Source organism: Rubricoccus marinus (assembly GCF_002257665.1).
GTDB lineage: Bacteria > Bacteroidota > Rhodothermia > Rhodothermales > Rubricoccaceae > Rubricoccus > Rubricoccus marinus.
In genome coordinates this window covers 1-45,371 of sequence record NZ_MQWB01000001.1, presented here as the reverse complement: position 1 = coordinate 45,371, position 45,371 = coordinate 1, and the positions used below count along the sequence as shown (strand labels likewise).

The following is a 45,371-nucleotide window of genomic DNA, read 5'->3' as shown; positions in this document are numbered from 1 at the left end:
CGCCGGCGCCGAGTTCGGCGTGCCGGCAGACCTTCTCGCCTCCATCGCCTACGCCGAGACCCGCTGGGAAATGGTGGACGGCCACCAGGAGTTTGAGGGCATGGCCGCCGCCTCTGGCGTGATGGCGCTCCGCGACGCGCGCCTCGCCGACGGCGCCCGCCTTGCCGGCGTCTCGCAAGAGGCCGCCAAGAGCGACGTGCAGGCCAACGTCCGCGCAGCCGCAGCGTGGCTCAGCCGCGAGGCCGACAACCTCGGCATCGACCGCTCCGACCTCGGCGCGTGGGCGCCGGTCGCAGCGGCGTACAGCGGGATCGAGTTGCAGGCCGCCCAGTCGGCGTACGTGCACGGCGCCGTGTACCGCGCCCTGAACGAAGGCGTAACGGTTCGGGACGCCGACGGCAGCGTGCGCGGCACCATCGCGCCCCGCACCGTCGCCGCGGACTTCGAGCCGGAGGAGTCCGCCGCTTCGCTGCAGAAGAGCACGGACTACGGCCCGGCCATCTGGCGCCCGTCGCCCAACAACAGCGCGCGCCCCTCGGGCACGACCCCGAGCATGGTCATCGCGCACACCTGTGAGGGCTCGTACGCGGGCTGCTGGGGCTGGCTCGCCAACTCCCAGTCGGGCGTGAGCGCGCACTACGTGGTCAACGAGACCGGTAGCGAGATCACGCAGTTGGTGCGCGAGAACCGGAAGGCGTGGCACATCGGCGCGAGCTACAACAGCTCGCTCAACGGCGGCACGCAGAGCGACAAGAACGGACAGAGCTCGAACAACTTCACCATCGGTATCGAGCACGCCGGGTACGCCTCGCAGTCGTCGTTCAACACGGGGATGATCCAGGCCTCGGCCGAGCTCTCCTGTGAGCTGAGCGAGGACTACAACCTCCCGCGCGACCAGTACCACTTCGTGGGTCACGGCCAGCTTCAGCCGTACAACCGCACCGACCCCGGCGCGAACTGGCCCTGGACGGACTACCTCAACCGGATCAACACCGCCTGCGGCTCCTCGGCGCCCTCCGGCGAGATCATCATCGACAGCAACAACAACCTCAACGACACCAACAAGGGCTACATCAGCGTCTCCTCCAACTGGAGCTCCTCCAGCCACAGCACGGACTACCAGACCGGCTACTGGTGGGCGCAGACCGCCGCCGTCTCGGACGGTGCCTCGTTCTGGTTCTACATGCCGACCGCCGGCACGAAGACCATCGACGCGTGGTGGGTGGCCGGGACCAACCGGGCCCCTTCGGCGCCGTTCATCATGTACAACGCCAGCGGCTCCACGGTCGGCTCGAAGAACGTGAACATGCAGGCCAACGGCGGCAAGTGGAACACGCTGGGCACGTACTCCTTCACCGCAGGCTGGAACCGCGTGATGCTCTCCCGCTGGACCACCGGCGGCTACGTCGTGATCGCAGACGGCGTGCGCGTGCGGTAGCACGCCCCCCTCCCACCACAGAAACCCCGCCAGAGGCTCGGCCTCTGGCGGGGTTTTTCGTGCTTCGGATCCGCCTCTGGCGCCAGAAGCCGGGCTCAGTCGTCGCCGCGGAGCGCGAGGAGCGCGTCGGGGCGCGTAGCGGCCACCTTGATGAGTTGGGCGCCTGGACCGCGGGGGATGCGGCGCTTCTGCTCCCAGTTGCGGACCGTGGCGAGCTTGACGCCCATCAGTTCGGCCATGCCCTCCTGCGTCTGGCGCAGCGCCTCGCGGACCGAGGCGAAGTCGCTCGGGTCCTCAGCGCGGGCGTCGGCGAGCTTGAACGTGGTCTTGCCGCCCTCGCGGATTTCCACGAGCACGCCGCCGTCGTAGACGACCTCGCGAACGGCCTTGGAGGACGACGCGGAATCAGCGGCGGTCAGTTCGGGCTTCTCCGTCTTGGAGAACACGTCGCCGAGCAGGATGCGCTCGGGCGACTCCACGAAGTAGCGCACCTGGCGGACGCCGCCGCGCTTGCCCTGGCTCCGGTCCGCCCACCGAACCTCGCGCCACGCGTCCGAGCCCTCCACGAGTTCACCGGCGTCGGGGTATTGGCCGAGGCGGATGAGGAGCTTGCGGTACGCCTCGTCAGCGAGACGGTCGGGGCGGCGGGAGGCGAAGGGGGCGAGTTCGGCGAACGCGATCATAGAGAGTCGGGAATGTGTGCCCGTTGTATGCGGCGCGCACGTCGCCGTTGCAAGATCGTGCGCCAATGGCGCCGCTTCACCCTATCATCACGCAAGAGGCCTCTGGCGGCTCCGCAAGCGGACGTTCCAAACGGCCTCTGGCGCGTCGATCAGCGCCCCTCCTTCTACTCTGCTAGGACCGCGCCAGAGGGGGCGAGCCGTGCCGCGCTTGCGAGCGCGCCCTCCAGATCGGCCCACAGCGCGTCGGCGCTTTCCAGCCCGACCGAGACGCGCAAGAGGCCTTCGCTCACGCCGCCTTGCGCGCGACCGGCCTCGCCCACGACGCGGTGCGTGAGCCCGGCCGGGTGCTGGATCAGCGTATCGACCGAGCCCAGGCTGACGGCGGGCGTCATGAGCTGGACGCTGCGGAGCACGCCAGAGGCCATCTCGTGACCGGCGACTTCGAAGGCGACCATCGTGCCCGGGCCGTCCATCTGCGTGCCCAGTAGGTGCGCGTTCCCGTCCAGGCCGGGGAAGTAGACGCGCTGCACGTCGGGGTGCGCGCTCAAGCGACGTGCGAGATCGGACGCGGTGGTCTGCGCGCGCTCGATGCGGACCGGGAGCGTCTGGAGCCCGCGGTGCAAGAGGTAGCCGCCGAGCGGGTGGAGCAGCGCGCCCGTCGCCACGCGTACCTGACGGAGCTTGCGCGCCCACGCCTCGCCGCAGGCCACAACGCCCGCCACCACGTCGCCGTGGCCGCCGAGGTACTTCGTGGCGCTGTGCATGACCATCGCGGCGCCATGCGCCAGAGGCCGCTGCAATACGGGCGTGGCGAACGTGCTGTCCACCAGGACGGGCACGCCAGCGGCCTGCCGGACCACACTCTCGATGTCCACGAGGGCGAGCGTGGGGTTGGTCGGCGTCTCGGTCATCACGAGCGCCGTGTCGGGCCGGATGGCGTCGCCGACGGCCTCTGGCGAGACCCAGGTGGTCTCGACGCCGAGCAGGTCGCACGAGAGCAGGTGGTCCGTGGTCCCGTAGATCGGGCGGGTCGCGACGACGTGGTTCTTGCCCTCCATCTTGGCCGCCAGAAGCACGGCCGTCAGCGCCGCCATGCCGCTGGAATACGCGACCGCGGCCTCGGCGCCTTCCAGGTCCGCGAGCGCGTTCTCGAAGCGCGCGACCGTCGGATTGAGGAGGCGGGCGTAGACCGGGTTCTCCGCTGTCGCGTCTCCACTTACGAGCGCGTCCAGGCTGGCCGTGGCGCGGTCCAGATCGGTAAACGGGTACGTGGACGAGAGGTCCAGCGGGAGGGCGTGGACGCCGAGCGTGCGGAGGTCCTCGCGGCCAGCGTGGACGGCGCGCGTTTCGAGGTCGGGGCGGGAAGGGATCTGCATGCGTCTATCCGGAGGATGTACCGTATGGTAGAATCCTGTCCGGCTGTTTCCACCCCGCCCGAAGTCTATTCGACCCACCATGCCTCAGCGAGACCTCGACCGAACCGACCGCCAGATCCTGGCGCATCTGCAGAACAATGCGCGGCTCTCCAACAAGGAGTTGGCCGCGCGGCTCGGCGTCGCGCCTTCGACGGCGCTGGAGCGAACGCGCAGGCTGGAGCGCGAGGGCGTCCTCGCGGGCTACCACGCGGAGGTGGACTTGGCCGCCAGAGGCACGCCGTTGCAGGCGCTCGTGTCGGTCTCATTGCGGCGCCACCAGCGCCCGCTCGTGGAAGCGTTCCAGGCGCACGCGCTCGCGCTCCCCGAGGTGGTGCAAGTCTTCCACACGACGGGCCAGAGCGACTTCCTCGTCCACGTCGCCGTCCGCAACCCGGAGCACCTACGCCAGCTCGCATTAGAGGCCTTCACGGACCGCGACGAGGTGGCGCGCATCGAGACCGCGCTGTTGTTTGACCACCGCCGCGCTGTGGCCTCGGGCGAGGACTGAGCCCGCCTCTGGCGCCAGAGGCCGAGCGCCCCACGCCGCGCGCGTTACATCCAGAGCACGCGCGCCTGGACCCAGTCGCCAGAGGCGCAGGTGGTCAGGCGGCGCGGGCCTTTCAACCTGTCGGGGAGGCCGGGAGGCGCGTAGTCCGGCGGGAAAAGGCGGCCGCTCGCGGCGTCGCCGAGGTGCGTGATGGCCTCGGCGTCAGGGACGTAGGCGCCGCGGGTGTAGATCAGTTCCCCACCGCCCAGCGAGAGCGCGGTGTAGGCCTCCCCCTGCTCGTCCTCGCGGGTTTCGGCGGAGCCGACGGTGACCTCGCGAGAGCTCTGGCGACAGCCGGCGAGCGCGAGGTCGGTGCGCAGGCTTTCCGCGCGGCGGTCCGAAAGCCATCCGACGGGCCCCTCGCCGGCATCGCGCGAGAAGCTGTGGAGCAGGCGCCGGGCGCGGAGCGGGAGGCCCCTGGCGGGGACCAGTCCGCCAGAGGCGAGATAGAACGGGCGCCCGACGACGTACATCCCCTCGGGCCGACGCCCGCGGGGGTCTGGCCCCGAGATCCAGTCCGTCGCCCAGAGCACGAGCCGCGCGCCGTCGTGCGCGAACGACTGGCCGCTGGCGTCGAAGTCCTCAACGGTAAAGGAATAGGCGGGGCCGCTCGTGCCAGAGGCCAGCACGTCCACGCGCCAGTAGGCGACCGCGAGTCCGTTGGAGACCGCCTCTTGCGTGGCGACGATCAGGTCGCGCTCGCCGTCGCGGTCCAGATCGGCCTCGAACGCGGCGAAGTCGCCGGCCTGAACACCTGCGGCGACGGGCCATCGCGCGAGGCGTTGCGCGCCTCGGTCGACGCGTATCGTGGCCTCGCCGTTTGCCTCGGCACGGCACACGCGCAAGGCTTCGTGCTGGGTGCACACCCCCTCGCTGGCGCGCTCAGGAGCGGGAAAGGGCGTGAGGGGCTGCGCGGCGGCGCCAGAGGCCAGCGCAAGGGCAAAGAGGAGGGTGCGCATGGGGACGGAGAGGGCAGGCGTCAAGAACGCTCCCGGGCTCTCCCCTAGCCTCCCCAGTCTGGGGGAGCCTTCTCCTAGTTGTCCTCGGGGCGCCCGATCATCTTGCTCGGCGCGTCGCCCTCTGGCGTGGGGGCCGGGGTACCCGCGGCGCCGTCGCCGGAGGTGTTCAGGCTAGCGCGGAGCGTGGTCAGCGCCTCGCGGGCGGCGTGCTGCTCCGCCTGCTTTTTGGAACGCGCCGTGCCGCGCCCGCGCGGGACCTCGTCCACGACGGCTTCGACGGTGAACTGGCGGTCGTGGCTCGGGCCCTCCTCCGCGATCACGTCGTAGGTCGGCTGGCCGAGGGCGCGGGCCTGGACGAACTCCAGGAGTTGGCTCTTGAAGTTGGTCCGCTGCTCCGCCGCGGCGTTGAGGTCCACGCACCGGTCCAGCACGTCGTGCACGAACGTGCGCGCGGCCGTAAAGCCCTTGTCGATGTAGATCGCGCCGACGACGGCCTCGAAGGCGTCGGCGAGGATCGTGGCGTTGGTGCGCCCGCCAGAGGCCTCCATGTTGTCGGAGATGAGCACCAGCGGCGCGAGGCCGATGGCCGTCGCGAAGGTGGCGAGCGTCTTGCCGTTGACGAGGTTCGCGCGCGTCCGCGTCAGGAAGCCCTCGTCGTGGTCCGGGAAGCGCCGGTAGAGCCGCTCGGCGACGACGGCGCCGAGGATGGCGTCGCCCAAAAATTCCAGTCGCTCGTTGCTCTCTGTCCCGTCGGTCGGCTGACCGCGGAAGATGGAGCGGTGCCGCAGCGCGTGCTCGTAGAGGTCCAGCGAGCCGATGGGCCCGCCGACCAAGCGCTCCACGTCCTCGCGCTGGACGCCCAGCGGTGAGACCTCGCCGACCGAACTGCCGGGCCTCTGGCGGAAGCGGTCCAGGCCGCGGCGGAGCGGTTTGGCGGGCACGCGTAGCGCGCCCGTCAGCGCGGTGCGGGCAGCGCCGGTCCAGGATCGGAAGAGGCGCGTGCCTCGTCGGGGGGTACCGTCCACAGTCAGGGTCTCGAACGCGAAATAGGCGGAAGGGTGTGGGCTCGCCAGGGGGCTCAATGTCCCCACATGCCGCGCCGAGGGCAAGCGCGTCTGGATCCCTACACGCCCGTTCGGGTCCGATTCTGAACGCTTCCACACTTCTATGCACGCCTTCACCACGACGGACCCCGCCAGCGGCGAGACGCTCGGCTCCTACCCCGCGCTTTCCGACGCCGCGCTCGACGCTGCGCTCCAGACCGCGCACGACGCGTGGACGCGCCATCGCCAGAGGCCTCTGGCGGAGCGGGCCGACGGCCTCCGCCGCGTGGCGGATTTGCTGGAGCAAAACGCCGACGAGCACGCGGCGCTGATGACGCGCGAGATGGGCAAGCCTCTGGCGCAGGCCAAGGCCGAGGCCGAGAAGTGCGCGTGGGTGTGCCGCTACTACGCCGAACACAGCGCCGCTTTTCTGGCCGACGAGCCCGCCGAGACCGAGGCCGAGTGGAGCGGCGTCGCGTTCGAGCCGCTGGGGCCGGTCCTCGCCATCATGCCGTGGAATTTCCCCTACTGGCAGGCCATGCGGTTTGCCGCGCCTGCCGTCATGGCCGGCAACGTGGGCCTGCTCAAGCACGCCGAAAACGTGCTCGGCTGCGGCGACGCGCTTGCGCAGCTGTTCCACGACGCCGGCTTCGAGAGAGGCGTGTTCCAGCACATCATCGTGCCGGTCGAAAAGGTAGACGGCATCATCCACGACCGGCGCGTGGCGGCGGTCACGCTGACCGGCAGCGAGCGCGCGGGGCGCGCGGTCGGCAAGGCCGCGGGCGAAGCGCTCAAGCCGTGCGTGCTGGAGCTCGGCGGCTCGGACGCGTTCGTCGTCCTGGACGACGCGGACCTGGACCGCGCCGTCGAGATCGGCGTGGCCTCGCGGACGCAGAACAACGGGCAGAGCTGCATCGCGGCCAAACGGTTCATCCTCCACCGGGACATCGCCAACGCGTTTACCGAGCGCTTCGTCGCCGCGATGGAGGCGCTGACCGTCGGCGATCCCACGCAAGAGGCCACCGACCTCGGGCCTCTGGCGCGAGAGGACCTGCGCGACGGGTTGCAAGACCAGGTGAGCCGGGCGCGGGCCGAGGGCGCCGAGGTCCTCACCGGCGGCGAGATCCCATCGGGCGAGGGCTGGTACTACCCGCCGACGGTTCTGGCAGGCGTCACGGAGCGCATGCTCCCCTTCCGCGAGGAGCTGTTCGGCCCCGTCGCCTCGCTGACCGTCGCCGAGGACGAGGCCGACGCCATCCGGCTCGCGAACGCGACGCGCTTTGGACTCGGCGGCGCCGTCTTCACCGGCGATCGCGCCAGAGGCGAGCGCGTGGCGCGGCAGATGGCCTCTGGCGCCGTCTTCGTCAACCAGATGACCAAGAGCCACCCGGCGCTGCCGTTCGGCGGCATCGGCGCCTCTGGCGTCGGGCGCGAGCTGGCGCGGCAGGGCATCCGCTCGTTTGTGAACCAGAAGACGATCTGGATAGAGGGCTAGGCTTTGTGTGGTCCGTTACCCGGCGGGGCGACGCATGGGCAGCGTGACGCCATCCCCCCTCGTGCCGCCTCGCCGCCTCCGTTCTCTCGCTGCGCTCGCGCTCGGCGCCCTCCTCGCTGTTGCGGGCGGGCACGCGCTGTGGACGGAAGGCGCGAGGGTGCTCCGCGCGCAGGAGCTCGCGGCATGGCCTACAGTCCCGGGCGAGGTGATCTACTCGGGCGTGGGCCGCCGCGCCCCGCTCCGCCAGAGGCATCTCGGCCTGTGGCCGCTCGGGAGCCTGGAGCACCGCGCCGTGGTGCGCTACCGCTACGCCGTGGGCGGCACGCCGTACCTCTCGGACCAGATCTCGCCGGGCTCCGCCAGAGGCTACCGGAGCGCCGCGCGCGCGCGCGAGGTGGCCGCGCGCTATGCCGCCGGCCGCGCCGTGCAGGTCCGGTTCGATCCGGCCCGGCCGGGCACCGCCGTACTACACGCAGGCAACCGCGTGAGCCTCTGGCGCCTCGGTGTTGGTGGCCTCGCCTTGCTCGGGGGTCTCGCGAACGCGTGGCGCGCCTGGCGCCGCCTGGCCCCTGGCGCGCACCCGGAAGCCGGCGCCAGAGGCTGAGCGGGCTACGCCCGGACGGACTCCCAGAGCGGCGCCCACGAGGGGACATCGGCGCGTACCAGGGTGCTCATCACGTCGGGCGCCAGAGGCTTGCCGAAGAGGTAGCCCTGGCCGTACTCGCAGCCCATCTCCCGCAGCGCCACTAGGTGCTCAGGCGTCTCAATGCCCTCGGCGACGATGTCCTTGCCCAGCGTGTGCGCGAAGCCGACGACGTTGTTCACCATCGCGAGCGCGGACGCGTCCTCGTGCATGCGCTGCACGAACGCCCGGTCCACCTTTACGGTGTCCACCGGCAGGGCGTGGATCACGCTCAGCGAGGAGTAGCCCGTGCCGAAGTCGTCCATGGAAAAGCGGAGGCCATCGCGGCGGAGCTCGTGGAGCACGGCGGCGGCGCGCTGCGGGTCGTCCACGAGCAGGCTCTCGGTGATCTCCAGCGTGAGGCGCTCGGCGCGCCGCGGCTCCGCGCCGACGATCCCCCGGACGCGCTCGGCGAAGCGCGGTTCGTGGAGGTCCCGGGCCGAGCAGTTGACCGAAAGCGTGAGGTCGATCTCGCGGCCCATCTCTGCCTCCCAGCGCTCGAACTGGCGCAGGCCTTCCTGCATCACCCACCGGTCCACCTCGCCGATGCGGCCGATCTCCTCAGCGATGCTGATAAACACGTCGGGGTAGAGCAGCCCGAGCTCCGGGTGCTGCCAGCGCACGAGCGCCTCCATGCCACTCAGCGCGCCGTCCGAGAGGCGCACGATGGGCTGGTAGGCCACGCGCAACTCGTTCCGCTCGGCGGCGCGCTCCAGGTCGGCTTCCAGGCGGCGGCGGCGGTCGCTGGCCTCGCGCAGCGCGGGCGTGAACAGCCGCCACCCGGCGCGGCCGTTCTTCTTGGCGTCGTACGCGGCGAGGTCGGCCTCGCGGAGCACGTCGCCAGAGGCCTGCTGGTCCTCGCGCCCGAGCACGATGCCGACCGAGAGCGTGACCTCGCGCAGCGTCCCGCCGAGGTCAAACGGGGCGTGGACCGCGTGGGAGACGCGCGCGGCCGCGGCCACGGCGTCGTCCTCGCTCTCGATCTCGGTGAGCAACAGCGCGAACTCGTCGCCGCCGATCCGCGCGACGGTGTCGCACTGCCGAGCCTCTCGGCGCAGCCGCGACGCGAGCTGGACCAGAAGCTCATCGCCGACGCTGTGCCCCAGCGTGTCGTTGACGGCCTTAAACCGGTCAAGGTCGAGGTAGAGGACGGCGAAGTCCGTCTCGCCAGAGGCCACGAGGGCGTCCAGGCGGAGGGTTAGCAACGTGCGGTTGGCGAGCCCCGTGAGCGGGTCGTGGTGCGCCTGCCGCTGCAGCTCCTCTTCGATGGCCTGCCGCTCGGTGACATCGCGCGAGGTGACCTGAAGCCGTACGATCTCGCCGCTGGCGTCGCGGAGCGTCTCGGTCAGCGATTCCAGCCAGACGTAGTGGCCCTCGCTGTGGCGGATGCGGTACTGGATAAGCGTGTTGGCCTCCTGACCGTTCAGGATCTGCTCGTGGCTTTCGGTGCGGATGCGCTCGCAGTCGTCGGGGTGGAACAGCTCATAGGGGTCCTCGCCCACGAGGGCCTCTGGCGCGTAGCCCAGGATGGCCTCTACCGAGGGGCTGAGCCACTCGTACCGGCCGTCGGGTTGGTGGTGGCAGATCAGGTCGGTGAGGTTCTCGGCGAGCAGGCGGTAGCGGGCCTCGGCCTGGTCGCGCTCGGCGGGGGCGGAAAGAAGCGCGCGCGTGCCGCGCCGGAGCCAGAGGTACGGGACCACGAGAAGCACGGCGGAGAGCCACGAGGCCGCTGCGAGGCCGTACAGGTACGCGTCGGCGCCCGGGGCCATCGCGTGAGGGTCCGCCCCGAGCGCGGCGCCCATGTGGTTGCGGTCTAGCGCGCAGCCGTAGATAAACGCCACTGCCGCGAAGCCGAGCACGTAGGCGACGGGGACGGTTGGGAGGGTGGCGCGGCCGAGCGTGAACCGGGCTGGGAGCGAGCCCACCGCGACGGCGTCTTTGACGGCGCCAGAGGCGATCCCCCACAGCGCGGTCGCGATGAGGACGTACGGGACGGCAACACCGAGGAGGTGCCAGGTGTGGATGCTCATGTGGTGGGGCTCCGGGAGACGTGGCTCTCGGTATCGCAGATCGGCCCTCCCAGTTAAGGCGGACGCGATATCGGTCCGCTAGCGCCCCGGCTTGGCAGGCGCAGCGATGCCCAGCACCCGGGGCACCAGGCCCCGCGAGCAGAGCCGGGCCAGGCCTCTGGCGCCAGAGGCTAAAGCCGTCGGGGACGGAGCCGATATTCGGTCTGCCTCCCCAGCGTCCAGGTATGGATTCCGTCGCTCTCAGCATCATCGTCAACATTCTCTCCGTCGTCTTCGTCGGGTGGTTTTTCGTGATGGTGTTGCAGCACCTCTCGCGCTCGCAGCGAGAGGCGAGCGGGAAAAGCGCAGACGCGCTTAAAGCCACGCTCGGGGAAACCGAGGCCGAGGTCGCCCGCCTCCGCCAGCGGCTCGAAGCCGTCGAGGCCATCGTGACCGACGAGGGGTTCGACCTGGAGCGCGACGCGCGGCGCGCGCTGACGGGGGCGCCTCTGGCGTCGACGTTGGAGTTCTCGGCAGAGGAAGAAGCCGCGAGGCCACCGCGCCAGCGCGTGCGGTAGCGCACCAGCAGTTAGCGCACGACGGTAAAGGCGCGCGTTACAGCCCGCGCCCCTAGGGATGCCCGAACGAGGTACACTCCTGCCGCTATCCCACCGGGCGTCTCGAAGGCGTGATTTCCGCCTGCGAGAGGCCCGTCGTGAAGCAATGCGACCTCGCGGCCGAGCGCGTCGTACACGACGACGGTAGCCCGGGCCTCTGGCGCTGAGAGTTCCAACCAAACCGATGCAGGGCCGCGCGTCGGGTTGGGCGCGAGCGTCAGCGCGCCAGAGGACTCAGGCGGTTGGGGGCCGGCTGCGACAGGCTCCATCGGTAGCAATCGAACCAGACCTATCTCGCGGCGCAGATTCTCTTGGTCCCAAGCAAATATGCTCCCACCGATCAGCACTCTTCCATCTGCATCGATGTCGACCACGTCACCATAGTCGTGCGACGATGCGAGATCGAGTTGAACACGCCCATCTTCGCCCCAGGTCATATCGTGAAGCCCATCGCTGTCGGTCCGAAGCGCGAGAAAATCCGAGAAGCGGCCTCGCGACCGTGATCCTACGAGGTACACGCCCCCATCGTCAGTCACCGCGGCGGTCGAGATCGCGCCAATCTCTTCTCCCTCTATGAGGATCCGGGCCACTCCGAACCCCTGTCCGAAGGATGTGTCGATCTGCCCATCGGACAAGAAGCGAGCCACATGAGCAGCGTTTATCTGGCTCTGGCTCTCACCATCGTCGCCAGCCAGGAAGATGCGCCCCTGCGGTCCGATGCGGATTTCCGTTGCGTTGAATACACCGTCAGGATGTGAAACCGTGGCCGCTCCATCTGTCCCGAACGTCATATCACGTTCGCCAGACACCATGTAACGAATGATGTCCGGTGCTTTACCAAAACGATTCCGAACCTGTAATACACGTCCCTGAGCATCCACTGCAAATGGGTCCTCGGACCCTCCAGCGCCATTGAAGACGATACCGTTGGATCCATAGGATGGATCCAACAACCCCTCCGGCGTCACTTTATAAAACGCGGCTTGGCGTCGGTGCGAGCCCTTGAGAATGAACGACCCGTCCGGTAACCGTGCACCATCTGTCGTGATGTACTGGAAAAAATCCTCGGCGAGGAGGCCGTACCCTCCGTTCCCGAACGCCGTGTCTAGCCGACCATCCAATCCGATACGCCATATACTATAAAGCGCACCCGTAGCAGGCTCGGTCACCTGACCATATACGTAAACCCGGCCTTTCTCATCCATGTCTGCGTCTCGCGCACGTGACACTCCAGGCGGTGTGCTACGGGGAGCCCCATAGTCAAGGTCTCGTGCCCCATTGTTGAGGATGCGAATCACCTCACCCCCGCTGCCGAGAAGGGTGACGCTGCCTGAAGGGTCTGAGGGCTGAAATATTGCGACAACGCTTGCACCTGCGTTTGCTATTGGCGTCACAGATTTCCCGCTGATACCAAACGAGGGGTCGAGCAGAGCGAGTGTCTGCGGAGTCTCAAAGGGATAGCGCAGGACTTCGTTGTGCCTTTCGCTTGCCCCCTCACACCCGGACACGTACGCAATGACGACTCGGGGCGTGACGGCGAAGGTTGACGGGCATGGTGCGCCATCCTCCTGAGGGTAGCCGGCCGAGATAGATGCCACTGACTGCCCCTCATCGTCCGTGAGATAGATTTCGGAAGCCCGCGAGGTGTCTGCCAAGACCCAAGGCAAACGCATTCCAGGAGCCAGTGCCACGTGGTTCCAGGCCATCTGCTGAGCCGTTTGCCTAGCGACCCAAGTCGCACCATCACGGGATGTATAGAGCGCGCCATCCTCGGTCTTGATCCAGAGACTCTCGCCGGACACCCACAGGTCTGTCGCTGCGGGGGCGCCTGTCTCCATCCACGCCTCCGACCGCAACGACTGTACAGTTCCGCCGTCTGTCAGAGCGTATGCCACACCACGATAGACAGCCACCCTGAGGTGAGGCTCGGTGACCGGAAACGACACCCATCGCGTACGTACGTCGGCGGACAGATATGTCGAGTCCGTGCCTATGATGACGTACTCGCTGCCGAGCCAAGCCACATCCCTGATGTTTGTAGCAGGGAGGCGAGGAAGGGGCTCAGTCCAGGTCTCCCCATCATCGCTGGAGACGAGCAGCGCAGTTTCCCGGTCGGCAATCAAAAGCGCGCCGACCTGGTTACCCAGAGGGCCTAGGAAAGCGCTTCTTGAGAAGTCACGAAACCCCTCGAAGGCGACTTCCCAGGTTGCAGCGTCATCGGCTGATCGGTAGATGCGATACCCGTACCCTAGGTCAGAACGTGCGGAGAAGAAAACGTGGCTATCACTCGCTCCAACCCTATCTCCCTGAAACCCGCGCTCAATGCCGAGGAATGTGTCGACCCGTTCCCACTGGGCGATGGCCTCGAGAGGAGCAATGAGAATGAGCAGGGTAGCGAGGAGACGCATCGATTCAGTCGTAAAGGAATGGACGAAAGAGTAGCTGCAAACCCCGATGGCTGCCATGCCTTCCAGAGGGAGAGGAACACCGCTGGGGTCAGAAGCCACAGGATTGCGTGGAGGCCGACTGTATATCGACCCTGCCCACCCTCGCCGCGAGGCCACCGCGCCGGCGCGTACGGTAACGCCAGAGGCCTGGCAGCCGCGCCAGAGGTGGCGGGCGCGCGGCTATGTTGGCGCCGCACCTCTCCCCATCGCCATGAAGCTCACCTTCTGGGGCGCCGCCCACACCGTCACCGGCTCGCAGCACCTCGTCGAGGTCGCCGGCGGCAAGATCCTGCTGGACTGCGGCCTCTTCCAGGGCCGCCGCGCTGAGGCCCGGACCATCAACCGCGAGTTCTCCGCCGACCCGTCCACGATCGACGCCGTGGTCCTCTCGCACGCGCACATCGACCACGCCGGGCTGATCCCGCGCCTCTGGCGCGAAGGCTTCCGCGGGCGCGTCTACACCACCCACGCCACGCGCGACCTGTGCGCGCTGATGCTGCGCGACAGCGGCTACATCCAGGAAAAGGACGCCGACTTTTTCAACAGCAAGATCCGCAAAAAGGGCCAGGAGCCTGTCGAGCCGCTCTACACCGAAGAGGATGCCGCGAGCGCGATGGCGCACTTCGTGAGCCTGGACTACGACACACCCTTCGAGCCTCTGGCGGGCGTGGAGTGCGTCTTCCGCGACGCGGGCCACATCCTGGGCTCGGCGACGGTCACCCTCACCGTAACCGAGGACGGGCGCCAGAAGCGGCTGGGCTTTACCGGCGACCTCGGCAACCCCGGCCGCCCCATCCTCCGCGACCCCGCGCCGATGCCGCCTGTGGACTGGCTCATCTCGGAGAGCACCTACGGCGGCAAAGAGCACGAGCCCGTCGACCAGGCCAAGGCGAGGCTGGGCGAGGTGGTCAAGCGCACCGCCGCCAGAGGCGGGCGCGTGGTCATCCCGGCGTTTGCGGTCGGGCGTACGCAGGAGTTGGTCTACAACCTGGACCAGTTGGAAAACGAGGGCACGCTGCCGCCCATCCCGGTCTTCGTGGACAGCCCGCTGGCCGTCAACGCGACGGAGATCTTCCGTCAGCACCCCGAGTGCTACGACGCCGATCTGTTGGAGTATCTGCGCAGCGACCCCAACCCGTTCGGCTGGGAGCGCCTGGAGTACGTCCGCAAGGCCGCGCGCTCCAAGGAACTCAACGACATGACGACGCCCTACGTCGTCATCAGCGCCAGCGGCATGGCGGAGCACGGCCGCATCCTGCACCATCTCCGCCACACCATCGGGGACCCGCGCTCGACCGTCCTCATCGTCGGCTACCAGGCCGAGCACACGCTGGGACGCCGCCTCGTAGAGCGCCGCGACGAGGTCAAGATCTTCGGGCAGGTCCACCGCCGCAAGATGGAGGTGGAGGTCATGAACACCTTTTCCGCCCACGCCGACGAGCCAGGCCTGATCGACTGGATCGGCAAGCTGGACCGCCAGAGGCTGCAGCGCACTTTCTTCGTCCACGGCGACCCGGAGCGGCAGGCCAAGCTCACGAGCGCGATGGAGGCCGCTGGCGTCGGCGGGAAGGTCTCGGCGCCCGCCCGAGGCGAGACCGTAGAGCTGTAGGCCTCTGGCGCCAGAGGCTGGGGCATGACGGGCATCGGCGCGGGGTCCGGTAGGTAGAGATGGAGGCTCACCCTCTCCATCGCGCTCTGCCACTGCTCCCCGTTGCCATGCCGATGCTCCGCCCCCTCGCTTCTCTCTTCCTGCTGGCCGCGGTGATCGCGCCAGAGGCCATCGCGCAGAAGCCGCAGACGCGCCCCCGCGTCCAGATCCAGTCCCGCCCGCAGGTCCAGATCACGCCGCAGGTGCGGGTCAACAACCTCCCGGCCGTCTCACGGGCCACGCTCCGGCGGGTAACGGTCCCGCTTGGTGCTCCCGACCGGATGACGTCTCCGGCCGCACGGCTCGACAACGCGATGCGGGCCGCCATCCTGACCGAAGGCACGGCCTCAGAGCCTTCGCCTCGCGCCGTCCTGACTGAGCTGGAGCTCACGGCTCAGCGCCCGTACAGCGACCTCGGGCGCGTCAACTTCCACGGGGCGAGCGTGGTCGAGACCAGCATCACGACCTACGACAACGGCAGCAGCACCGGCAACTACGCGCTCTTCCCCCCGAAGACGGACCGGTACACGCCGCGCCTGGAGGTGGAGCTGGAACTAGAGAGCCGGACGCGCTACCTCCTGGACTTCCGGATCGACGTGGGAGGCGGGAGCAGGGGCGGCACCCTGAAGCTGAGCGGCGCGGGCCTCAACAGCCTCCACCCGTTCGAGGCCGGCGCGCACCACCTTCTCGCGGTCGTCGAGGCCCCGTGGTCCGGCATGACGACGCTGTACCTCTCGTCCGAAGACCAGCAGTTCTACTTCGACGGCCTGGAGGTCTCGCGCATCGAGTAGCCTCTGGCGCCAGAGGCCGCAACTTCCCGTGGCGTCGGCGCGAGCCGTCCCTACCTTGGGGCCGTCGCCTCTGGCGGCTCGCTCTTTTCCATTCCGCCTCGGGTCCGCGCACGCCGCGGACAATAGGGAAGCCGGTGACGACCGCCCTCTGCGCCTCTGGCGCCAGAGGCCGTCCATTCCGGCGCTGACCCCGCAACTGTAGGCGGCCCGCTCGGCCGGTGCCGACGCGCGCGTTCACTCCGACAGGGGGAAGGACGCGCGCCGAGCCAGCCGAGCCGCTCGCGCCAGAGGCTTCTGGCGTGCGCGACGGGCCGCGAGCCAGGAGACCTGCCCGAGACGAGTGGCCCCACGGCCACGTTCGCTCCACCGCCTCCGGGACCCGAGGCGCGGCCCCCATTCGCAGACGCCCCGGCGGCGCTGTGTGCTGGCCCGTGCTTCTCTTTTTGAGGCGCGGGCTTTTTCATGCACCGCTTCGCCGCTCTCCTCCTGCTCCTCGCCTCTGGCGTGACCGCCTCCGGCGCCCTGTCCCCTGCCCGGGCGCAGGAAGTGCGCGAGGACAGCCTGGCCGCGATCAGCGTCAGCGCCGCACGCGTGCCGCTGCCGACGCCAGAGGCCCCGGCGCGCGCCACCGTCCTCAGCGCCGAGAGCGCGCAAGAGGCCGGCGCCACGACCCTCGCCGAGTGGCTGGAGGCCCGCGCGCCGCTCCACGTCCGGCGATACGGCCCGGCGGGCCTCGCGACGATCACGGTGCGCGGCGCCTCGGCGTCGCAAACGCTCGTGCTCCTGGACGGGCAGCCGCTGGCGGACCCGCAACTCGGCCAGCTCGATCTCTCGCTGCTTCCAACGGCGCTGCTCGGCGGTGCCGAGGTGCTCCACGGCGGCGGCGCGCACCTGTACGGCTCCGGCGCCGTCGGCGGCGTGGTCAGCCTGCGCTCGCCCGAGGCGCGCTCGCCTCTGGCGCTGACGACGAGCGCAGGCGCGTGGGGGCGTCGGACGCTCGGCGCGACGGCGCACGCGAGCCACCTGACGCGCGTGGGCCGCTGGCGCGCGATGGCCGCCGCCGAGACCGAGGGCGCCGACGACGACTACGGCATCGTGGACCCCTCGCGCCTGGACGGCCGCGTGGACCGCCGCGCAGGCTGGGACCGCCAGAGGCGGGCGGGCGTCGCGCGGCTCTCGCTCGAAGGCGCCAGAGGCGCGGCGAGCGTGACCGCGTGGGGAGTCGACGCCGAGCGCGGGCTGGGCGGGACGGACTCGGTCGGCGCGCGGCAGTGGGACCGGATGGGGCGCCTCGCCGTCGCCGCGAGCACGCGCCGCGGGCCTCTGGCGCTCGGCACGTCGGCGGCGTTCCAGAGCGGCCTCTTGCGCTACGCCAGCCCGTTCGACCTGGGTACGGCGCAGGCCACAGGCGCGGCGCCCATCGACGACACGGGGCGCACGCGCGTCGCCTCGGGAGACCTCCGCGCGGACTTCGATGCCCGCACCTGGACGCTTTCCGCCGTGGCCTCTGGCGCCAGAGGCACCGCCGATCATCCCAGCCTGGCCTCTGGCGCGACCGACGACCGGCTCGGCTTCGCGCTCTCGGCGGCTTCCGCTCGCGGCCGGCTGCGGCTCTACCCCGCCCTCCGCCTGGACCACCACGTGCCCGCAGGCGGCGAGACGCAGACCGCGCTGAGCCCGCGGCTCGGCGCCAACCTCCGCCTCGCCAGAGGCTTTCACCTCAAGTCCAGCGCCGGGACCGCCTTCCGGATGCCGACGCTCAACGACCGCTTCTGGCGCCCCGGCGGCAATCCCGACCTCCTCCCGGAGCGGTCCGCCTCCGGTGACCTCGGCCTCGCGTGGGCCTCTGGCACGAGCGGTGCCGAACTGACGGTTTTTGCCGCGAGCACGCGCGATCAGATCGTGTGGCGGCCTCTGGCGGGCGGGGTATGGAGCCCGGTCAACCTCACGCGCACGCGCGCCATCGGCCTGGAGGCCAGCGGCCGCGTTGCTCGCACGGCGCGGCTGTTCTCGCGCGACGCGCTTCTCGACCTCGGCGCCGTCGGCACGCTGACCGACGCTCGGGACCGGTCCACGCCTGGCGCCCGCTCGTTCGGGCAGCAGCTCCGGCTCGTCCCGCGCTGGACCGCGAGCGCCTGGGGCGGCCTCGAAGTCGCGCGCCTCGCCAGAGGCGGCCTCTTGCGCCGCACCACGCTCCGCCTCGACCTCGGCGTGCAGGCCGTTGGCCGCCGCTCCACGACCGACAGCGGCTCGCTCGCGCTCCCGGCCCACGCCGTCGTGCGCGGGCAGGTGCGCCTCTGGCGCGAGATCGCGGGGTCCCGGCTCGCGCTCGGCCTCGCCGCCGAAAACCTCCTGGGCGCCCGTTACGAGGTCGTCCCCACGTACGTCATGCCGCCGCGGCACCTCCGCGGCTCCCTCACCCTCACGCTCTAGATGCCCCGCCTTTCTCGCCTCGCCCTCCTCCTCGCGTTGCCCCTGGCCCTCGCCGCCTGCGACTCCACCGACCCCGAAGGCAACGCCGACGTCGCGGGGGTCTACGTCCTCAACCAGGGCGCCTTCGGCAACGACGCCTCTGGCGGCGTGACCGTCTACGACCCCGAGACGATGACGGCCAGCGCCCTCACGGCCCCCGGCGGCCTCGTCCAGGCCGGTGCCATCCGCGACGGGAAGCTGTACCTGCTCCTCAACTTTTCGGACTCGTTCTCCACCGGCAGCGGCCGAGTGGACATCATCGACGTCGCCACGGGCGCGACCGAACGGCAGATTGACGTCGGCACGCCGCGCGGCATCGCGTTCGTCGGCGGTACGGCGTACGTCACCAACCTGTACGGCGCGAGCGTGACGCCCATCGACCTCGCCAGCGGCACGGCCGGCACGCCGATCCCGGTCGGCGAGAACCCCGAAGGCATCGTGGCCTCTGGCGACGAGCTGTTCGTCGCCAACTCCGGCTTCGGCACGGGGACCACGCTCTCGGTGATCAGCACGAGCACGAGCGCCGTGACCGAGACGGTCGAGTTGACGTGCGCGAGCCCCAACGAAGTCATCGCGGACGCCGACGGCGACATCTGGGTCGTATGCAACGGCACATCGGACTTCTCCACCGGCGAGGTCACCGAGCCGGGCCAGGTGCTCGCCGTCAACGCGGCCTCTCGCGGGATCGTCGCGCGGTTCCCCAGCAGCGGGCTGCTCGGCGGCGCCGCGCTGGGCCAGGATGCCGCCTTCGACGCGGCCGCGGGCTTCCTTTACGTCATCCAGTCCAACCCCAACGCCGACGACGCCATTTTCCGCTTCGATACGCAGCTCAACGCGTTCGAGGCCGAGAGCCCCGTCTCCGGCGGTGACCTCTCGGGCGTCGGCTTCGCGGGCGGCCGGTTCTACCTCGCGCGGCTGGACCCGGACAACCCGTTCTCCGACAACGGCACGGTCTCCATCCAGGAACGCAGCGGCAACTTCGCCGGCTCCTTCGACGCCGGGATCGTCCCCGCCGCCTTCGCCGTCGCCCTCGACTAATCCGCGCGGCCTCTGGCGCGGTGATGCGCCAGAGGCCCAGGTTTCTCGCCGCACGCCTCTGGCGCTGCCATGACCATCGACCGCTGCCTCTGCCACGGAACGCTCTACGCCGACATGGCGGAGGCCGCGTGCGCGTCGGGCGCGGAGACGATCCCGGCGCTCCAGGACGCGATCGACTTCGGCCACGGCTGCCAGCTGTGCCACCCGTACGTGCGCCGGATGCTCCGAACTGGGCAGACGGTCTTCCACCGCGTCGTGACCGAGGAGGACGAGCCCGCGCCAGAGGCCGCGCGCTAACGCCGCCTCTGGCGCCCCGCCTGGGCCGGGGTGAAACGGACGCCAGAGGCCCCGCGTGAACGCGGTCCCTTCCCCTCTCGCGATGACGCTCCTCTACATCTTCCCCCACCCCGACGACGAGTGCTTCGGCCCCGCCCCCGCCATGGCGCGGCAGGTCCGCGAGGGCCACGACGTCCACCTGCTCACGCTCACCAAGGGCGGCGCAACGAAGCAGCGGCACCGGCTGGACCTCTCGGTTGAGGAGATGGGCGAGGTCCGCGAGAGTGAGCTTGCCGCCGCCGCGGACGAACTCGGCGTCCAGCTCACGGTCCTGGACTATCCGGATAGCGGCCTGGTGGACATGGACCCGCGCGATCTGGAGAACATCATCGAGCGCAAGATCACGGCCGTCAAGCCGGACGTCGTAGTGACGTACGCCGTGCACGGCAACAGCGTCCACCCGGACCACCTCACCACGCACGCCGTCGTCAAGCGCGCGTACTGCCAGACGCACGACGACCTGGCGGCGCGCGGCCCGAAGCGGCTCGCGCTGTTCACGCTCGTCCAGGGCGAGATGGAGGGCGCCGAGAGCCACCTCCACGGCTCCCCGCCAGAGGCCATCGGCGCGCGCGTGACGTTCGAGCCCGAGGACATGGAGGCGGCGCAGCGCGCCATTGCGTGCTACGAGACCTACGCCGAGGTCGTCGCCGAGCACCGGCCTCTGGCGCTCGTGGAGGACGGGGTGGCGTTCGTGCTCTTCAACGAGACGCACGAAACGGTTCTGGACACGATCACCGACCACTTCGAGTCGCGCGGCTGAGGCCGCCCGACGCCACCCGGGACATCACCACCGCCGGAGGCGCAGCGATCTCGCCATCCGGCGCTCGCGGCGGCCTCTGGCGCGAGCACCCCGCCAGAGGCCGTCTTCGCCATCGTTTAGGGGCGCGCGCGCCCGGTCCGCCCACGCCCTCCCGTACCTTCGCCGCGACCTTCCTCGCACCGATGCAGATCCCCCTCGACCTCCGCCAGAACGACGCCCCGCCCGCGACCGACGCCAGCGGCAAGCGCAAACTGTACGTCGCCGTGGCGGGCAACATCGGCGCGGGCAAGAGCTCGCTGACGCGCATCCTCGCGGAGTATTTCGGCTGGGGCCCGTTTTTCGAGAGCGTGGACGACAACCCGTACCTCGCGGACTTCTACGCGGACATGCCGCGCTGGAGCTTCAACCTCCAGGTGTACTTCCTCTCCAGCCGCTTCCGGCACCAGAAGGACATCGAGCGCGAGCCCATCTCCGTGGTCCAGGACCGGAGCATCTACGAGGACGTGGAGATTTTCGCCCGCAACCTCCACTACATGGGGTTGATGGACAGCCGCGACTACGAGAACTACGCGGCGCTGTTCGCCATCATGACGGCGTACCTCCGCCCGCCGGACCTGCTCGTCTACCTCCGCGCGAGCGTGCCCACGCTCGTCCGCCAGATCCAGAGCCGCGGCCGCGATTTCGAGAACGGCATCCGCTTGGATTATCTGGAGCGGCTTAACGGCCTCTACGAGGACTGGATCGAGCGGTACCCGCACCCGAAGATGGTGATCGAGACCGACACGCTGGACTTCGTCAACGAGCCGGAGGACCGGTTCCAGATCCTCAGCCGCGTCGAGAGCCGCCTCTACGGCCTCTTCCCCGAGCCCGCCGCCTCTGGCGCCGAGATGGGCAAGGGGGACCAGGGATGAGAAGCGGGCAGCGTCGGCGCGCGCGCCTCTGGCGCCAGAGGCACGCCGTCGCGCTTGTCCTGGCGCTCTTGGCCGCGGGCGCGAGCGCCCAAACGCCCGAACGACCCGCGCCCCCCACGACCGCGCCCGACTCGGCTGCTGCGCCAGAGGCGCAGAGGCCGGTCACAGAGATCGCGCCAGAGGCGCGGGACAGCAGCCTTGTAGCGCCCGCGCGGCCCCTGGCGGGACGGCCCGCCACGCCCGTCCCGGCGGTCACGTTCGCGCTCGACGCCGCCGACCTGTTCCGCGAGGCCGGCTTCGCCTACGACCTCGGCACGCCCGGCCGGACGGCGGGCCTCGCGCTCGACGGCATCGCTCCGGCGCGGCTCACGCTCTCGCTCGACGGGCGGCCTTTGGCGGACCTCGCGACGGGCGCGCCGCGCCTGGACGTGCTCCCGTGGGAAGCCGCCGACCGCCTGGCGTTGGCCGACGCCAGAGGCGGGAGCGTGGTGAGCGTTCTGGCGGGCTTGCGGCCGTTCCGGCTGGGCGTGCCCGTCACGGAGTTGCGGTACCTGCCGGGCGAGAGCGGCCTGCAGGTGGTCTCCGGCACGCACGCGCAGATGCGTCGGAGCCTCTTCGGGCTCGGCGGGCCGCGCGCGAGGATGACGACGACGGCGCACTTCGCGGGACGACAGGCCAACGGCCCCGTCCTGGGCGCGAGGCTCCGGCACGCGCACGCCATCGCGCGGCTGGCCATCGCCGCGCCGCGCTGGGGCGCCGAACTCGCCGAGCACTACACCGAGCGCACCGAGGGCGCGCGCCGAGGCGTCGCGATCGACGCCAACCTCTACGACCCGCTCCGCGCGTCCGTCCTCGACCCCAGCGCGGAGCGCCGCCTCTTGCGCAACGAGGTGGCCCTGAGCGCCCGCGTGCCGCTGGCCGGCTCGCGGCCTCTGGCGGTCTGGACCTCGTGGACGCGCCAGACGGCGCGCTACACGCCGGGCAGCGGCGCCGATACGCTCTCGGTCTCCGGCAACCGCTACGCAGCCGGCGCCACGCAATGGATCGGCGTGCTGGGCTCCACGCTGAACGCCTGGACCGCGCTGGAGGACGATCCGTGGGGCCGCTTCGACCCGCTCGGCGATGGGAACGCCCGCCTCCAGGCCCACGCCGCGCTCATGGACACACTCTCGCTCGGAGGCGTTCGCCTCGCGTTGCAAACCGGCGTGCAGTGGGTCTCCGGCGAGTCGAGCGGGTTCGACCCCGCCGTCGCGCTCCGCGCTGAACGCGGCGGGTTCCACGCCGCGTTCTCGTACGCCGCCGCCGTTCCGGGCCGAATCGAGCAGACGGGCTTCGCGCCGGCCCTTTCCGGCGAGGCCTTCGCCATCGGGCCGGGCGTAGGCGTAGGCGCCGCTCCAGATGGACGGGAACGGACGATGCACGCCGAGTTCGGCGCCAGAGGCTCGCTCGGCGCCTTTTCGTTCCGCACGCGCGCGCTCGGGCAGATCGTGACGGACGCCGCGCGGCTGGTCGTCTTGGAAGACGTGAGCACCGCCGCCGCGGACGAGGCGGCCTTCGGCTACGACCGCGCTGCGGGCGCTCTCACGCACCTCGGCACCCGAGGCCAGTTGGGCTGGCGCGAGGAGGCCTCTGGCGGCCTCTACGGCACGCTCTCGCTCGCGCTCTCCACCTGGGGCGGTGACAACCCGCTGGCGCGGCGCGTCGGCGAGGCCACGCCTTCTGTGTACGGGACGGGGCGGCTGGGCTACCGCGCGACGCGCGTGGGGACGGGGACCGCGGCGCTGGACCTCGGGATCGTCGCCAGAGGCTGGAGCGCGTTCCGCGGCGTGCGCGTCCACCCGGCCACAGGCCTCCTCGCGCTCGCGAACGAGGACGCTGCGCGCCTCCCCGCCCGCCCCGTCTTGGACCTCGACGCGAGCGTCACGTTCAGCCGCCGCGCGACGGTCATGATCCGCCTCGACAACGTCCTCGCGGGCGTCCTCTACGACGGCGCCGCGCTCGTGCAGGGCGAGCCTCTGGCGACGTCGCAGCTCCGCTTCGGGGTGTTCTGGGCGCTGACGGAGTAGCCGATGCCCCCACCGCCCCGCCTGCTGCCATGATCGTGTTCTGCCACTACGGCGACGCCCCGTACCTGCGCTACACGCTCCAGAGCGCGAGGCTCACCAACCCGGACCGCCCGGTCGTGCTGCTCGGGGACGGCGCGAACGAGGCCACCGCCGCTCAGGCAGGCGTGCGGCACGTCCACTTCGAGCGCTACGCGTACGGCGAGGACTGGGAGACGTTTGACCGCGTGTTCCGGCCGGTCCAGGGGCGCCTGCACCGGCAGCACAAAGGGGGAAGGGACTGGCTCCGCTTCGTGTTCGAGCGGTGGTTCTTCGTGCGCAACTTCGTCGCGTCCGAAAGCGCGTCGCCGTTCTGGCACTTCGACTCCGACGTGATGATCGCGACGAGCCTCGCGCAGGCGGAGCCCTCGCTGAGCGCCGTGGACTGCACTGTGCAGTGCAACGGAAGCTGCATGAACGGCTACGTGGCCGGAGCCGACGTGGTGGGCTCCTACGTCCGCCACATCAACGCGCTGTTCCAACGGCCAGACTACCTCGCCGCGCAGCAGCGCGAGTTCGACGAGGAGCAGCCATCGTGGGCGTTTACCGAGATGCGGGCCTTCGAGTCCTGGCGCGAGGAGACCGACGTGACCGCGCGCCCGCTCACGGCCCCTGTCAATGGGATCGCGTTCGACGACGGCCTGTGCTTCCCCGCCGGGTACACGACCGAGCGGCTGGGATCCGGGCAAGTCGTCAAGCGGGTGCATCTCGGGGAGAACGGGACGTTCTGGGCCCAACGGGCGGACCTGACGGCCTGGGACCGCTTCGGCGCTCTCAACCTCAGTTGGGTCCCCACCTACCTTTTCGAGATCGTCCTCGAACACCTCCAAACAGGCCAGCCGGGCCGCACGGATGCGCCTCCTTCGGGGCGCGAGCCAACCCTTGGCTCCGCTCCCGTGCCGCTGAGGCACCGATCGCAGGATTGGTGGATCCGCGCCAAAGGCATCGTCAACCGCGCGATCGGCCGGGCGTAGCACCGCGGCCTCTGGCGAGGCGCACCCTAGTGACTACCCGCCGCTCCCTCCTTCCGCGCCACCATGCAGTACCCCAGCGGGAAGCGGCGCGCGCGGTCGCCCTCGGTCAGCTTGCGCAGCGGCGTCCGCGAGAGCGCCCAGCCGCTGGCGCCGACCCACGCCGCCGCCAGAGGCTTTGCCGGGCCGAGCGCGCGCGCCATCAGGTCTGCGAGCGCGTAGAGTCCGCCGCCCGTCGTGCGCACGCTTTCGACGCGTAGACCGGCGCCAGAGGCCAGGTCGCGCAGGGCGTACTCGGTAAAGCGGTAGTAGTCGTGCGGCTCCTCGTGGAGCCAGTAGTAGAACGGCACGTGCAGGATCAGCGACCCGCCAGAGGCCATCACGCGCGCCGTCTCCTCGAAGGCGAACTGCGGGCGCCGGAGGTGCTCGAAGACGGACGACGAGAGAACGGTATCGAACGAGCCGTCCGGATACGGGATGCCCTCGTTGAGGTCGGCCGTGGCGTCCAGGTAGTCCGTGCCGTGCAGGGAGCGCGCCCAGTCGATGCACGTCACCGTGTCCACGAGCGGGCGGTACGTGCCGTAGAGCGGCGCCTTGCCCGCGCCGAGATCCAGCAGGCGGCCTCTGGCGTGCTCGCGGATCGCGCGCTCCAGCGCCTGCGCGGACTGATCGGCAGAGAGGCGGCTGCCGACGTAGACCTCGGCGCGGTCGCGCGAGGCGCGGAGGCCGCGGCGGGTCTGGACAAACTTGGAGGGGCGCCAGTCGGCTTCGTTCTGCACAGGGGTGGCCGGCGGGTGAGCGCCAGAGGCGGGAGGGTCGGGGTGCAATCTCGCGCCAGAGGCGGGCGCAGGCCTCTGGCGCGATGGTCCTGTCTGGCGAGGGGCGTCGTATGGGTACACAGCCCCCTCCCCTCCTCCCATGAGAGTCCTTCCCGTCGTCCTGCTTCTCGCCGCGCTCCCCGCCTTTGCACAGAGCGGCCCCTCGGCATCGGACCCGGCGGCGTCTTCCGACGCGCAGACGTGTGCCTTTGCCGGGCCGGTGATGGAGGACGTGTGGGACGAGTTCGAGGAGCAAGCCCTCAACGCGGGCTGCGCCCTCCGCACCGGGCTCGGGGTGAAGACCGGCTTCTGCGCCGCCGCGCACTTCACGACGGGGCTCAGCAGCAGCCTCGTCGGTTGGTGGAACTCGGCCGTCGGCAACAGCTGGGCGACGATCGGACCGCGGCGGCTGACGCCAGAGGTCCAGAGCGGCACCATTCAGGGCCAAACCGCCCGGACGTTTGTCGGGGTCGCGCCGGTGTTCTCCCGCACGACCGTCACGGTCGACAAGGAAGGCGGCCAGGCGCCGACGGAGGTCACGGTCTGCGCGTACGACCGCGACGGACGCTCGGAGGTGATCGCGCGGCGCTCCTTCGCCAGAGGCCGCAACACGGACCCCGGCCCGGAGCGGCTGGACGTGACCGGGGCCAACGGGCGCATGATCGCGGTCAACATCAACGGCAACCCGACCAACCCGCTCAACCGCTTCGAGTACGAGATCTCGTACTCCACCGAGCCGGTGCGGTGGGACTACCCGGCCACAGGCTTCGCCGATCTCCACTTGCACCAAGCCGCCGACCTCGCGCAGGGCAGCGGGTGGTACTGGGGCTCGCACGCCGTGGACGCGAACGCGGCCGAGATCTGCGATCACACGACCCTCACGGGTGCCGTCGTGGACCAGCTGATTCCCATCGGCACCAACCCGAGCCAGCACGCCGTCCCGGTCTCGGTCGACCTCGGCGCGGAGCGGATCGATCACGGCAGCGGGCCGCGCGATTTCAGCACGTGGCCCTCGCACGAGGAGATCGCGCACCAGCAGGTGCACCGCAACTGGCTTCGCGCCGCGCACCGGAACGGCCTCAACCTCGCGGTGGTCTCCATCGTGCACAACCAGCCGCTCTGCCGCATGGTGCGCGAGTTGCACCCGCACATCGCGAACCAGCAGTGCGAGGACGGCGCCAGCATTGAGCGCCAACTCGAAGCGCTCCTCGACTTCGACGAGGCCAACGACTGGTACGAGATCGCCGTCCACCCCTGGCACGCTCGCAAGATCATCCACGAGGGAAAGCTGGCCGTCGTGCTCTCCATCGAGAGCAGCAACATGTTTCCCGCGAGCGAAGGCCCGCTGGATACCCAGCTCGGCGACGTGTACTCGCGTGGCGTCCGCTCGCTCCAACTCGCGCACGAGGTGGACAGCCGGTTCGCCGGCGCCGCTCCCCACATGAAGGTCCCCTTCGAGGTGTTCCAAGCGCTCCGCTACCCGACGACGGCGCTCTCGTCTCTGGTGGACGGCGAGGCAGGGTTCGGAGGCTTCAACTACGAATCTGGATGCTCCTCGAATGACCCCGAGTGCAAGAACTCGATCGGGCTCAAGCCGCAGGGGCATGAGTTGGTGCAACGGATGGTGAGCCGCAACATGATCGTAGACGTGTCCCACATGTCGGAGCAAGCCGTCCGCGATCTCCACGGGGTGATGGTGGGCCAGTACGACGAGTACCCGTTCTACGCCTCACACTCCCGGTTCAAGCCGCTGCTCGACGCGGAAACGCAGGCCAAGCAGCGCGAGTTCGTCACCACCGATGAGCAGATCGGTTTCTTCCTGGACGTGGGGGGCATGGTGGGCGTGCGGACGGGCAACAACGCCATTCTGAGCGCACCCAACCGGAGCGGAGCCTCCGGCCCCGCCGTCGCGAACGACTGCGACGGCTCGGCAAAGTCCTTCGCGCAACTCATCGACTACGCCGACCAGCGCGGCCTCCCCATCGCGTACGGCACGGACCTGAACGGCAACATCCACCAGACGGGACCGCGCACGGGCGATGACGCGTGTCCACGCGAAGGTCCGGATGCGGACGCGTTCTCGTTCCTCGGAACGGCGCCAGCGGCCGGTACCGCCCGACGCCCGGCGGTATCGAGAACGCCCGTGCGAGCTGGGACGTCACGGCCCAGCGTCTCGCGGCCTAGCACGTCACGGCCGAGTGTCTCACGGCCCGGAACGGCACGTCCTCAGGTTACGGCAAGACCCGCCCAGGCCGGCGCGATCCAGCCAGGCTCGACCGCAGCATCGCGCGAGGCGGCGGCCCGAGGCATCGCGCACGTCGGCCTGTTGCCCGGCTTCCACCAAGACCTGAAGGTGCTCAACACGCCCGGCACGGACCGGCTGGACCAGTCGGCGGAGAACTTTATCCGCATGTGGGAGCGCACGTACGACCGCTCGGTGCAGCTTCTCGGCGCCCCCGCCCTGGGCACACCGCAGATCCAGCGAGGGCCCGCGCGCGTGATCCGGCGCGGCACGATCCGGCGCAACTAGCGCCCGGCCTCTGGCGCCAGAGGCGGTAGGTTCGGCCCATGAGCCCGGACGATCTGACACGCCTTTTTTCGAGCCTAACCGTCTGGGAAAACGGTAGCAAACGAGCGCCCCACAAGCCCTTGCTGCTTCTGCACGCGCTTGGGCGCTTCGCCTCTAGCGAGCCACAACTCCCCTACGCCTCCGTTGAAGGGCCACTGGCAGAGTTGCTAGTGGACTTCGGCCGCTCTCAGTCCCGCCCAAACCCTCACTACCCGTTCTGGCGGTTGCAGCGAGACGGCGTTTGGAAGGTCATTCCGACGGAGGGGATCGTGTTCACAGCCTCTGGCGATCCGACGATCACATCCTTGCGCACCGTGAACCCATCCGGGGGCTTCGCACCAGCAGTAGAGGAGACGTTTCGCCAGAGGCCCGAATCAATCGCGGACATTGCTAGGTTGCTGCTGGACGCCCACTTCGCCCCGACGCTCCACGAGCCGATCCTGGACGCCGTCGGGCTGGACCTCGACGCGCTCGGGGCCTCTGGCGCGCCTCGCCAGAGGCGGAAGCGGGACCGTGCCTTTCGCGAGGCCGTGCTCCGCGCGTACGGCTACCGCTGCGCTGTGTGCGGCTTCGAGACCCGCGTCGGTCGCACGCTTGTCGGGCTGGACGCCGCGCACGTGAAATGGCACCAAGCGGGCGGCGCCGACGAGGTACCGAACGGCCTCGCGCTGTGTGCGCTCCACCACCGGCTACTGGACCGCGGCGCGTACACGCTCGCGCCGTCGTCCTCGCACGAGATAATTGTCGACGTGGCCGAGGACGCGCACGGGGGCGAGGGCTTCGAGCGCTGGCTGCTCGCCTACCACGGGCGGCCTCTGGCGCAGCCCGTGCAGAGCGGCTACCGCGTGGCGGAGCCCTCTGCGGCGTGGCACCGCCGCGAGGTGTTCCGCGGACCGGCGCGCGAGCCTCTGGCGCTAGAGGCTCGCGCGGGGGCGGCTCAGGTGCCGTAGAGCTTGCCGAGGTCCTTTTGCGCCTTGCCGATGGTCTTGAGCGTCTCCTTGAGGAGGTTCTGCTGGCTCTGGTGCAGGCGGCCGGGATCGAGGCGGTCGGTCGGCGTGCCGCCGCGCTCGGCGACGGCCATCTGCTCGCGGAGGTGGAGGTCCACGAGCGTCGCGAGGGCGGGGAGCAGCGACTGCGCCACGCCAGAGGCCTTGTGATCGGACTCGGCGACGTGGCGGAGCCGGTCGAAGGTGTTGGCGGAGCGGAAAAAGTCCGTGTCTACGGCCATCGCGCGCGCCATCTGCACGATGGGCTGGAGCACGCGGTGGCGGAGGTCGATGCCTTCGCGGCCGTCCGGGCCTTCGTCGGTCTCGAAGCGGTTGAAAGTGCTCAGCGGCAGGCTGGTGTTGGTGCCGCCGCTGGCGAGGACGCGCACGAGCCGCTCATTGGGCAGGTGCTCGCGGATGGTCTCGATCAGCGCGTCGCCAAGCGCGTCGTCGCCGTGGAGCACGCGGAGGTCGAAGCACAGCGCCGCGCGCGAGGTGGCGTCGGCGTCCTGCGCGCTCGCCCAATGGGCGTAGGCCGCGCGCCACGCCGCCAGAGGCTGGCGGAACGCTTCGGCGCGGGCGGTCACGCCCTCGTCCGGCGGCTGGAAGCCGCAGCGCTCCAGCGCGGCCACGATGCGCGTCGCGAGCTCTTCGTAGTAGGCCGGCGCGTGCTCGCCAGAGGCGTCGTCGTAAACGAGCCCGTTGTCCTGGCCCACGTTGAGGGCGCTTTCGAGGCGGCCGGCGGGGCCAAACGCGAGCCACGCCCACGCGCCGTCCACGACATCGTTGGGGCGCGTCTCTTTCCACTCGCTCCGGAGCTCTTCTTCGACGAGGTGGAACAGGCGCTCCTTGAGCTGATCGTCTACCTCGGTCGTGACCGAGAGGAGATCCTCGCTCTGCACGCCCTGGCCGGCAAGGCGGCCCAGGCGGCGGGTGCTCTCGGCGCGGATGGCCGCGAGGTCCGCGACGGTGGGCGAGCGCTCCATGCGCTCGGTCGTCGCCACGGGGTCCAGGCCGCGGACGTGCGCGATGTCCTCGCTGGAGAGGAGCCCGGCGAGCTTGCCGTCGGCGCCGGTGACGACGACGCGGCGGACGCGGTGCGCCATCATGGTGCGGACGGCGTCGAAAAGACGGGCCTCGGTGCGGAGCGCGATGGGCGGGCGCTCGACGAGCGCCATGACAGGTCCGTCGGCGTCTGCTGTGCCGGCCACAACTTTTTCGGCGACATCGCCCTCGGTGATGATCCCCACCGGCGCCCCAGCTTGTACGATCACGACCGCGTCGCGCTCGGCGGCGCACATCTGGCGGACGGCGTCGCGCACGGTCGTCTCGGGAGTCACAGCCACGGTCCCTTCGCGGACGACCGATCCCAGCGTGGTGTCGAACAGGAGGAACGCGCCCTGCGCGTCGGTTTCGGTGTCGAGGCCGCGCACGTAGCGCTTCATGTCCTCCTCGAAGTACGACGCGAAGGCATCGTTCTCGCCCCGGAGCCGCTTAAACGCGTCGGCGGCGATGAGGGCGCACGTGGTCTGCTCCACGGCTCGCGCCTCGAAGGGGAGCGCGCCGCCTTGCATGAGGCCGTAGGAGCCGAAGGTGGAGCCCGAGCCGCGCATGTCCACCAAGCGGTCCTCCTCAGCGTCGGTCAGCCGCACGAGGCCTTCGGCGACGAAGTACAGCGCGCGGTGGATGTCTTCGCCCTGCTCGAGCACGACCTCGCCCGGCGCGTAGATCTCCAGCGTCATCTTCTCCGTGAGCGACGCGCGCTCGGCGTCGGAGAGGGAGTCGAAGGGAGCGGTGGACGCGAGGAGGTCGGCGACCTGAGAAGCAATCGAGAGAGCCATCGGGGACGTGCGGGCGGAGAGGGACGGGGTAGGACGCGCCCGGTGCGCCTCGGATCCGCAGCGCCAGAGGCCCGGGCCGAGCAGGCCTCTGGCGGCCAGCAACTCCGCGGCCTCCCAACGGTCCCCGGTGCAGACGGACGGCCCCTTCCCGGCGGCCCTCGTGCGATTGCACGCGCCGCGTAACCTGCGCCAGGCACTTCGTAGGACGGTGCGTACCGGAAGCGCTTTCCGCTGTATTCTATCCGAATCGAACCCTCCCTACGTCTATGCCGTTTCGCGCCGCCTCCCTCCTCTTGATGCTCGCGTTCCTCGCCTCGGCGCCTCTGGCGCAAGAGGCCCCGACGGGCACGCTCCGCGTGGCGTACGACTGCCAGACCGGCGGCTGCGACCGGGACTTCTTCCAGACCGAACTGCCCTACGTGCAGTTCGTCCGCGACCAGGGCGACGCCGACGTGTTCGTGCTCATCACCAGCGAGAGCACGGGCGGAGGCGGGCAGCGGTATGCGCTCGCGTTCTCGGGCCGGAACACGTACGACGGCCAGACAAACCGCCTGAACGTCTCCGTCCCCGCCGACGCGACGGAGGACGACGCGCGGCGCGCGCTGCTCTCGCGCCTGCGCCTCGGGCTGACGGGCTACGTCGCGCGGACGCCTCTGGCGGAGCGGCTGACCATCGCCTACGCCGCGCCAGAGGCCACGGGCGAGGCGGCGGTGCCCGAGGCCGACCCGTGGAACGGGTGGGTGTTCAGCCTGAGCGGCTCGTCGTTTTTCCAAGGGCAGTCGCGGTCGTCGTCGTTTAACGGCTACGGCAACTTCAGCGCCGAGCGGACGACGGAGGCCTGGAAAACACGGCTGAACGTTTTTAGCAGCTACAACCGCGACGCGTTCGACATCGACAGCGTGACGACGATCGTGAGCGAGACCTCCAGCCAGGGCGGCAGCGGGCTCGTGGCGCGGAGCCTCTCCGAGCACCTCACGGCGGGCTTCGAGGGATCGGTCAACCGGAACACGTTTTCCAACTTCGACGCGCGGTTTATCGCCGGACCGGCGGTCGAGTACAGCCTGTACCCGTACAGCGAGTCCACGCAGCGGCTCGTCACGGCAAAGTACGGGCTGGGCGTGGAGGTGGCGGCCTACGCGGACACGACCATCTTCGGGGAGATCCGCGAGGTGCTCCCCCGGCACGCCGTGGAGATCGGCACCAACCTCTCGCAGCCGTGGGGCTCGGTGGACGTATCGGTGTTCGGCCAGCAGTACCTCTCCCGGCCGGATAAGTACCAGGCCGGCTTAAACGGTGGCTTCAACGTCCGCGTGGCGCGCGGCCTGCAGGTGGACGTGTACGCCTCGGCGAGCTACATCCGCAACCAGCTCTCGCTGGCCGCTGGCGACCGGTCGCCCGAGGAGATCCTGACGCAGCAGCGCGAGTTGGCCACCAACTTCCGCTACTTCGGCAACCTCGGGATCACGTACTCCTTCGGCTCCATCTTCAACCAGACGGTCAACCCCCGCTTCCGGTAAACACCCTGCCTCGCGGCGCGGCCTCTGGCGCCAGAGGCTCAGTTCTCGGGCAGGTCCGCGACGGGCTCATCCGCGCCGGTCCCGAGCCTCTTGCGGCCGGCGTACGTCAGCGCGGCCACGATGCCGAAGCCGAGCAGCGCGAGGCCGAGCGCCGGCGCCCAGCCCACGCCGCTGCCGAGCATCAGCGCGGGATCTGCGTTGGGGCTGAGGAGCGTGGACGGGTCCGGCACGCGCTCCACGATGCCGTCCGAGCCGGTGTGCTCGGCGAAGCCGACCCACGGCCAGAGTGCGCGGAGCGAGCCCGCCAGAAGCCCGACGAGGACGGTCATGGTCACGTCGTGGTGGCGGTCGAGGAGCCAGCTGAGAGCTTTGGCGGCGAGGCCGAGGCCCAGCCCGGCCCCGAGCGCGAACGTGAGGACGTAGCCGACGTCCAGGCTGCGGAGCGCCTCCAGCGTGGGGCGGTACAGCCCGAGGACTTCGAGGAGGAACGCGCCGCTCACGCCCGGCAGGATCATCGCGTTGATGGCGACCGCGGCCGTGGCGGCGATGCGGAAAAAACCGGGGTCCGCAGCGTCGCCGCTGCGCGGGAGGCCGACGAGGAAAAACGCCGCGAGCGCGGCCACCACGGCGACGGCGTAGTGCCACGTGCGGTGCTCGTGCCGCTCGCGCCACGGGATCACGAGCGAGGCGGCGACGAGCCCGAAAAAGAGCGCGCGGCACTGGATCGGGTACGTGTCCAGCAGCTCCGGCACGATCAGGCTCCCGATCACGATCGCCACGCCGATGCCCACCGCCAGAGGCGCGAGCAGCGGCCACGGAATCTCGCGGAGCTGGGCCCAGGCCTCTCGCGGACGCCCGCGCACGAGCGTGACGACCGCCGTGAACCCGTCGCCGATGGCGGCGATGAGGTCTTTGTAGATGCCCACGATCAGCGCCATCGTGCCGCCACTCACGCCCGGGATAATGTCGGCGGAGCCCATGAGCAGGCCCTGGAGAAAGCGGAGCGGCGCGCGGCGCCAGGAAGGATCGGACATGGTCGGCGGGCGGGTGAGGCCTCTGGCGAGAAAGGAAGAGCGGCGCCAGAGGCGGCTCAAGGTCCGGCCTCCGGCCTCTGGCGGCAACCGAAGAGACCGCGAGGGCCGGCGCGCTAGGCCCCCGGCGTGCCGGGGAGGAGCGGCACGAAGCGGACCTTCGCCAGAGGCTCCGTCTCGATCTCGTCGGCGCCCGTGCGGCGGATGCGGTAGATCTGCTGCTGTCCGTCGTGCTCGCCGATGGGGATGACGAGGCGGCCGCCGGGCTTCGTCTCAGTCGGCGCGCGGAGTTGCTCTACCAAGTCCGGCGGCACGTCCGGCCCTGCGGCGGTGACGATGATGGCGTCGTACGGCGCGTAGGCGCGCCAGCCTTCCATCCCGTCGCCGTGGCGGGTGCGGACCGAGATGCCGTGCTCCGCAAGGACGCCGCGGGTCTGGTCCAGCAACGGCTTGTGCCGCTCGACGGAGAACACGCGGGCGCCGAGCGCGACGAGAACAGCAGCTTGGTAGCCGCTGCCCGTCCCCACTTCCAGGATGCGCTCGCCCGGCTGCGCGTCCAGCAGCGCCGTCATGTACGCCACGGTAAACGGCTGCGAGATGGTCTGACCGCGCCGGATGGGGATCGCCTCGTCCTCGTAGGCGCGGTGCTGCAAGCTGCTGTCCGGGATGAACACGTGCCGCGGGACCGTCCCGATGGCCTCCAGCACGCGCTCGTCCGCGATGCCCTTCGCGCGGAGCAGCTCCACGAGTTCACGGCGCAGGAAGGCGGCGTTGCGCATCAGGCCTCTGGCGTCGCCGCCGAATCGCTGGAGGATGCTTCGGCGCCAGAGGCCGGCGTGGTGCGCCCACGGTCGGGCGAGAAGGCGGCGTTGAGGCGCGCCTCCACCTCGCCGAGCGAGAGGCCGACGTCCAGCTTGCCGCCCTCGGCGACCGAGATGCGGCCGGTCTCCTCGCTCGTCACGATCACGAAGGCGTCGGTCCGCTCGCTGAGCCCGATGGCGGCGCGGTGGCGGAGGCCGAGGTGCGGGTCCAGCTCTCGCGCGTCCGAAACCGGCAGGATGCAGCGGGCGGCCTCGATCTTCTGCCCCTGCACGATCACGGCGCCGTCGTGGAGCGGCGAGTTGTGCCAGAAGATGCTGACCAGCAGGTCGCGCTCTACGTCGGCCTGGATGCGCGTCCCGCTCTCGATGTAGTTGCGCAGCCCCGTGCTGCGCGCGAACGCGATGAGGCTGCCCATCCGCGTCCGGCTCATCTCGTCGAGCGCGGCCACGATCTCGGCCGTGATCTTCTGCCGCGGCGCCGTCGCCACAAAGCGCCGCACGATGGGGTTGCGGCCCACGAGGAAGAGCGCCTGCCGGATCTCGGGCGCGAACACGATGATGAGCGCGAGCACGAACACGTCGCCCACAACGCCGAACAGCGTCCTGAGCGTGGTCAGCCCCAGCGCGCTCACGGCCACGTTGAGGATGTAGAGCCCGAGGAGCGCGAAGGCGATCTGCACCGCGATCGTCCCGCGGATCAGGCGGTACACCTGGTACACCAGCAGCGTGACCACCGCCACGTCGATGATGTCCCGCCAGCCGACCGGCAGGAACCAGATGTCGATAATGCCGAGAACGCCGCTCATGCCTCTGGCGCCAGAGGCGCGGGCCGTTGAGGCGCAGCCGAATTCCGGGCGGAGCGGTCGGTCCCCGGCACTTCCGCAGGCGGGTGCGCCTGGAACGCGCCAGAGGCCTCTTGCGCGGCGAGGGCGAGACGGACGGCCTCGGCGGTCTCGCGCACGTCGTGGACGCGGAGGATGCTTGCGCCGCGCAACGCCGCCAAGACCGCGAGCCCAACCGAGCCCCACGCGCGCTGGTCGACGGGCGCGGGGTCCCCGTCCCCGCCGAGGACCTGCCCGATGGTGCTCTTGCGCGAGGCGCCCACGAGCACGGGCCGGCCCAGCCTCTGGCGGAGCGCGTCGGTCTGGTCCACGAGCCGGAGGTTGTCCTCCGAGGTTTTGCCAAAGCCGAAGCCCGCGTCCACGATCACGTCGCGCACGCCCGCCTCGTGCGCCGCGCGGACGGACCGCGCGAGCGACGCCTCCACCTCGCCTACGATGTCGCCAGAAGCCCGCACGTGCACCATCTCCCCCGGCTTGCCGACGGCGTGCATGACCACGAGCGGTGCGCCGTAATCGGTGGCGGCCGTGGCCGTCCCGACGCCGTGGCGCAGGCCGGTCACGTCGTTGACGAGGTGCGCGCCGGCCCGCAGCGACGCCCGGGCAACGGGCCCTTTGTAGGTGTCGACGGAGATCAGGACGTGCGGCAGCTCCCGCGCGATGGCTTCGACGACTGGGATCACGCGCTCCAACTCGTCGTCCAGGCTCACCGCCTCGGCGCCGGCGCCGTACGTCTTCCCTTTTGGCCGGGTGCTCTCCCCGCCCACGTCGATGATCGCGGCGCCAGAGGCCGCCATCTCGCCCGCGCGGTCCAGCGCAGCCTGGACGCCGGCGTAGCGCCCGCCGTCCGAGAACGAGTCCGGCGTCACGTTGAGAATGCCCATCACGTGCGCGCGGCCCGGCCGGCAGTCCAGCGCGCGGCCCCGGCAGTCCAGCACCCACCGCGCGGCGGGGTCGGCAGAGGAGGCGGGGATGGGCATCGGGGGGGCGTACGGGACGGGGCAAAAAGGTACGACCCGACGGGCGCGAGAGGCCTCTGGCGACGCGTTATGCCCCCGCCACAAGTGGAACCCTCGCCCCCTCACGCGGTCTACACATACCTTCGGACTCGCGCCACGCGCGCGCCGCTTCTCCGGTCCCACCCCCAACGCCTCTGAGCATGTTCGTTCCTCGCAGCCAGCGGATGCTGGACCAGTACCTCCAGGAGATCGGAACCATTGATCTCCTCAAGCCTGAGCAGGAGGTGGAGCTGGCCGTACGCATCAAGCAAGGCGACGAGGCGGCGTTGCACCAGATGGTCCGCGCGAACCTCCGGTTCGTGGTCTCGGTCGCGAAAAAGTACCAGGGGCAGGGGCTCTCGCTCGCGGACCTCATCAACGAGGGGAACTACGGGCTGATCAAAGCCGCGCAACGGTTCGATGAGACGCGTGGCTTCAAGTTCATCTCGTACGCCGTGTGGTGGATCCGGCAGGCCATCCTGCAAGCGCTCGCGGAGCAGAGCCGCGTGGTGCGGCTGCCGCTCAATCGGATCGGGACGATCTCGAAGATCCGCAAGGCGACAGCGCGCCTGCAGCAGATCCACGACCGCCCGCCGACCGCTGAGGAACTCGCAGCCGACCTCGACATCCCGGTCCAGAAGATCAAGGACGCCTTTGTCCACCAGAGCCGGAGCGTCTCCATGGACGCGCCCTTCGGTGAGGAGGACGACAACAACCTCTTGGACGTTCTCGCGGACGAGGCCGACGTGCCCCCGGACGAGGCACTGCTCGACGAAAGCCTCAAGCAGGACATCGAGCGCGCGCTGGGCACGCTCGACCCGCGAGAGGCCGAGATTACGCGCCTCTACTTCGGCATCGGCCGCGAGCACCCGCTAACGCTGGAGGAGATCGGGCAGAACTTCAGCTTGACGCGCGAGCGCGTGCGCCAGATCAAGGAAAAGGCGCTGCGCAAGCTTCGCCAGAAGCACCGCCGTGAGGAGCTGGAAAACCACGTCGGCGGATAGCCTCTGGCGAGAAACGCAACCGTGAGCCTCGGCCTCTGGCGCCAGAGGCCCGTTGCCTACCGAGCGGCCTCCGGCATCAAGCCCTTCGTACGGAGCAGCGCGAGCGTGCCGTCGAAATCGCGGAAGCGCTCCACGTCCAGGCGCGGGGCGAGCTCGGCGGCGGCCTCGAAGGTGAGGTAGCCCGACGGGACCTCGGCGCCGGCCACGACGGGGATCTCCTTCGTGTTCTCCGCCGCGAACGTCTGCGCCTCGGCCGAGAGCAGGAACGAGACGAACTGCCGCGCGGCCCGCTGGCGCGCCGACGTGTCAAGAACGCCTGCTCCGGTCACCGTCCCGAGGTTGCCGGGATCGCCGGCCGCGAAGGTGTGGAACGCCAGGTCGGCGCCGTCCTCGTTCGCGAGCAGCACGTGGTGGTGGTTGATCAATGCCGCGTCGATCGCGCCTGTGGCCAGGGCGTTCAGCATCTGCTCGTTGGAGGCGTACGCTTTCGCGCCAGAGGCCATCATGGCGTCCAGCCAGTCTGCGGCCACGTTGTCATTGCCCTCGAGGCGGACGGCGGTGAGGAAGTCCTGGAACGAGGAATACGCGGGCGTCCAGCCCAAGCGGCCGTTGAGGACAGCCACGTCCGGGAGGCCGATGATCGACGTGGGCAGCGCGGCTTTGTCCACGCGGTCCGGCGCGTAGGCGAGAACGCGGAAGCGGACGGTGAGCGGAAGCCAGCGGCCGCTGATGGGCACGAACTGGCCGGGGAGCACGCGCATCGAGTCCGGCAGGACGGTGAGCAGGTTGCGCGCCGCCGCGGTGCCCATCGCGCCCGCCGAGTTGCCCCACAGGACGTCGGCGGGGCTGCGGTAGCCCTCCGCGGCGAGCATCGCCAGCAGCGCCGCATCGTCCGCGTAGCGGACCTCGACCTCTAGCCCCGTTCTCTCGCGGAACCTCTGGATGAGCGGCGCGGCGAGGCCTTCCGAGCGGCCGGTGTAGACCACAAGCGGCCCCTCGGCGTCCTCCGGCAGTTGCGAGGTCGGCAGCGCGACAACGCGCGCGGTGTCTGCGGGGGTCTCCGGTGGCACGGAGTCGGCCCGCCCACCGCAGGCGGAGAGCAGGCACAAAGACGCGAGGAGAGAGAGGGTTCGCACCATGGAGACTGTTAGGAGACAGGACCGAAAAGGATAGCTGGCGGCACCTCCAACGGCGGTGAAATCGGAACGCGCGGCCTCTGGCGCGCCGCGGGCCAGGCAATCCCGGCGGCGGACTGCGCGCGGGCCTGCCGACGCCGGGGCAGGCGAGCGCCAGAGGCCGGTAGTTTCGCGCTCGCCTTTCCACTGCCCCGTGCGCACGCTTTTCGCCCTCGCCCTGCTCCTCGCCTCTGGCGCCCGCGCCCAACCCGCCGACTCCGTCCAGGCCGGCGACCTCGGCTCGGAGGTGGTCGTCACCGCCAGCCGCCTGCTGGACGCCGCCCGCCAGACCGGCCGCCACACGACGGTCATCACCGAGGCCGACATCGCGCAGAGCCCGGCGCGGAGCGTGAGCGACCTTTTGCGCTTCGCAGCCGGCGTGGAAACGGCCTCGCGCGGGGATGCCCAGGCCGACATCAGCGTGCGCGGCGCGACGTTCAACGGCGTGCTCTTCCTCGTGGACGGCGCCCGCTTTAACGACCCGATGACGGGGCACTTCCTGAGCGACTTCCCGATCCCTCTAGCGGAGATCGCGCGCATCGAGATCCTGCGCGGGCCCGCCTCGGCGGTGTACGGGCCGGACGCGCTCGGCGGCGTGGTCCACGTGATCACGAAGACGGCCCTCGCCAAGAACGAGGGGGGCGCCTCTGGCGAGGTCGGGATCCGCAACGGCGACCCAGACCTGTGGGGCTTCGAGGCTGCCGCCAGAGGCCGAAGCGCGGCGCGCGCCTGGAGCGTGGCCTACGAAGGGCTGGACATCGGCGGCGAGCCCATCCGCGATGCCGAGGGCGCGCCCATCGTAGGCAGCGGCGGCGAGGTCCGGACCGACCTCTCGCGCCACGCGCTCACGCTCGCGGGCGCGACGGACCTCGGCGGCGCGCGCCTGACGGCGCGCCTCGCGGGCGACACGCGGCACTTCAACGCCTTCCAGTATTACACCCCGTTCGCGAGCGATAGCGCCCGCGAGGCCACCTCGACGGCCTGGGCGCAGCTCGGCCTCGCGGGGGCCTCTGGCGCCACGCGCTGGCGCGTGCAGAGCGCAGGGCGGCTCCACCGCGACCGCTACACCTACTACCCGGGCCTCGCGCCGAACACGCACGTCACCGCCAGAGGCACGCTGACGGCGGACGCCTCTCGCGAGGTGCGCGGCGGCCTCACGCTCGGCGCGGGCGCCTCGGGCGAGGTGCGCGGCATCGACTCCAACAACCAGGGCGCGCACACCGACGCCTCGGGCGGCGTGTTCGCCCTCGCGCGGTGGCAGGCCGCCCGAGGCGTCACGCTCACCGCCAGCGGCCGCGTGGACGCCGACCCCATCTACGGCATCGAGCCCACGCCGATGCTCTCGCTCGCGTGGGAAGCCGCGCCCGCGCTCACGCTCCGGGCCTCTGGCGGACGCGCCGTGCGCGCGCCGACGTACGTGGAGCGGTACTTCAACACGGAGGCCCCGCGCCCCGGCGGCAACCTCGGCAACCCGGACCTCCGCGCCGAACGCGCCTGGAACGCCGAGGCCGGCGCCGACCTGTTCGCCGGGGCGGGCCTCGCGCTGCGGGCCACCGGCTTCTGGCGCCGCACGACCGACCTCATCGACTTCGCGCGGCTCTCGCCAGAGGCCGAGTTCTTCCTCGCGCAGAACGTGCTGGAGGCGCGCGCGGCAGGCTTCGAACTCCACGCCGAAGCCCAGCGCGAGATCGCCTCTGGCGCCACGCTCCGCGCGGAGGCTGCGTACACCTACACCGACATCCAGCTAGACGGCACCGCGCCGGGCGCGGTCTACAAGTACGCGCTGAGCCACTCGCCGCACCTCGTCCAGGCGCGGCTCTCGCTGGGAGTTGGCACCACCCGCCTCGGCGTGGACGGCCTCTGGAAAGAGCGGCTGGACCTGCCCTCGGTCGCGGTGGCGGACGTGCAGCTCAGCTTCGCGGTCCCCGTCGGCGGCGCCAGAGGTGAGGTCCAGCTCTCGGTCCGCAACGTCACCAACGCGCAGTACGCCGAGGTCTTCGGCGCGCCGATGCCTGGCCGCGCCGGCACGGGCGGCGTCCGCCTGCTGTTCTAGCCTCTGGCGCCAGAGGCGACACGCCGCCAGAGGCCTAGGCCGGCTCGGTTGAACCTCGCAGGTGTCATCGCGAGGAGCGCAGCGACGCGGCGATCGGGTTCGCCGGGGCTCGCCTGCACGAGACGGCTTCGCGCGCGAATAGACACCGGTTGTGCGAGGGCGTCTTAGCAGGTCAGGCCCCACGTGATGAGTAGCCGGTCGCCCTCGCGCCAGCGGATCCAGCCCATCGGCTCTGCGGGCTCGGTCCAGTCGGCGCGGCACAAATCCGAGGGCTGCACGCGCACCCAGTCCCCCCTCACTTCGGCGGGCACCCAGCAGTCTCCGATCCAGTCCTCCCCCGCAATGATCTCGGGGACGTGTGCCGCCTCCGCATCGGCCTCTGGCGCCGTGCGGACCGGGTTGGCCTCAGCATTTTCGCGTTGCACGATGGTGACGTGCCGGGTCAGAAAGGTCTCCCACGGCGCGAAGGTCACAGCCCCGCCGGTCCGCAGCCAGAGCGTACGGCCAGTTTCCTCGTGGACGACGACGCGCGCCCAGTCCCCGCGCACCTCCAGCGCGCGGAAGGCGAACAGGTAGTAGTCCGGCCACCACGACTCTGGACGCAGCCACGCAGGCGCAGGCGCCGTCACCTCATCCCCGCCGAGGTGGACCGTGATCTCGTGCTCGGGACGCGGGGCCTCTGGCGAGGCGTAGAACCGCAGAGCGACGGAATCCGGAGGCGCCACGGTTTCGCTGCCGACGAGGACGAAGCCGAGTCCGATGGGGCCGCTGGCGCCAGAGGCGGGCGGCGTGGGCGGTGACAGCGAGAGCGCCGCGAGCGCCAGAGGCAGGAGAAAACGGAGCATGGCGCAAGAGGCGAGAACAGTGCAAGGAACGTCATGCGCCGCCGAACCCGATCTTCGGGCGTCCGTTTGTGCCCGTACCGTTCCCGCCCGCACCGCCTCGGCCCGATGAAAATCGCCCTCTGCCAGATCAACCCCACCGTCGGGGACCTCGCGGGCAACTGCGCCCGCATCCTCGGCCGCGCGCACCGCGCCGCGCGCGACGGCGCCCGCATCGCCGTTTTCCCCGAGCTGTGCGTCACCGGCTACCCGCCGATGGACCTCTTGGACCGACCGGCGTTCCTCCAAGACGTGCGCGACGCGCTGAATCACCTCATGGCCGAGACGCCAGAGGGCCTCGCGATCATCGTCGGCGCCCCGGTCGAGAACACCACGCCCCACGGCAAGCGGCTGTTCAACGCCGCGATCGTGATCGAGCGCGGGCGGATCGTGGGCCAGGTCTCCAAGACGCTCCTGCCTACCTACGACGTGTTCGACGAGTACCGCTACTTCGAGCCCGCCGACGAGCGGCGCGTCGTCGAGGTCGCCGGGCTGCGGCTGGGGCTGCACGTCTGCGAGGACATGTGGAACAACGAGGAGCAGGCCCCCTACCACCTCTACAAGGCCAACCCCATCGACGAGCTGGCGGCCCAGGGCATCGACCTGTTCGTCAACATCTCGGCCAGCCCGTACTGCGTCGGCAAGCCCGAGGAGCGCGCCGAGATCATCGCGGAGTCCTGCCGCGAGCACGGCGTCCCGTTCGTCTACGTCAACACGGTCGGCGCCAACACGGAGCTGATCTTCGACGGCGACAGCCGCGTGCACAACGAGGCGGGCGAGGAGGTCCTGCGCCTCAGCCTCTGGCGCGAGGACTACGCCGTCTGGGACACCGCCACGCAAGAGGCCTCGGGCGGCGGGCGGCGCGACGCCGACACGATTGCCGAGATCCACGACGCGCTCGTTCTCGGGATCCGCGACTACGTGCGCAAAACCGGCGAGGGCGTCTTCGAGAAAGCGCTGATCGGCCTCTCGGGCGGCATCGACTCGGCGGTGACCTGCGCGCTCGCCGCGGAAGCGCTCGGGCCCGACCGCGTGGTCGGCGTGACCATGCCCAGCGCGTACTCCTCTGGCGGCAGCGTGGACGACAGCCGCGACCTCGCCGACAACCTCGGCATCGAGTTCCACGAGGTCAGCATCCGCCCGGCCGTCGATGCCTTCCACGCCATGCTCAACGAGCCTCTGGCGGGACCGCCGAGCGGCGTGACGGAAGAGAACATCCAGGCCCGCGCCAGAGGCCTGACGCTGATGGCGATCTCCAACGCCGAGGGGCACCTGCTGCTGACCACGGGTAACAAGTCCGAGATGGCCGTCGGCTACGCGACGCTCTACGGCGACATGAGCGGCGGCCTCGCCGTGCTCTCAGACGTGTTCAAGGAGCAGGTCTACGCCCTCGCGCGCCACATCAACGAGCGGGAGGGCCGCGAGATCGTCCCGGAGAACACGATCACCAAGCCGCCCAGCGCCGAGCTCCGCCCCGACCAGAAGGACTCCGACTCGCTCCCGCCCTACGAGGTGCTCGACGAGATCCTCTTGCGCTACGTCGAGCGCCACGAATCCCCCCAGGCCATCGTCGCGGCCACAGGCTTCGACCGCGCGACGGTCGAGCGCATCGCGCGCATGGTGGACCGCAACGAGTACAAGCGCCGGCAGGCCGCCCCCGGCCTCCGCATCTCGTCCAAGGCCTTCGGCATCGGACGCCGCCTGCCGATTGTGATGCAGCGGACCCGCATCGCGCCGGACGGCGAGACCGCCGACGTGGCGCCAGAGGCGCAAGCCGAGGCGGTGGGTCACGCGGAGTAGCGCCAGAGGCCTCTGGCGGACGGCGCGCCTCTAGACGCCCTAACAACACCGGCTGTCATTGCGAGCGCCAGCGACGCAATCTCGTCCAGTCGAGCACGGAGAGAGTGGATCGCCGCGTCGCGGAGCCTGCCCTGAGCGCAGCCGAACGGGCTCCTCGCGATGACACCAATAGGGGTTTTGTTAGGCGGTCTTAGTGCGGCGCCCTGCTCCATCCATGGCGTACGTCATTCTCGCGAAGGCGGGACCCCGGCAGGGAAGGCGCTAGCCAAGTCAGAGTGCGAACGCGCGGGGCGTTGTAACCGCCCAACGTGATCCAGGATGTTGTCATCGCGAGCGAAGCGCGGCGATCTCGCCCCGCCGAGCGCTGAACCAAGGGATCGCCCCGTCGCTGCGCTCCTCGCGATGACACCGGTTTGGGGGGACGCCAGAGTCTGCCACTCTAGCAAACAGCGGGGAGGAACCGCCTCTGGCGCGCGTCCTCCGCATACCGATTAGGGTCGCGACACCATCCGGTATGCTGGATTCCCGCCTTCGTGGGAACGACGAGGTAGGTGAGGAGGCGTCGTTTGCGGGAGGATCCTCCCCTGCCTAACGAGAGGGACTGGGCAGAGGCCTCTGGCGATCCCACACACCGCCTCTGGCGCCAGAGGCGCGGATCCGATCTGGATGCAGTTCGTTGTTGCAACAAACACATCTCCTCCCTGACATGGATACCCGCCCCATCGGATCGCTCACCGTTTCCACCGTCGGCCTCGGCTGCAACAACTTCGGCTGGCACATCGACGAAAAGGCCTCTCGCGAGGTCATCCACGCCGCGCTCGACGCCGGCATCACGCACTTCGACACGGCCGACGTATACGGCGAGGGCGCGAGCGAGGAGATGGTCGGCCGCGCGCTGGGTGCGCGCCGCAACGACGTCGTGCTCGCGAGCAAGTTCGGGATGGGCGGCGGCGCCTCGCCAGAGGCCGTCCTCACGTCCGTCGAGGCCAGCCTCTCGCGCCTCGGGACCGACCGCATCGACCTGTACTACCTCCACAAGCCCGACGAGGACACGCCCATCGCCGACACGCTTGGCGCGCTCGCGACGCTCGTCGAGGAGGGCAAGGTGCGCGAGATCGCGTGCTCCAACTTCTCGCCCGCCCAACTGAAAGAGGCCCGCGAGGCCTCTGGCGACGCGCAGTTCGTGGCGCTCCAGAACGAGTACAGCCTGCTCCACCGCGAGCCCGAAGAGGGCACGCTGGAGGCCTGCCGCGACCTCGGCCTGGCGTTCGTGCCCTACTTCCCGCTCAAAAGCGGGCTGCTGACCGGCAAGTACCGCCGCGGCGACGCCGCACCTGAGGGCTCGCGCCTAGGCGGCAAGGAAGGCAGCAAGTTCGAGTCCATGGGCGACTCGCTCCTGACCGAGACCAACCTCGACACCGTCGAGCGCCTTATCGGCTGGGCCGAGAGCCGCGGCCACACGATCCTCGATCTCGCCTTTTCGTGGCTTCTGGCGCACGAGCCCGTCGCCTCGGTCATCGCGGGCGCGACCAAGCCGTCGCAGATCCGCTCCAACGTGGAGGCCGCCTCGTGGCACCTCACCGACGCCGACCTCGCGGAGATCGACGACCTCCTCGCCCAGCCCGCCTGAGCCGCTGGCGCCAGAGGCCTCTGGCGCTCCCCGACCGGCCCGCCAGAGGCGCCTCTGGCGGGCCCCTTCCTCTTCTGAAATGCCCGACGTCGCCGCTCCCACCCTCCGCCTCCGCCGCAGCCACGAGCGCGGCTTTGCCGATCACGGCTGGACCGACATGTGGGCGACGTTCTCGTTCGCGAGCTACCAGGACCCCGAGTGGGTCCACTTCGGTCCGCTCCGCGTCATCGTGGAGAACCACATCCAGCCGCGTTCCGGCTTTCCGGCGCACCCGCACCGCGACGTGGAGATCCTGACGTACGTGGCCGCGGGCACGCTCACGCACGGAGACAGCTTCGGCAATCAGTTCGGCGTCTCCTCTGGCGGGATGCAGCTTATCAGCGCGGGCGCTGCCGGGATGGTCCACTCCGAGGAGAACCTCCACGACGTGATGGAGCACAACTACCAGATGTGGCTCGTTCCGGACCGGCCGGGCACGACGTTCGCCTACTACGACAAGACGTTCTCGCCAGAGGCGCGACAGGGCCAGTTCCGCCTCTACGTCTCGCCGGACGGCCGCGAGGACTCCATGCCCATCAACACGGACGCGTTCGTCTACGCCGGCCTGTTCGCCTCTGGCGATACGGTCTCGCGGCCTCTGGCGCCGGGCCGCGGCGCGTGGGTGCAGATCGTGAACGGCCGCGCACGTGTCGCCGGCGTGGTCTTGGAGCAGGGCGACGGCGTCGGCATCACCGACGCGGACGCGCTCGACTTCGCCTTCGAGGCCGACACGGAGATCCTCCTATTCGACGTGCGCATGGACGCGCCGATGCTCTGGAAATAGTCTCTGGCGCCAGAGGCTCCTTGCGCCGGAGGCCCCGCGGGCCGGGATGACTCTCACCTCCCAGCCGTCATTCCCGCGTAGGCGGGAATCCAGGGTAGTGGGAACGCCTCACCGGTTGCTATCTCTGCTCAGGACGCACGCCAGAGGCGGTCCTACCACGACCTTTCCCTCCCTGCAACGCCAGAGGCCTCCGGCGAGAACACCAGACGCCACTCTGGATT

At 70.2% G+C, this 45,371-nt stretch carries 37 protein-coding genes and 1 riboswitch; of the genes, 23 read left to right on the top strand and 14 right to left on the bottom strand.

Annotated elements, in window-relative coordinates; genetic code table 11:
* A partial coding sequence (locus BSZ36_RS19145; protein WP_094545154.1) for an N-acetylmuramoyl-L-alanine amidase occupies window positions 1-1,438 on the top strand: 1,438 nt, incomplete at its 5' end.
* 95 nt (window positions 1,439-1,533) lie between these two features.
* On the opposite strand, the gene BSZ36_RS00175 is transcribed toward BSZ36_RS19145, so the two are convergent.
* On the bottom strand, window positions 1,534-2,121 hold the full coding sequence (locus BSZ36_RS00175; RefSeq protein WP_094545153.1) for a helix-turn-helix domain-containing protein: 588 nt from the start codon (window positions 2,119-2,121) through the stop codon (window positions 1,534-1,536).
* Window positions 2,122-2,285: 164 nt separating this feature from the next.
* Entirely contained in the window at window positions 2,286-3,497 is a 1,212-nt protein-coding gene (locus BSZ36_RS00170) for a trans-sulfuration enzyme family protein (protein WP_094545152.1), read from the bottom strand.
* Window positions 3,498-3,576: 79 nt separating this feature from the next.
* Here BSZ36_RS00170 and BSZ36_RS00165 point away from each other — a divergent pair, with 79 nt between their 5' ends.
* Complete coding sequence (locus BSZ36_RS00165) at window positions 3,577-4,044, top strand: Lrp/AsnC family transcriptional regulator (RefSeq protein WP_094545151.1); 468 nt, start codon at window positions 3,577-3,579, stop codon at window positions 4,042-4,044.
* A 44-nt stretch (window positions 4,045-4,088) separates the two neighbouring features.
* Here the strand turns inward: BSZ36_RS00165 and BSZ36_RS00160 are convergent, their stop codons facing one another.
* Window positions 4,089-5,042, bottom strand: a complete 954-nt coding sequence (locus BSZ36_RS00160; protein WP_094545150.1) for a hypothetical protein — start codon at window positions 5,040-5,042, stop codon at window positions 4,089-4,091.
* Between the two features lie 74 nt (window positions 5,043-5,116).
* A complete protein-coding gene (gene rnc, locus BSZ36_RS00155) occupies window positions 5,117-6,067 on the bottom strand; it encodes a ribonuclease III (RefSeq protein ID WP_218827491.1) in 951 nt (316 codons plus the stop codon).
* Between the two features lie 142 nt (window positions 6,068-6,209).
* Here rnc and BSZ36_RS00150 point away from each other — a divergent pair, with 142 nt between their 5' ends.
* Window positions 6,210-7,580: an NAD-dependent succinate-semialdehyde dehydrogenase gene (locus tag BSZ36_RS00150; RefSeq protein WP_094545149.1), complete on the top strand. Its 1,371-nt coding sequence runs from the start codon at window positions 6,210-6,212 to the stop codon at window positions 7,578-7,580.
* A gap of 43 nt (window positions 7,581-7,623) precedes the next feature.
* Entirely contained in the window at window positions 7,624-8,184 is a 561-nt protein-coding gene (locus tag BSZ36_RS00145) for a DUF3592 domain-containing protein (RefSeq protein WP_179270938.1), read from the top strand.
* A gap of 5 nt (window positions 8,185-8,189) precedes the next feature.
* Here BSZ36_RS00145 and BSZ36_RS00140 read toward each other — a convergent pair whose 3' ends face one another.
* Window positions 8,190-10,292 carry a putative bifunctional diguanylate cyclase/phosphodiesterase gene (locus BSZ36_RS00140; protein WP_094545147.1) on the bottom strand — a complete coding sequence of 701 codons (2,103 nt, stop codon included), beginning with the start codon at window positions 10,290-10,292 and terminating at the stop codon, window positions 8,190-8,192.
* 224 nt (window positions 10,293-10,516) lie between these two features.
* Here BSZ36_RS00140 and BSZ36_RS00135 point away from each other — a divergent pair, with 224 nt between their 5' ends.
* Window positions 10,517-10,849 (top strand): hypothetical protein, encoded by a 333-nt coding sequence (locus BSZ36_RS00135; RefSeq protein WP_094545146.1) that lies wholly within the window; start codon window positions 10,517-10,519, stop codon window positions 10,847-10,849.
* 11 nt (window positions 10,850-10,860) lie between these two features.
* On the opposite strand, the gene BSZ36_RS00130 is transcribed toward BSZ36_RS00135, so the two are convergent.
* Window positions 10,861-13,296 carry a hypothetical protein gene (locus tag BSZ36_RS00130; protein WP_179270937.1) on the bottom strand — a complete coding sequence of 812 codons (2,436 nt, stop codon included), beginning with the start codon at window positions 13,294-13,296 and terminating at the stop codon, window positions 10,861-10,863.
* 250 nt (window positions 13,297-13,546) lie between these two features.
* Between BSZ36_RS00130 and BSZ36_RS00125 the strand changes: the two genes are divergently transcribed.
* The 9 genes from BSZ36_RS00125 to BSZ36_RS00085 all read left to right on the top strand — a co-directional run bounded on the left by BSZ36_RS00125 (window position 13,547) and on the right by BSZ36_RS00085 (window position 24,367).
* The gene (locus BSZ36_RS00125) at window positions 13,547-14,944 is read left to right on the top strand and encodes an MBL fold metallo-hydrolase (protein WP_094545144.1); all 1,398 of its coding nucleotides are present in this window, start codon (window positions 13,547-13,549) and stop codon (window positions 14,942-14,944) included.
* Window positions 14,945-15,057: 113 nt separating this feature from the next.
* Complete coding sequence (locus BSZ36_RS00120; protein WP_143536689.1) at window positions 15,058-15,774, top strand: hypothetical protein; 717 nt, start codon at window positions 15,058-15,060, stop codon at window positions 15,772-15,774.
* 83 nt (window positions 15,775-15,857) lie between these two features.
* Window positions 15,858-16,123, top strand: a riboswitch (cobalamin riboswitch).
* A gap of 113 nt (window positions 16,124-16,236) precedes the next feature.
* The gene (locus tag BSZ36_RS00115) at window positions 16,237-18,207 is read left to right on the top strand and encodes a TonB-dependent receptor plug domain-containing protein (RefSeq protein WP_094545142.1); all 1,971 of its coding nucleotides are present in this window, start codon (window positions 16,237-16,239) and stop codon (window positions 18,205-18,207) included.
* On the top strand, window positions 18,208-19,284 hold the full coding sequence (locus tag BSZ36_RS00110; protein ID WP_094545141.1) for a YncE family protein: 1,077 nt from the start codon (window positions 18,208-18,210) through the stop codon (window positions 19,282-19,284). It begins immediately after the preceding gene.
* 69 nt (window positions 19,285-19,353) lie between these two features.
* The gene (locus tag BSZ36_RS00105; RefSeq protein ID WP_094545140.1) at window positions 19,354-19,581 is read left to right on the top strand and encodes a (2Fe-2S)-binding protein; all 228 of its coding nucleotides are present in this window, start codon (window positions 19,354-19,356) and stop codon (window positions 19,579-19,581) included.
* Between the two features lie 82 nt (window positions 19,582-19,663).
* Complete coding sequence (locus tag BSZ36_RS00100) at window positions 19,664-20,380, top strand: PIG-L deacetylase family protein (protein WP_094545139.1); 717 nt, start codon at window positions 19,664-19,666, stop codon at window positions 20,378-20,380.
* A 251-nt stretch (window positions 20,381-20,631) separates the two neighbouring features.
* Window positions 20,632-21,291 (top strand): deoxynucleoside kinase, encoded by a 660-nt coding sequence (locus tag BSZ36_RS00095; RefSeq protein ID WP_179271244.1) that lies wholly within the window; start codon window positions 20,632-20,634, stop codon window positions 21,289-21,291.
* Window positions 21,288-23,357 carry a TonB-dependent receptor gene (locus BSZ36_RS00090; protein WP_094545137.1) on the top strand — a complete coding sequence of 690 codons (2,070 nt, stop codon included), beginning with the start codon at window positions 21,288-21,290 and terminating at the stop codon, window positions 23,355-23,357. Before BSZ36_RS00095 ends, BSZ36_RS00090 begins: the two co-directional genes overlap by 4 nt.
* A 29-nt stretch (window positions 23,358-23,386) precedes the next feature.
* Window positions 23,387-24,367, top strand: coding sequence for a hypothetical protein (locus tag BSZ36_RS00085; RefSeq protein ID WP_094545136.1), 981 nt, complete (start codon window positions 23,387-23,389; stop codon window positions 24,365-24,367).
* A gap of 26 nt (window positions 24,368-24,393) precedes the next feature.
* Here BSZ36_RS00085 and BSZ36_RS00080 read toward each other — a convergent pair whose 3' ends face one another.
* Window positions 24,394-25,191: a methyltransferase domain-containing protein gene (locus BSZ36_RS00080; protein ID WP_218827490.1), complete on the bottom strand. Its 798-nt coding sequence runs from the start codon at window positions 25,189-25,191 to the stop codon at window positions 24,394-24,396.
* Window positions 25,192-25,282: 91 nt separating this feature from the next.
* Here BSZ36_RS00080 and BSZ36_RS00075 point away from each other — a divergent pair, with 91 nt between their 5' ends.
* Together BSZ36_RS00075 and BSZ36_RS00070 are read left to right on the top strand one after the other, a co-directional pair.
* A complete protein-coding gene (locus tag BSZ36_RS00075) occupies window positions 25,283-27,712 on the top strand; it encodes a membrane dipeptidase (RefSeq protein ID WP_094545135.1) in 2,430 nt (809 codons plus the stop codon).
* 38 nt (window positions 27,713-27,750) lie between these two features.
* Window positions 27,751-28,701 carry a phosphorothioated DNA-binding restriction endonuclease gene (locus tag BSZ36_RS00070; protein ID WP_094545134.1) on the top strand — a complete coding sequence of 317 codons (951 nt, stop codon included), beginning with the start codon at window positions 27,751-27,753 and terminating at the stop codon, window positions 28,699-28,701.
* Here BSZ36_RS00070 and BSZ36_RS00065 read toward each other — a convergent pair.
* A complete protein-coding gene (locus BSZ36_RS00065) occupies window positions 28,689-30,578 on the bottom strand; it encodes a DUF294 nucleotidyltransferase-like domain-containing protein (RefSeq protein ID WP_094545133.1) in 1,890 nt (629 codons plus the stop codon). The two genes, BSZ36_RS00070 and BSZ36_RS00065, sit on opposite strands and share 13 nt — an antisense overlap.
* Before the next feature lie 42 nt (window positions 30,579-30,620).
* Here BSZ36_RS00065 and BSZ36_RS19140 point away from each other — a divergent pair, with 42 nt between their 5' ends.
* Both BSZ36_RS19140 and BSZ36_RS00060 read left to right on the top strand, forming a co-directional pair.
* The gene (locus tag BSZ36_RS19140; RefSeq protein ID WP_179270934.1) at window positions 30,621-30,761 is read left to right on the top strand and encodes a hypothetical protein; all 141 of its coding nucleotides are present in this window, start codon (window positions 30,621-30,623) and stop codon (window positions 30,759-30,761) included.
* An 83-nt stretch (window positions 30,762-30,844) separates the two neighbouring features.
* The gene (locus BSZ36_RS00060; RefSeq protein ID WP_094545132.1) at window positions 30,845-32,095 is read left to right on the top strand and encodes a hypothetical protein; all 1,251 of its coding nucleotides are present in this window, start codon (window positions 30,845-30,847) and stop codon (window positions 32,093-32,095) included.
* 38 nt (window positions 32,096-32,133) lie between these two features.
* On the opposite strand, the gene BSZ36_RS00055 is transcribed toward BSZ36_RS00060, so the two are convergent.
* The 4 genes from BSZ36_RS00055 to folP all read right to left on the bottom strand — a co-directional run bounded on the left by BSZ36_RS00055 (window position 32,134) and on the right by folP (window position 35,766).
* Window positions 32,134-33,129, bottom strand: coding sequence for a DUF368 domain-containing protein (locus BSZ36_RS00055; RefSeq protein ID WP_094545131.1), 996 nt, complete (start codon window positions 33,127-33,129; stop codon window positions 32,134-32,136).
* Between the two features lie 113 nt (window positions 33,130-33,242).
* Complete coding sequence (locus BSZ36_RS00050; protein ID WP_094545130.1) at window positions 33,243-33,905, bottom strand: protein-L-isoaspartate(D-aspartate) O-methyltransferase; 663 nt, start codon at window positions 33,903-33,905, stop codon at window positions 33,243-33,245.
* On the bottom strand, window positions 33,905-34,753 hold the full coding sequence (cdaA, locus tag BSZ36_RS00045; protein ID WP_094545129.1) for a diadenylate cyclase CdaA: 849 nt from the start codon (window positions 34,751-34,753) through the stop codon (window positions 33,905-33,907). Before cdaA ends, BSZ36_RS00050 begins: the two co-directional genes overlap by 1 nt.
* Complete coding sequence (gene folP / locus BSZ36_RS00040) at window positions 34,750-35,766, bottom strand: dihydropteroate synthase (RefSeq protein ID WP_094545128.1); 1,017 nt, start codon at window positions 35,764-35,766, stop codon at window positions 34,750-34,752. Before folP ends, cdaA begins: the two co-directional genes overlap by 4 nt.
* Window positions 35,767-35,945: 179 nt before the next feature.
* On the opposite strand from folP, the gene BSZ36_RS00035 reads away from it, so the two are divergent.
* Window positions 35,946-36,788: a sigma-70 family RNA polymerase sigma factor gene (locus BSZ36_RS00035; RefSeq protein ID WP_094545127.1), complete on the top strand. Its 843-nt coding sequence runs from the start codon at window positions 35,946-35,948 to the stop codon at window positions 36,786-36,788.
* A gap of 56 nt (window positions 36,789-36,844) precedes the next feature.
* On the opposite strand, the gene BSZ36_RS00030 is transcribed toward BSZ36_RS00035, so the two are convergent.
* Window positions 36,845-37,858 (bottom strand): extracellular solute-binding protein, encoded by a 1,014-nt coding sequence (locus BSZ36_RS00030; RefSeq protein ID WP_179270933.1) that lies wholly within the window; start codon window positions 37,856-37,858, stop codon window positions 36,845-36,847.
* Between the two features lie 259 nt (window positions 37,859-38,117).
* Here BSZ36_RS00030 and BSZ36_RS00025 point away from each other — a divergent pair, with 259 nt between their 5' ends.
* Complete coding sequence (locus tag BSZ36_RS00025; RefSeq protein WP_143536688.1) at window positions 38,118-40,016, top strand: TonB-dependent receptor plug domain-containing protein; 1,899 nt, start codon at window positions 38,118-38,120, stop codon at window positions 40,014-40,016.
* Between the two features lie 164 nt (window positions 40,017-40,180).
* Here the strand turns inward: BSZ36_RS00025 and BSZ36_RS00020 are convergent, their stop codons facing one another.
* A complete protein-coding gene (locus tag BSZ36_RS00020) occupies window positions 40,181-40,861 on the bottom strand; it encodes a hypothetical protein (RefSeq protein ID WP_094545124.1) in 681 nt (226 codons plus the stop codon).
* A gap of 105 nt (window positions 40,862-40,966) precedes the next feature.
* Between BSZ36_RS00020 and BSZ36_RS00015 the strand changes: the two genes are divergently transcribed.
* The 3 genes from BSZ36_RS00015 to BSZ36_RS00005 all read left to right on the top strand — a co-directional run bounded on the left by BSZ36_RS00015 (window position 40,967) and on the right by BSZ36_RS00005 (window position 45,150).
* Entirely contained in the window at window positions 40,967-42,697 is a 1,731-nt protein-coding gene (locus tag BSZ36_RS00015; protein ID WP_094545123.1) for an NAD+ synthase, read from the top strand.
* A 706-nt stretch (window positions 42,698-43,403) separates the two neighbouring features.
* Window positions 43,404-44,327, top strand: a complete 924-nt coding sequence (locus BSZ36_RS00010) for an aldo/keto reductase (protein ID WP_094545122.1) — start codon at window positions 43,404-43,406, stop codon at window positions 44,325-44,327.
* A gap of 79 nt (window positions 44,328-44,406) precedes the next feature.
* On the top strand, window positions 44,407-45,150 hold the full coding sequence (locus tag BSZ36_RS00005; protein ID WP_094545121.1) for a pirin family protein: 744 nt from the start codon (window positions 44,407-44,409) through the stop codon (window positions 45,148-45,150).
* Window positions 45,151-45,371: the final 221 nt, after the last annotated feature.

Excerpts from the sequence above, each read along its gene's own strand:
- BSZ36_RS00175 (WP_094545153.1), bottom strand. The coding sequence starts at position 2,121 with ATGATCGCGTTCGCCGAACTCGCCCCCTTCGCCTCCCGCCGCCCCGAC.
- BSZ36_RS00170 (WP_094545152.1), bottom strand. The coding sequence starts at position 3,497 with ATGCAGATCCCTTCCCGCCCCGACCTCGAAACGCGCGCCGTCCACGCT.
- BSZ36_RS00165 (WP_094545151.1), top strand. The coding sequence starts at position 3,577 with ATGCCTCAGCGAGACCTCGACCGAACCGACCGCCAGATCCTGGCGCAT.
- BSZ36_RS00160 (WP_094545150.1), bottom strand. The coding sequence starts at position 5,042 with ATGCGCACCCTCCTCTTTGCCCTTGCGCTGGCCTCTGGCGCCGCCGCG.
- BSZ36_RS00150 (WP_094545149.1), top strand. The coding sequence starts at position 6,210 with ATGCACGCCTTCACCACGACGGACCCCGCCAGCGGCGAGACGCTCGGC.
- BSZ36_RS00140 (WP_094545147.1), bottom strand. The coding sequence starts at position 10,292 with ATGAGCATCCACACCTGGCACCTCCTCGGTGTTGCCGTCCCGTACGTC.
- BSZ36_RS00135 (WP_094545146.1), top strand. The coding sequence starts at position 10,517 with ATGGATTCCGTCGCTCTCAGCATCATCGTCAACATTCTCTCCGTCGTC.
- BSZ36_RS00130 (WP_179270937.1), bottom strand. The coding sequence starts at position 13,296 with ATGCGTCTCCTCGCTACCCTGCTCATTCTCATTGCTCCTCTCGAGGCC.
- BSZ36_RS00125 (WP_094545144.1), top strand. The coding sequence starts at position 13,547 with ATGAAGCTCACCTTCTGGGGCGCCGCCCACACCGTCACCGGCTCGCAG.
- BSZ36_RS00120 (WP_143536689.1), top strand. The coding sequence starts at position 15,058 with ATGCTCCGCCCCCTCGCTTCTCTCTTCCTGCTGGCCGCGGTGATCGCG.
- BSZ36_RS00115 (WP_094545142.1), top strand. The coding sequence starts at position 16,237 with ATGCACCGCTTCGCCGCTCTCCTCCTGCTCCTCGCCTCTGGCGTGACC.
- BSZ36_RS00110 (WP_094545141.1), top strand. The coding sequence starts at position 18,208 with ATGCCCCGCCTTTCTCGCCTCGCCCTCCTCCTCGCGTTGCCCCTGGCC.
- BSZ36_RS00105 (WP_094545140.1), top strand. The coding sequence starts at position 19,354 with ATGACCATCGACCGCTGCCTCTGCCACGGAACGCTCTACGCCGACATG.
- BSZ36_RS00100 (WP_094545139.1), top strand. The coding sequence starts at position 19,664 with ATGACGCTCCTCTACATCTTCCCCCACCCCGACGACGAGTGCTTCGGC.
- BSZ36_RS00090 (WP_094545137.1), top strand. The coding sequence starts at position 21,288 with ATGAGAAGCGGGCAGCGTCGGCGCGCGCGCCTCTGGCGCCAGAGGCAC.
- BSZ36_RS00085 (WP_094545136.1), top strand. The coding sequence starts at position 23,387 with ATGATCGTGTTCTGCCACTACGGCGACGCCCCGTACCTGCGCTACACG.
- BSZ36_RS00075 (WP_094545135.1), top strand. The coding sequence starts at position 25,283 with ATGAGAGTCCTTCCCGTCGTCCTGCTTCTCGCCGCGCTCCCCGCCTTT.
- BSZ36_RS00070 (WP_094545134.1), top strand. The coding sequence starts at position 27,751 with ATGAGCCCGGACGATCTGACACGCCTTTTTTCGAGCCTAACCGTCTGG.
- BSZ36_RS00065 (WP_094545133.1), bottom strand. The coding sequence starts at position 30,578 with ATGGCTCTCTCGATTGCTTCTCAGGTCGCCGACCTCCTCGCGTCCACC.
- BSZ36_RS00060 (WP_094545132.1), top strand. The coding sequence starts at position 30,845 with ATGCCGTTTCGCGCCGCCTCCCTCCTCTTGATGCTCGCGTTCCTCGCC.
- BSZ36_RS00055 (WP_094545131.1), bottom strand. The coding sequence starts at position 33,129 with ATGTCCGATCCTTCCTGGCGCCGCGCGCCGCTCCGCTTTCTCCAGGGC.
- BSZ36_RS00050 (WP_094545130.1), bottom strand. The coding sequence starts at position 33,905 with ATGCGCAACGCCGCCTTCCTGCGCCGTGAACTCGTGGAGCTGCTCCGC.
- cdaA (WP_094545129.1), bottom strand. The coding sequence starts at position 34,753 with ATGAGCGGCGTTCTCGGCATTATCGACATCTGGTTCCTGCCGGTCGGC.
- folP (WP_094545128.1), bottom strand. The coding sequence starts at position 35,766 with ATGCCCATCCCCGCCTCCTCTGCCGACCCCGCCGCGCGGTGGGTGCTG.
- BSZ36_RS00035 (WP_094545127.1), top strand. The coding sequence starts at position 35,946 with ATGTTCGTTCCTCGCAGCCAGCGGATGCTGGACCAGTACCTCCAGGAG.
- BSZ36_RS00020 (WP_094545124.1), bottom strand. The coding sequence starts at position 40,861 with ATGCTCCGTTTTCTCCTGCCTCTGGCGCTCGCGGCGCTCTCGCTGTCA.
- BSZ36_RS00015 (WP_094545123.1), top strand. The coding sequence starts at position 40,967 with ATGAAAATCGCCCTCTGCCAGATCAACCCCACCGTCGGGGACCTCGCG.
- BSZ36_RS00010 (WP_094545122.1), top strand. The coding sequence starts at position 43,404 with ATGGATACCCGCCCCATCGGATCGCTCACCGTTTCCACCGTCGGCCTC.
- BSZ36_RS00005 (WP_094545121.1), top strand. The coding sequence starts at position 44,407 with ATGCCCGACGTCGCCGCTCCCACCCTCCGCCTCCGCCGCAGCCACGAG.